Origin of the sequence: Mycobacterium sp. MAA66, assembly GCF_041261665.1 — a bacterium.
GTDB lineage: Bacteria > Actinomycetota > Actinomycetes > Mycobacteriales > Mycobacteriaceae > Mycobacterium.
In genome coordinates, this window is sequence record NZ_JBGCCC010000002.1 from 519,045 (window position 1) to 576,715 (window position 57,671).

General features: G+C 65.5%; 52 protein-coding genes, 2 tRNA genes and 1 pseudogene (2 of these 55 cut by a window edge). 18 read left to right on the plus strand and 37 right to left on the minus strand.

Annotated elements, in window-relative coordinates; genetic code table 11:
- Positions 1 to 160, minus strand: the start of a protein-coding gene (locus tag ABIA30_RS09005) for an Hsp20/alpha crystallin family protein (protein WP_370065463.1). Its footprint begins 329 nt before the window's first position; 160 of the gene's 489 nt are visible here — the first part of the coding sequence; it begins with the start codon at positions 158 to 160; its stop codon lies beyond the left edge, outside the window.
- Positions 161 to 295: 135 nt separating this feature from the next.
- Here ABIA30_RS09005 and ABIA30_RS09010 point away from each other — a divergent pair, with 135 nt between their 5' ends.
- Both ABIA30_RS09010 and ABIA30_RS09015 read left to right on the plus strand, forming a co-directional pair.
- Positions 296 to 679, plus strand: a complete 384-nt coding sequence (locus ABIA30_RS09010) for a MerR family transcriptional regulator (RefSeq protein WP_370065465.1) — start codon at positions 296 to 298, stop codon at positions 677 to 679.
- A 153-nt stretch (positions 680 to 832) separates the two neighbouring features.
- Positions 833 to 976 (plus strand): annotated as a pseudogene (locus ABIA30_RS09015) (tyrosine-type recombinase/integrase); the annotation flags it as partial.
- Positions 977 to 1,101: 125 nt separating this feature from the next.
- Here the strand turns inward: ABIA30_RS09015 and ABIA30_RS09020 are convergent.
- Positions 1,102 to 1,231 (minus strand) — tRNA-Tyr (locus ABIA30_RS09020).
- Between the two features lie 337 nt (positions 1,232 to 1,568).
- On the opposite strand from ABIA30_RS09020, the gene ABIA30_RS09025 reads away from it, so the two are divergent.
- Positions 1,569 to 1,952: a hypothetical protein gene (locus ABIA30_RS09025; protein ID WP_370064284.1), complete on the plus strand. Its 384-nt coding sequence runs from the start codon at positions 1,569 to 1,571 to the stop codon at positions 1,950 to 1,952.
- 2 nt (positions 1,953 to 1,954) lie between these two features.
- Entirely contained in the window at positions 1,955 to 2,974 is a 1,020-nt protein-coding gene (locus ABIA30_RS09030) for a serine/threonine-protein kinase (protein WP_370064286.1), read from the plus strand.
- A gap of 490 nt (positions 2,975 to 3,464) precedes the next feature.
- On the opposite strand, the gene ABIA30_RS09035 is transcribed toward ABIA30_RS09030, so the two are convergent.
- A complete protein-coding gene (locus ABIA30_RS09035; protein WP_370064288.1) occupies positions 3,465 to 4,838 on the minus strand; it encodes a Fic family protein in 1,374 nt (457 codons plus the stop codon).
- Positions 4,839 to 4,895: 57 nt separating this feature from the next.
- Between ABIA30_RS09035 and ABIA30_RS09040 the strand changes: the two genes are divergently transcribed.
- Both ABIA30_RS09040 and ABIA30_RS09045 read left to right on the plus strand, forming a co-directional pair.
- Positions 4,896 to 5,204 (plus strand): helix-turn-helix domain-containing protein, encoded by a 309-nt coding sequence (locus ABIA30_RS09040; RefSeq protein WP_370064290.1) that lies wholly within the window; start codon positions 4,896 to 4,898, stop codon positions 5,202 to 5,204.
- A gap of 33 nt (positions 5,205 to 5,237) precedes the next feature.
- The gene (locus ABIA30_RS09045) at positions 5,238 to 6,422 is read left to right on the plus strand and encodes a tyrosine-type recombinase/integrase (RefSeq protein ID WP_370064292.1); all 1,185 of its coding nucleotides are present in this window, start codon (positions 5,238 to 5,240) and stop codon (positions 6,420 to 6,422) included.
- Between the two features lie 824 nt (positions 6,423 to 7,246).
- Here the strand turns inward: ABIA30_RS09045 and ABIA30_RS09050 are convergent.
- The 3 genes from ABIA30_RS09050 to ABIA30_RS09060 form a co-directional block, all read right to left on the minus strand.
- Entirely contained in the window at positions 7,247 to 8,026 is a 780-nt protein-coding gene (locus ABIA30_RS09050; protein ID WP_370065467.1) for a hypothetical protein, read from the minus strand.
- Positions 8,013 to 8,969 carry a hypothetical protein gene (locus ABIA30_RS09055; RefSeq protein WP_370064294.1) on the minus strand — a complete coding sequence of 319 codons (957 nt, stop codon included), beginning with the start codon at positions 8,967 to 8,969 and terminating at the stop codon, positions 8,013 to 8,015. Before ABIA30_RS09055 ends, ABIA30_RS09050 begins: the two co-directional genes overlap by 14 nt.
- 165 nt (positions 8,970 to 9,134) lie before the next feature.
- Positions 9,135 to 9,217 (minus strand) — tRNA-Tyr (locus tag ABIA30_RS09060).
- A 114-nt stretch (positions 9,218 to 9,331) separates the two neighbouring features.
- Here ABIA30_RS09060 and ABIA30_RS09065 point away from each other — a divergent pair.
- Together ABIA30_RS09065 and ABIA30_RS09070 are read left to right on the plus strand one after the other, a co-directional pair.
- A complete protein-coding gene (locus ABIA30_RS09065; protein ID WP_370064296.1) occupies positions 9,332 to 9,823 on the plus strand; it encodes a YajQ family cyclic di-GMP-binding protein in 492 nt (163 codons plus the stop codon).
- A gap of 65 nt (positions 9,824 to 9,888) precedes the next feature.
- On the plus strand, positions 9,889 to 10,914 hold the full coding sequence (locus ABIA30_RS09070; protein ID WP_370064298.1) for an NAD(P)H-dependent glycerol-3-phosphate dehydrogenase: 1,026 nt from the start codon (positions 9,889 to 9,891) through the stop codon (positions 10,912 to 10,914).
- Positions 10,915 to 10,958: 44 nt separating this feature from the next.
- Here the strand turns inward: ABIA30_RS09070 and ABIA30_RS09075 are convergent, their stop codons facing one another.
- From ABIA30_RS09075 to ABIA30_RS09085, 3 genes are read right to left on the minus strand one after another with little or no spacing between them, the layout of a single operon-like run.
- Positions 10,959 to 11,510: a hypothetical protein gene (locus ABIA30_RS09075; RefSeq protein ID WP_370064300.1), complete on the minus strand. Its 552-nt coding sequence runs from the start codon at positions 11,508 to 11,510 to the stop codon at positions 10,959 to 10,961.
- A 55-nt stretch (positions 11,511 to 11,565) separates the two neighbouring features.
- Positions 11,566 to 13,047, minus strand: a complete 1,482-nt coding sequence (locus ABIA30_RS09080) for a sensor histidine kinase (RefSeq protein ID WP_370064302.1) — start codon at positions 13,045 to 13,047, stop codon at positions 11,566 to 11,568.
- Positions 13,048 to 13,084: 37 nt separating this feature from the next.
- Positions 13,085 to 13,858, minus strand: a complete 774-nt coding sequence (locus ABIA30_RS09085) for a response regulator transcription factor (protein WP_370064304.1) — start codon at positions 13,856 to 13,858, stop codon at positions 13,085 to 13,087.
- A 499-nt stretch (positions 13,859 to 14,357) separates the two neighbouring features.
- On the opposite strand from ABIA30_RS09085, the gene ABIA30_RS09090 reads away from it, so the two are divergent.
- Complete coding sequence (locus tag ABIA30_RS09090) at positions 14,358 to 16,541, plus strand: SulP family inorganic anion transporter (protein ID WP_370064306.1); 2,184 nt, start codon at positions 14,358 to 14,360, stop codon at positions 16,539 to 16,541.
- A 101-nt stretch (positions 16,542 to 16,642) separates the two neighbouring features.
- On the opposite strand, the gene ABIA30_RS09095 is transcribed toward ABIA30_RS09090, so the two are convergent.
- The 3 genes from ABIA30_RS09095 to grcC1 form a co-directional block, all read right to left on the minus strand.
- Positions 16,643 to 17,326, minus strand: coding sequence for a DUF1326 domain-containing protein (locus tag ABIA30_RS09095; RefSeq protein ID WP_370064308.1), 684 nt, complete (start codon positions 17,324 to 17,326; stop codon positions 16,643 to 16,645).
- A gap of 207 nt (positions 17,327 to 17,533) precedes the next feature.
- Positions 17,534 to 18,397 (minus strand): zinc metalloprotease HtpX, encoded by an 864-nt coding sequence (gene htpX / locus ABIA30_RS09100; protein ID WP_370064310.1) that lies wholly within the window; start codon positions 18,395 to 18,397, stop codon positions 17,534 to 17,536.
- Positions 18,398 to 18,519: 122 nt separating this feature from the next.
- Positions 18,520 to 19,527, minus strand: a complete 1,008-nt coding sequence (grcC1, locus tag ABIA30_RS09105; RefSeq protein WP_370064312.1) for a nonaprenyl/(2E,6E)-farnesyl/geranylgeranyl diphosphat synthase — start codon at positions 19,525 to 19,527, stop codon at positions 18,520 to 18,522.
- Between the two features lie 21 nt (positions 19,528 to 19,548).
- Between grcC1 and menJ the strand changes: the two genes are divergently transcribed.
- A complete protein-coding gene (gene menJ / locus ABIA30_RS09110) occupies positions 19,549 to 20,769 on the plus strand; it encodes a menaquinone reductase (RefSeq protein ID WP_370064314.1) in 1,221 nt (406 codons plus the stop codon).
- On the opposite strand, the gene ABIA30_RS09115 is transcribed toward menJ, so the two are convergent.
- The 6 genes from ABIA30_RS09115 to ABIA30_RS09140 form a co-directional block, all read right to left on the minus strand.
- Positions 20,762 to 21,820 carry an alpha/beta hydrolase fold domain-containing protein gene (locus ABIA30_RS09115; RefSeq protein ID WP_370064316.1) on the minus strand — a complete coding sequence of 353 codons (1,059 nt, stop codon included), beginning with the start codon at positions 21,818 to 21,820 and terminating at the stop codon, positions 20,762 to 20,764. The two genes, menJ and ABIA30_RS09115, sit on opposite strands and share 8 nt — an antisense overlap.
- A gap of 80 nt (positions 21,821 to 21,900) precedes the next feature.
- Positions 21,901 to 22,182, minus strand: a complete 282-nt coding sequence (locus ABIA30_RS09120; RefSeq protein WP_370065469.1) for a pyrimidine/purine nucleoside phosphorylase — start codon at positions 22,180 to 22,182, stop codon at positions 21,901 to 21,903.
- A 45-nt stretch (positions 22,183 to 22,227) separates the two neighbouring features.
- Entirely contained in the window at positions 22,228 to 23,169 is a 942-nt protein-coding gene (locus ABIA30_RS09125) for a GTP-binding protein (protein WP_370064318.1), read from the minus strand.
- Positions 23,166 to 23,852: a demethylmenaquinone methyltransferase gene (locus ABIA30_RS09130; protein WP_370064320.1), complete on the minus strand. Its 687-nt coding sequence runs from the start codon at positions 23,850 to 23,852 to the stop codon at positions 23,166 to 23,168. Before ABIA30_RS09130 ends, ABIA30_RS09125 begins: the two co-directional genes overlap by 4 nt.
- A 10-nt stretch (positions 23,853 to 23,862) precedes the next feature.
- Positions 23,863 to 24,309: an alpha/beta hydrolase gene (locus ABIA30_RS09135; RefSeq protein ID WP_370064322.1), complete on the minus strand. Its 447-nt coding sequence runs from the start codon at positions 24,307 to 24,309 to the stop codon at positions 23,863 to 23,865.
- A 27-nt stretch (positions 24,310 to 24,336) separates the two neighbouring features.
- Positions 24,337 to 25,116, minus strand: a complete 780-nt coding sequence (locus ABIA30_RS09140; RefSeq protein WP_370064324.1) for an SDR family NAD(P)-dependent oxidoreductase — start codon at positions 25,114 to 25,116, stop codon at positions 24,337 to 24,339.
- A gap of 108 nt (positions 25,117 to 25,224) precedes the next feature.
- Here ABIA30_RS09140 and ABIA30_RS09145 point away from each other — a divergent pair, with 108 nt between their 5' ends.
- Positions 25,225 to 27,909: an AAA family ATPase gene (locus ABIA30_RS09145; RefSeq protein WP_370064326.1), complete on the plus strand. Its 2,685-nt coding sequence runs from the start codon at positions 25,225 to 25,227 to the stop codon at positions 27,907 to 27,909.
- Here ABIA30_RS09145 and ABIA30_RS09150 read toward each other — a convergent pair.
- Both ABIA30_RS09150 and ABIA30_RS09155 read right to left on the minus strand, forming a co-directional pair.
- Complete coding sequence (locus tag ABIA30_RS09150; protein WP_370064328.1) at positions 27,906 to 28,634, minus strand: SDR family oxidoreductase; 729 nt, start codon at positions 28,632 to 28,634, stop codon at positions 27,906 to 27,908. The two genes, ABIA30_RS09145 and ABIA30_RS09150, sit on opposite strands and share 4 nt — an antisense overlap.
- A 91-nt stretch (positions 28,635 to 28,725) precedes the next feature.
- Positions 28,726 to 29,853, minus strand: a complete 1,128-nt coding sequence (locus ABIA30_RS09155; protein WP_370064330.1) for a glycosyltransferase family 4 protein — start codon at positions 29,851 to 29,853, stop codon at positions 28,726 to 28,728.
- Positions 29,854 to 29,965: 112 nt separating this feature from the next.
- On the opposite strand from ABIA30_RS09155, the gene ABIA30_RS09160 reads away from it, so the two are divergent.
- On the plus strand, positions 29,966 to 30,643 hold the full coding sequence (locus tag ABIA30_RS09160; protein ID WP_370064332.1) for a DsbA family protein: 678 nt from the start codon (positions 29,966 to 29,968) through the stop codon (positions 30,641 to 30,643).
- On the opposite strand, the gene ABIA30_RS09165 is transcribed toward ABIA30_RS09160, so the two are convergent.
- From ABIA30_RS09165 to ABIA30_RS09220, 12 genes are all read right to left on the minus strand, one after another.
- On the minus strand, positions 30,640 to 31,098 hold the full coding sequence (locus ABIA30_RS09165) for a DUF3592 domain-containing protein (RefSeq protein WP_370065471.1): 459 nt from the start codon (positions 31,096 to 31,098) through the stop codon (positions 30,640 to 30,642). The genes ABIA30_RS09160 and ABIA30_RS09165 overlap by 4 nt on opposite strands.
- A gap of 44 nt (positions 31,099 to 31,142) precedes the next feature.
- Entirely contained in the window at positions 31,143 to 32,771 is a 1,629-nt protein-coding gene (gene menD, locus ABIA30_RS09170) for a 2-succinyl-5-enolpyruvyl-6-hydroxy-3-cyclohexene-1-carboxylic-acid synthase (protein WP_370064334.1), read from the minus strand.
- 21 nt (positions 32,772 to 32,792) lie between these two features.
- A complete protein-coding gene (locus ABIA30_RS09175; protein ID WP_370064336.1) occupies positions 32,793 to 33,596 on the minus strand; it encodes an alpha/beta fold hydrolase in 804 nt (267 codons plus the stop codon).
- Between the two features lie 23 nt (positions 33,597 to 33,619).
- A complete protein-coding gene (locus ABIA30_RS09180) occupies positions 33,620 to 34,336 on the minus strand; it encodes a DJ-1/PfpI family protein (protein ID WP_370064338.1) in 717 nt (238 codons plus the stop codon).
- 7 nt (positions 34,337 to 34,343) lie between these two features.
- Positions 34,344 to 35,309, minus strand: coding sequence for a GlxA family transcriptional regulator (locus tag ABIA30_RS09185; protein WP_370064340.1), 966 nt, complete (start codon positions 35,307 to 35,309; stop codon positions 34,344 to 34,346).
- A gap of 67 nt (positions 35,310 to 35,376) precedes the next feature.
- Positions 35,377 to 35,706 (minus strand): heavy-metal-associated domain-containing protein, encoded by a 330-nt coding sequence (locus ABIA30_RS09190; protein WP_370064342.1) that lies wholly within the window; start codon positions 35,704 to 35,706, stop codon positions 35,377 to 35,379.
- An 81-nt stretch (positions 35,707 to 35,787) separates the two neighbouring features.
- Positions 35,788 to 39,909 (minus strand): AMP-binding protein, encoded by a 4,122-nt coding sequence (locus tag ABIA30_RS09195; RefSeq protein ID WP_370064344.1) that lies wholly within the window; start codon positions 39,907 to 39,909, stop codon positions 35,788 to 35,790.
- On the minus strand, positions 39,896 to 40,141 hold the full coding sequence (locus tag ABIA30_RS09200) for an acyl carrier protein (protein ID WP_370064346.1): 246 nt from the start codon (positions 40,139 to 40,141) through the stop codon (positions 39,896 to 39,898). Before ABIA30_RS09200 ends, ABIA30_RS09195 begins: the two co-directional genes overlap by 14 nt.
- Positions 40,134 to 41,687 (minus strand): fatty acid--CoA ligase FadD10, encoded by a 1,554-nt coding sequence (fadD10, locus tag ABIA30_RS09205; protein WP_370064348.1) that lies wholly within the window; start codon positions 41,685 to 41,687, stop codon positions 40,134 to 40,136. Before fadD10 ends, ABIA30_RS09200 begins: the two co-directional genes overlap by 8 nt.
- Before the next feature lie 28 nt (positions 41,688 to 41,715).
- Positions 41,716 to 42,267: an FcoT family thioesterase gene (locus ABIA30_RS09210; RefSeq protein ID WP_370064350.1), complete on the minus strand. Its 552-nt coding sequence runs from the start codon at positions 42,265 to 42,267 to the stop codon at positions 41,716 to 41,718.
- Positions 42,264 to 43,133, minus strand: a complete 870-nt coding sequence (locus tag ABIA30_RS09215) for a TauD/TfdA dioxygenase family protein (protein ID WP_370064352.1) — start codon at positions 43,131 to 43,133, stop codon at positions 42,264 to 42,266. The genes ABIA30_RS09210 and ABIA30_RS09215 overlap by 4 nt, the downstream gene beginning before the upstream one ends.
- A 144-nt stretch (positions 43,134 to 43,277) precedes the next feature.
- Positions 43,278 to 44,714, minus strand: a complete 1,437-nt coding sequence (locus ABIA30_RS09220; RefSeq protein WP_370065473.1) for a PPE domain-containing protein — start codon at positions 44,712 to 44,714, stop codon at positions 43,278 to 43,280.
- A gap of 234 nt (positions 44,715 to 44,948) precedes the next feature.
- Between ABIA30_RS09220 and ABIA30_RS09225 the strand changes: the two genes are divergently transcribed.
- Positions 44,949 to 45,758 carry a class I SAM-dependent methyltransferase gene (locus ABIA30_RS09225; protein WP_370064354.1) on the plus strand — a complete coding sequence of 270 codons (810 nt, stop codon included), beginning with the start codon at positions 44,949 to 44,951 and terminating at the stop codon, positions 45,756 to 45,758.
- 93 nt (positions 45,759 to 45,851) lie between these two features.
- Here the strand turns inward: ABIA30_RS09225 and ABIA30_RS09230 are convergent, their stop codons facing one another.
- Positions 45,852 to 47,192, minus strand: coding sequence for a hypothetical protein (locus tag ABIA30_RS09230; protein ID WP_370064356.1), 1,341 nt, complete (start codon positions 47,190 to 47,192; stop codon positions 45,852 to 45,854).
- A gap of 192 nt (positions 47,193 to 47,384) precedes the next feature.
- On the opposite strand from ABIA30_RS09230, the gene ABIA30_RS09235 reads away from it, so the two are divergent.
- From ABIA30_RS09235 to ABIA30_RS09245, 3 genes are read left to right on the plus strand one after another with little or no spacing between them, the layout of a single operon-like run.
- Entirely contained in the window at positions 47,385 to 48,272 is an 888-nt protein-coding gene (locus ABIA30_RS09235; RefSeq protein WP_370064358.1) for a TauD/TfdA dioxygenase family protein, read from the plus strand.
- Positions 48,269 to 48,814: an FcoT family thioesterase gene (locus ABIA30_RS09240; protein ID WP_370064360.1), complete on the plus strand. Its 546-nt coding sequence runs from the start codon at positions 48,269 to 48,271 to the stop codon at positions 48,812 to 48,814. Before ABIA30_RS09235 ends, ABIA30_RS09240 begins: the two co-directional genes overlap by 4 nt.
- On the plus strand, positions 48,811 to 50,328 hold the full coding sequence (locus tag ABIA30_RS09245) for an AMP-binding protein (protein ID WP_370064362.1): 1,518 nt from the start codon (positions 48,811 to 48,813) through the stop codon (positions 50,326 to 50,328). Before ABIA30_RS09240 ends, ABIA30_RS09245 begins: the two co-directional genes overlap by 4 nt.
- 103 nt (positions 50,329 to 50,431) lie before the next feature.
- Here ABIA30_RS09245 and ABIA30_RS09250 read toward each other — a convergent pair whose 3' ends face one another.
- The 3 genes from ABIA30_RS09250 to ABIA30_RS09260 are packed head-to-tail and all read right to left on the minus strand — an operon-like array spanning position 50,432 to position 54,562.
- Positions 50,432 to 51,379 (minus strand): o-succinylbenzoate synthase, encoded by a 948-nt coding sequence (locus tag ABIA30_RS09250; RefSeq protein WP_370065475.1) that lies wholly within the window; start codon positions 51,377 to 51,379, stop codon positions 50,432 to 50,434.
- On the minus strand, positions 51,363 to 52,922 hold the full coding sequence (locus tag ABIA30_RS09255) for a long-chain-fatty-acid--CoA ligase (RefSeq protein WP_370064364.1): 1,560 nt from the start codon (positions 52,920 to 52,922) through the stop codon (positions 51,363 to 51,365). The genes ABIA30_RS09250 and ABIA30_RS09255 overlap by 17 nt, the downstream gene beginning before the upstream one ends.
- Positions 52,923 to 52,951: 29 nt before the next feature.
- Entirely contained in the window at positions 52,952 to 54,562 is a 1,611-nt protein-coding gene (locus tag ABIA30_RS09260) for an amidohydrolase (protein ID WP_370064366.1), read from the minus strand.
- A 76-nt stretch (positions 54,563 to 54,638) separates the two neighbouring features.
- Between ABIA30_RS09260 and fadD8 the strand changes: the two genes are divergently transcribed.
- The gene (gene fadD8 / locus ABIA30_RS09265) at positions 54,639 to 56,240 is read left to right on the plus strand and encodes a fatty-acid--CoA ligase FadD8 (RefSeq protein ID WP_370064368.1); all 1,602 of its coding nucleotides are present in this window, start codon (positions 54,639 to 54,641) and stop codon (positions 56,238 to 56,240) included.
- Positions 56,241 to 56,320: 80 nt separating this feature from the next.
- On the opposite strand, the gene ABIA30_RS09270 is transcribed toward fadD8, so the two are convergent.
- Positions 56,321 to 56,992 (minus strand): FadR/GntR family transcriptional regulator, encoded by a 672-nt coding sequence (locus ABIA30_RS09270; protein WP_370064370.1) that lies wholly within the window; start codon positions 56,990 to 56,992, stop codon positions 56,321 to 56,323.
- 47 nt (positions 56,993 to 57,039) lie between these two features.
- Between ABIA30_RS09270 and ABIA30_RS09275 the strand changes: the two genes are divergently transcribed.
- Positions 57,040 to 57,671: the 5' portion of a CynX/NimT family MFS transporter gene (locus tag ABIA30_RS09275; protein ID WP_370064372.1), read on the plus strand. It continues 625 nt past the right edge of the window; 632 of the gene's 1,257 nt are visible here — the first part of the coding sequence; it begins with the start codon at positions 57,040 to 57,042; its stop codon lies off the right edge, out of view.

Sequence of the window (57,671 nt, forward strand, 5' to 3'; positions counted from 1 at the left end):
CCAGTGAATCCGCAGTAATGCCCGGCAGGTCGAACTCCACGTGGAACTCATCCCCGGCACGCCAGGCATCCATGAGCATGCCTGCCGGTCGTGCCGAGGTCCCCAGCACCTGCTGGGTGAAGCGGTCCAGCTCCCGGAATGGGTCCGTACGCATCAGCATCGTGGCCACCTCCATCTGTCCTTTCCTTGTGCCATCTGTGCGTTCCCAACTGGTTTATCTATGTCAGTTGGCGTAACTTTTATTTAGCACTCGACGCCGATGAGTGCAAGTAGGAAAACGAGAAAAGTTGTGACGATGACCAATCAGGGCCCGTCGGTGCCAGACTCGGTGCCCGGCAGCCGGATACCCGCACCCCACCACGGGGTGTACGGGATCACGATCGCTGCGGAATTATCCGGCGCCCCAACACAATCGCTGCGGCTGTGGGAACGCCACGGTCTGCTGTCCCCGGCGCGCACGGAGGGCGGCACCCGCCGCTACAGCGCCGATGATCTGGCCCGCATCGAACGCATCGTCACCCTCGTCGCGGCCGGGGTCAACATCGCCGGCATCGGCCGCATCCTCGACCTGGAAGACATCAACACCGCACTACGATCGGCCGCCGGCGATACCCCGCGGCACGCTCACACCCGAGCCCAATCGGACCCCGCCGCACACAAACACCACGAGCCCTCATAAATTCAGGAGGACGTGAGATGCGTGGTGCGCCAACATCGGCGCCGGCACACCGAGGACGGCCCGGTGACGGGCCCTGGTGGAGTTCTTGCTGTCCTGGCCGACGGGATCGCCGAGAGCCTCAGCGAAGGACCAACCGAGAACCACACGTCCCGCATGGTGCCCGTAACGAAGTTCGTCGTACGCCTGCACGATCTACGGCACGGCGGCGCCTCGTTGGCCATCAGCTCCGGGGCCAACGTCAAGGTGGTGCAGAAGCTTCTCGGGCACAAGTCGGCGGTCTTGACGCTCGACAAGTACGGGCACGTCTTCCCCGACGACTTGGAATCTGTCGCGAATGCCTTCGATTCTGCTGCGGACGACCTGCGGACGATTCGACCCCGAAAACGACGTCAGGCCCCCTTAAGAAGGGGGCCTGACCAGCGTGGCAGGTACAGGATTCGAACCTGTGTAGGCTTTCGCCGACGGATTTACAGTCCGCGAAACGGGGTTTCCGGGCGTGTCCCGCGATACCCCATGTCGCGCTGAGGTGCACCGATAGTTTCAACACGTGCCTACGCATCCGCTGCCGACCCGCATGTGTTGTGACAACTCGGTGACAAAACACTCGCCCGCCGGAGGGGTATCACGCGTGGTGGTATGCGGTTCTCAGAGCGACCTTTCGCTTTTGGAAAGTTCGGTGGCCGTTTCTTCTGCACCTGACACACCAATGAGCGTTCCGTACGGCGTGTCGTTCGCCTTTCCGCCCGTTCAACCCGGTATGACAACACGTCGTGAGGACCCCGCCTCCACCGTTCAGAAGAAGCCGGCAGCAGGGAGTGCAGTGAGAGTCATTGGCTTCAAGTCCGCGAAGAGTTCCTTTGGTTGGGCAGTAGTCGACGGGGACTCTCGCGTGGGTGCAGTGCTCATCGAGCGCAAAGTCGCGACCGCACCCCTCGACACCCGAGAGGCGCAACTAGCGTGGGTGAACCGGGAGGTCCACGATCTACTCGCCCAATTCGCCCCAGCCGGAGCAGCGATCCAGGCACCAGGCGGCGCCCGCGGCGGCCTCACGGACTCGTTGGCTCAACGCATCGAAGTAGACGGCGTGATCCGCTGCGTGCTTGGCACTGCCGCGGTTCCCACAACATCAATCAAACCTCAGTCGATGCCCAAGACGTTCGGAACAAAGAAGGAAGAGTTCGAAGTTGTTCTTGAAGCCCTCGAATGCATAGCTCAAACTCCCAAAACTCACCGTGATCCTGTCGTTCTCGCCGTCTCCCAACTTCCCGAATAACCTTGGCTCCCTTCACTCACAAGTGCCATCTCGGCGAAGGGTTCTTCAGCCGTGTGGAACTGGAATTCGATGAGGGCTTGAACCGGCCGTGCGCGACGAAATACATCACAAGCACCGCATTCGCGCTAAACGATCTGGGTGAGGCGCAGCTAATGGAGCTGGGCAAACACGACAACGTCGTACAGGTGTACTCAGCCGAGATTGAAGGTGCGACACCAGTTATCCGCATGGAGTACCTCGAACAAGGCAGCGTCGCGGCAAAATACGGCCGCGAAGCCGTGCCCGTCCGAGAAACGCTGCAGATTATGGAAGCAGCCTGCCGCGGCGTCGAGCACATACACCGCGTGGGCCTACTTCATCGCGACATCAAGCCCGCGAACCTACTGCTGCACCCGTTGCACACCGTGAAAGTCAGCGATTTTGGCCTTGCATGCCACTCGGTCGATGTGGGATCAGGCGCAACGGTTCCTTACCTCGCGCACCTTCCCCCAGAATCGTTCACCGACGGCACCAAGGCCATCACCGACGTAACCGGGGACGTATACGCACTGGCGCTCACCACGTATCGCCTACTCAACGGTGACAGGGTCATACGTCCAAAGCTCGATGCCCGTCTGTCAGTGCCAATCACTAAGGACTGGAAACCCTATGTACACAAGTCACTACGAAGCGCCGTGACCAAGGCGCTGAACCCCCATCCGGAAAAGCGAACCGGAAGCGCCCAAAATTTCAGATATGCACTGGAAAAGGCGCGGCCAGCCGTGAGTTGGATCGAAGCCCCTCCCGGCACCCTCGCCCCTAGAGAACTGCGCGTCTGGTTCGGCTCAGCCCTGGATGGCACAGATTGGCGGGCGCACGTAACGAGGTCATCAAGTACAACTGTGAAGTTCAGAGTGGAGCGCCGCCTGCGCGATAAGCGATGGCGAGCGCAGACCAGCGACAGCGTGATCACAGCCTCACTCAACGAAGCAATGGCCTCCGCGGCCGAAGTGCTCCAGCGAATTGCCGTGTCAGGCTCCTAATCCGTATCGGATCCCAGCAGAATCGTGCCCGCTGTCGCCGAACCGGAGCGTTGGCCCTCCGGCTTAGACAAGCTCCGGTTGTACTCCCAAAGGGGTGCGTGGGCATCCGTACGATCGGAAGACTCATTGGCAGCTAAGCCCTTGGGCCCGGCACCGTCGTAGCCTGCCGATTCTGCTGTTCGCGGCGCACCTCATCAGCCCAGCGCTGACGCTCGGCCGACTCCTCAGGAGTGTCGATGCGGCCACCATTGGGGAACAACAGCTTGGCGCCGTACTAACCGCCGATCTTGCGCTGCAGGCCCAACCCCTGCGCATCGGAAAACCGGGTCATAGTCACAAAATCCAGACCACATCCGACCAGGCTGCTGGCTAGCGGCCCGGACCGACGCGACCGTACACCGGTTTCACCCACAACAGGCCTGGCCGCGGCGTCGGGACGACGATCAAACCTAGCAGTGGAAGCACCGATAGCGACTGGCGCGGCGATTGGCTACCCGTTAGCGGTTTTCCGCAGCTCTTTTTCGACAGTGGCGAGCAACTCGCTTAACTTTGCTTCGACCCACGCTGCAAGCTTTAGTTTCAGCGTCTCACTCGCCGAGGGTGTGATCTCTCTCATCCAAACTTCCAGGCCATCGTTTTCGCGTGAGGCCATCAAGAGCTCGGACGCTGAGGCTTCTGAACTTTTGATGAAAGTACATATACGGATGCCTGATTGGATTCTCACGGGTCGGTCACTCTTCGCATTAAGGGACCAGAATGCCTCATCGCCAACGTCGATATAACCGGCGGGAGCACTGGGGGTAAACCCGATTCTGATTCTCAAGATATTAATCTTGAGCGCAGGCGGTAGCGCGAGTTCGTTGATCTGCTTGTTCGCTTCACTCACTGCCATGTTGGCGAGTCGAGTACCAGCGGCTACAAGCTCTGCCTCGTTGGCCCCAGAGTTAAATAGATCATTGAGGTTGGACAACGTCTCCGCGACAGGCGGTGCGGTATTGCCTAGCAACGTACGAATTAAATTCATGGAATCAATAGTCTGGGTCGCTATGAATCGCACGAATGCGACTGGAGATCCTTGGTCAGTTTGCTCAAGCGCGTCGTAATATTCGTTTCGCTGATCAGCAAATACGATTAGTGGGACGCCGGGATTCCGGTACAAATAGACCGAACTCAGCGCACGCGCGACTCGACCGTTCCCATCGGAGAATGGATGGATACAGACATAGGCATAATGTGCGTACGCGGCCTGGACCACGGGATGGGCGGCCAGGAACTCCTTCGATTTAAGTTCACTTAACAATCGCTGCATCTCTGGTTTGGTATCCATGACGGGTGCATAAGCATGTACACGACCATCGAGAAGTGTAGGACTGTTGGGCATCGTCTTATATGCCCCTTTAGGCAGGGGCTGCTCCTGCGGGCCAGCTGCGGTGTAGACCTTATATGTTTTTTGACTAGAGCAGATGATCTCATGTATCTCTTTGATCCACTTCTCTGTGATTTCCACCTTTTGTGTGGCGGCATCAAGTACATACTCATACCCGTTTAGCGCATCATCGAAGGCAGGGCGAACGTGTGGGCCGCGTGCCGCCATCATTGCTTCCCAGGCCGCTGCCTGGGTAGCGACTGTCCGCGTAAAGCCACGGTCGACTTCATAGATGCCCTCAATAGCATTTGTGTCGACAGCCGCGTACCGCTGGGCGGCTTCCATTGCCGCAGCCAACACTAGTTCAGCGGCGGACCTTTTTGCATCGGCGAGCAACTTTGCATAATTATCAAAGTCCTCCGTCGAGAGGTCATTGAGTCTCCATTGCGCAAAAGAGGGAAACGGCACGTAGATAGCTGACTCTGCTGGCTCGACCATGCCGAAAAACCTACCGCTGAGGTCACAGAATTGCTCAGTATCTGGTCACCACGGCGCATGCCGCTGATTGCTGGGTCGAAGCGCACCGGTTCAAAGCTCAAGGCCGCTGTCGTTTACACGACTCTGGCTCGAACAAAGGTCGAGTGCCTGCTCCGCGGAGCGGCGCAAGTGCTGCAGGGTCCCGTGGTACACCGCCTTCTCACAGTCCTTGAGGCAGCCACTGCCTTGAGCATCTCACGCTCATCCGTCTACCGGCTCTTCGATGCCGGCCAGCTCGCCTGGGTACAGATCGGTACATCGCGGCGAGTCGCGTCTAAGGAAATCGATCGGTTTATCAACGCACACACTGAAAACGCAGCATCGTGACAGCCAACCCATCCGTGCGTCAGGACTGTCCAGATGACTGACCGTCAGCAACTACCCCCACAGATCAAACGGGTCGGACTCAGCCGACGCGATGGCGGCAGGCCTGTCGTGCGCTACCAACTGACCGTCGATGTCGGCGCCGTCGACGGGAAGCGCAAGCAGCACCGGAAACGCTTCGCGACAGAAAAGGAGGCCCGCGCCGCCCTGGACGGCATTCGGGGCGAAGTTGCGCGCGGGACATACGTCCACCCCAGCAAGGTCACCGTCGGCGAAGCATGCGAGAACTGGCTGGCCGCGAAACATGGGCTCAAACCGTCAACGCTGCACGGCCATCGCGTCAACCTTGGCGCAGCGATCGCCGAACTGGGCGAGATCGAAGTGCAGAAGCTCACCAAACGCAACATCGACGACCTCGTTACCAAACTACGAGCCGGCGGATTGCCATCACCGACCGGCAAGGTGCGCAAACCGTGGTCGCCACGGTCGATCAACTACATGCTCGGCCTGCTGACCGCTGTCCTGAAAGATCAGATGCGGCAGGGGCACGCCGTACGCAATGTGGCCGAGCTCGTTGATCGCATCCCGGCAGACCCGAAGGCGCCGGATACGTTTACTCCTGCCGAGCTCCAGCAGGTGCTCAACCACATTGCCGGTGACCGATACGCGATCGCATGGCAGCTGGCGCTCACCGGGCTGCGCCGCGGCGAGGTCGCCGGGTTGCGCTGGAGCGACATCGATCTCGACAATCGGACGCTGCAGATCTCGTCGACACGACTACGTTTCGGCACACACCTCATCGAAGACACTCCCAAATCACGGGCTGGGCGCCGGACGCTGCCTATGCCCGATCATCTGGCGGCGACGCTACGGTCCGCGCGGGCAATTCAAGCGGCCGATCGCCTGGCACTCGGCGGGGAGTATCAGCCGAGCGGCTTTGTCGTCGTCAACGAATGGGGCCAGGCGTTGAGCCCGCACGCACTCACGTCGAGATGGGCCCGGATGCTCAAGGCCGCCGGAGTCCGCCACATCCGTTTCCACGACGCGCGTCACACCTGCGGCACGCTGATGCATCTGGAAGACGTGCCAATTGCGCTTATCTCGGCGTGGCTGGGCCACGCTTCGAAGGCGTTCACGATGACGACTTACGTACACGCTCAACCCAAAGCATTGGCCACGGCCGCCAAAAGCTTCTCCAATGTCGTCGGAAACAAGGACTAGATACCTATGACCTTCCGGCGGTCGGGCGTCCACGAGGTGCGCAGTATGCGCCGTTCATAACCTCTCCCGACTAAGCGGACGCATCTTTTGCGCCGTTGGCGCCGATCACGGTGTCAGTTCCGGGCTTTCTGACATATCGTCGGCTCGTGAATTGCCGCCCGTCTCTTCGCATGTACAAGCATCGAGGCCGTTCTCGATGAGCACCGCGCACGACGACAGTGCCCGTCGCTCAGCCGAGATAAACCTAATTGTCGAATCACACGGCGGCCCAGTCCTTTACGGAAGGTCCGCTGGGGGCTACGAGAACGGCTTCCTCATCCTCGAGGCCTGTCGCTGCTACCGGCTAGGCAGTGACCTCGCGTGCATTCTGTGTGCGCACGCCTGCTGCGAACGAGAGCTGGCCGGAATTCTGAAATGGCAACTGCCTGCCACACCAAATGCCGAGCGCTGGGGCTTAGGACGCCTCATTCGCGTTGGGAGAGAAAGAGACTGGTTCAGTGCCGATCTTGCGTCCGAACTCGATCAACTCAATGAGAACCGCCGTACTTTGTATCACTTGCAGGATTTCTTCGCGCCTACCGGGCTCTGGGAACGGGCAAGAAGTAACGCAGACAATCCAGTGACCAAAGACGATGTCGCTATGGCAGTTCCTGGCACTCTCCGAGAAGATGCCCTTCGCGGACTCGATTGCGCTTTTGAAGTCCGGACCATCGAGGTTGAGCGTCAGTGGACGGCGCCGCCCATTAGCGACTGACGTAGACCGTTCAGGCCAGACGCGACGGCGCAGCAACAATCAAATCTGTGCGACCCTGACCCTGCGGACTCTAGGCGGCACCGGACCAGTCGGGACTGTCGAACGCAAACGAATCGCATCGGCCGACCAAACGCAGAAGCAACCTTAGGTGTGGGTGCGTTTCAGCGGCATTGGCACGCACCACTGTCAGATCGTAGGCATTGCCGTTGATCACTGAGTGGACATAGTCGAGGAGCGGGTCGGGAACGAACCCGAGGTGGATCCCGCGATCGACAATCTTGATGGCCGACGAGTTGACGGGGTTCGTCGGATCAGGTTCCAAGCCGAGTCGGTGACCGGCTGGAAGTCCGGTAATCCAGTCGCTAGCTTGGGGTCCACGGTGTCTGACACCGTGAGCAAGGAAGTGAGCCGACGTTTCGCCTGTGACTCGATCGAATCGAGGTAGCGAGATAAGTTCGACCGGGTCACCTTCGCGATGGCCACCAGACGCAGTCAAGATCTCCCACGCGTCAGCATCCGCATCGAGATCTAAGGCCTCGAGGTACTGAGGTCGGTCCGGCCGCTTGGCGCTCATCACTCTATCGGCGAAGGACGGAAACAGCCTGTCAGAGCGGTATACGCGACTGACGTCTCGAAATCCAACGATCGGCACGAAAGCAGGATCAGCCGCCACCTGAGCCAGGTACGTGAACTGATAGGTCAGATGCTCAGCGCCTCCGGTCAACTGATCGAGGTAACCAATCGCCCGATACACCCCATCGTCGACACCGCGACGCGTGACAATCAGTCTCGACCGGTGCAGATCTGAGTCGGCATCTGTCGACTCGATTGAGAGTTCAACGGACTGCATCACGGATTCGCTTTCGATTAGTGGCTAGCGCTGTCCTCACGAAACTACGGGTCGGGTCTGACAAACTCGGTGTTGCTGCAACAACATCGAAGCATAGATCCAGGTCAACATCGGTTATTTGAGCTGCCCAGTGTCGCCGCGCCTCGCCTCTGCATACCGATAACGCCTCCACAGCGACCTCGACCAAATTGATCGCTTCACCGCCGTTGAACCGCTTAGTTCGGCCGTGTTCACACCACTGATCAATCGTTTCGTGTTCAACCCGCTGGGCACGAACCCTATCCTCATCACCGCTGGCGAGTGCCGACCCGTGATCAAAGCTTGGACCGAGGCAAACGTCACCCGTCCTGGGGTCCTGCAACACCCCCCAATTGTGCGCGTGTCGGTCTGTGTTGGCGATCCACGCATCCAACAGGAGATACCCGGCAAACACGTCGAATGCAGGCCAATCTGCGTAGCGAGTGCCGACCGGCCCTCGCAGCCCTTCTAAAGCTTCATAAATGGTGGCAATGGTGTGACCGCGGCAAGTCTGGGCGTCGAACTGATCGTCGCGCTCGGCGAGCAATGCGGCTCCCGGGGTCCAAGCCCAGTCGCGAGGCCTCATATCCCGGCTCATCGAACCGTAGACCCGCTCGCCGGTCCGCAATTGCACAACCGTCGCCAACTCGGTCTCAGCGGCAGGCACGGCGACCAGTTTGGCGACCTCGAACGAGATCTTCTCTGCCCAGTCCTCTCCGCGAATGAGCACATCGGGCTCATCGCCGCGACGTTGACGCTCCTTCGAAAGCGTGAGCGTCTTGATTCGGCGCGGCTTGAACAGCCAGTGCCCAGCGTGCCGCGAAGATTCCGGGGCCATAAACCATCGCTTCGCCTCGTCGCCTCCTGGTTCGCTCTCTCCGCGAGTCCAGTCAGCGAGGTTGACGACGTCATAGCTGTCCACCACATTGCGAACTCTAAGTGGGTGCGCCGCCAAACATGGGCAGGTGCCGCCGCACGCACCGCATACCCCACACCACGCCCCGCAGAGTTATCCGCGTGCTGTGACAATCCGTGACAAGTTTTATTCAAGAAGCACGTCAGGCCCCCTCGAAAGGGGGCCTGACCAGTGTGGCAGGTACAGGATTCGAACCTGTGTAGGCTTTCGCCGACGGATTTACAGTCCGCTCCCATTGGCCGCTCGGGCAACCTGCCGGGTTTGTCGCCACCGGGGTACCCGGGTTTGGCGCGAGTAGCAGAGTACAACGAAGATGTACCGAACACGAAAACGGCCCCCAGCCCGGGGCGCACTCACGGAGGGGCAATCCAATGGCGGATTCATCGTTCGACATCGTCAGCAAGGTCGACCGGCAGGAAGTCGACAACGCACTGAATCAGGCCGCCAAGGAGCTGTCCACCCGCTTCGACTTCCGCGGCACCGACACCACCATCGCCTGGAAGGGCGACGAGGCCATCGAACTCGTGTCCTCGACCGAGGAGCGCGTCAAGGCCGCCGTCGACGTCTTCAAGGAGAAGCTGGTCCGCCGCGACATCTCGATGAAGGCGTTCGACGCCGAAGACCCTCAGCCGAGCGGCAAGACCTACAAGGTGTCCGGCACCCTGCAGCAGGGCATCACCAGTGAGCAGGCCAAGAAGATCACCAAGCTGATCCGCGATGAGGGTCCCAAGGCCGTCAAGACGCAGATCCAGGGCGAGGAGATCCGGGTGTCCAGCAAGAGCCGCGACGATCTGCAGACCGTCCAGGCACTGCTGCGCGGCGCCGATCTCGACGTCGCGCTGCAGTTCGTCAACTACCGCTGAATCGGCTGACGCGGGGCGCAGCAAATCGCCGCGAGCGCGGTGCCTCGGCGCATAACCTGATCGCCATGGCACCTGCGCAGCGCGAACCGAACGTCGTCGTCCTCGGTGGAGGATCCTGGGGCACCACGGTGGCGTCCATCTGCGCGCGCCGCGGGCCGACGCTGCAGTGGGTGCGCTCCGAGGAGACGGCCAACGACATCAACGAAAAGCACCGCAACTGCCGGTATCTCGGCGAAGAGGTGGTGCTGACCGAGTCGTTGCGGGCCACCACCGATTTCTCCGAAGCCGCCGCCTGCGCCGACGTCATCGTGATGGGCGTGCCCTCGCACGGCTTCCGCGGCGTCCTGCAGGAGTTGGCCAAGGAACTGCGGCCGTGGGTGCCGGTGGTGTCTTTGGTCAAGGGATTGGAGCAAAGCACCAATCTGCGGATGAGCGAGATCGTCGACGAGGTGCTGCCGGGCCATCCGGCCGGCATCCTGGCCGGCCCGAACATCGCCCGCGAGGTGGCCGAGGGGTATGCCGCCGCGGCGGTGCTGGCCATGCCCGACCAGCACTTGGCTGCCAATCTGGCAACGTTGTTCCGCACCAAGCGTTTTCGCACTTACACCACTGACGATGTGGTGGGCGTCGAAATGGCCGGCGCGCTGAAGAATGTGTACGCCATCGCGGTCGGCATGGGGTATTCACTGGGTATCGGTGAGAACACCCGCGCCCTGGTGATGGCCCGCGCGGTGGCCGAGATGTCCCGCCTCGGCGAGGCCATGGGCGGCAAGCGCGACACCTTCGCCGGCCTGGCCGGCATGGGCGATCTGATCGTCACCTGTACCAGCCAGCGCAGCCGCAACCGGCACGTCGGCGAGCAACTCGGCCAGGGCAAGACCATCAGCGAGATCATCGAGTCGATGAATCAGGTGGCCGAGGGCGTCAAGGCCGCCAGCGTCATCATGGAATTCGCCGAGAAGCACGGCCTGAACATGCCGATCGCCCGCGAGGTCGACCGCGTCGTCAACCACGGCGCCACCGTGGAGAACGCCTACGCCGGCCTGGCCGCGGAGAAGCCCGGCCACGAGGTACACGGCTCGGGGTTCTAAAGGCCGTCGGCACAACCCAGTGGGGCTACACCAACCCAGTTGGGCTAGTTGGCGAACGGGTTGCGGCCCTGACCGGTATTGAGCAGCAGTGGATTGTTCGCATCCAGCGCGTAACTGCCCGCGGGGTTCAGGACAAACCCGGCTCCGTCAAAAGAGTTGCTGCACATCGTGATTCTGCCGTCGGTCCCGCAGGTCACGTTTTGGAAGCTGATGCGCGATCCGGGCAGCAACCGGTTGGGCAGCCCGTCGAAGTTGAACAGCGGCCGGCTGTCGCTCATGAACGTGGGCGGCCCCTGCTGCGAGCCGGTGACCGCGTTGGCCCCGTCCGGCGCGGCGGGCAACGGCCCGCTGCATCCGTATTTACCCGTCTTGCGGCTGATCGCGCACACGATGTCGCCCGGCACCGCGAAGGCGTAGTACTCGCCGTCCTGCATCGCGAAGGCCGACGGCTTCACCGGCGCCAGCGCATTGAGGTTCAGCGGCGGCGGGGGTGGGGGCGGCGGCGGGTCGCCACTGGGATCGGCACCGGCCACCGCCGGGACCGCACCCGCGAGGAGTCCGGCCGCAATCATTCCGGTCAACATTCTGCGCAGCACAGCGTCACCCTAGATCGTCTTTTCCGGCCACGCAGCCAGATCGCCGCGCGACACCTCAGGCCAACGGCAGGCGCACGGTGAAAACCGTTCCCGCCGTGTCAGATTCAACCGTCACCGTGCCGTCGTGGGCTTCCACGATGGACGCGACGATGGCCAATCCGAGTCCGGTACTGCCCAACTCGCGCGAGCGTGACTTGTCCGCCCGGACAAACCGCCCGAACAGGTTCGGCAGCAGCTCGGCCTCGATACCCGGCCCGTCGTCGACGACCTTCAACTCGGCGCAGTTGCCGATCACCGCCAAGGTGGTGGTCACCGTCACCCCGGCCGGGGTGTGTATCCGGGCGTTGGCCAACAGGTTGCCCACCACCTGATGCAGCCGGGCGGGATCGCCGCGGACCCAGACTGCGGCATCGGGAAGCTCGGTGCGCCATCGATGGTCCGGCGCGGCAACCGCGGTGTCGTTGACGACGTTGACCACCAGATCGCTCAGGTCGACGTCTGCACTCTCCAGGTCCTGCCGTTCACCAAGACGCGACAACAACAACAGGTCCTCGACCAGACCTGTCATCCGCTCGGCCTCCGCCTCGATCCGGGCCAACGCGTACTCAGTGGTCGGCGGCAACGTGGCACTGTCCTGCCGGGTCAACTCGGCATAGCCCCGGATCGCCGCCAACGGAGTGCGTAGCTCGTGGCTGGCGTCGGTGAGGAACTGGCGCATCCGACGATCGGAGTCGGCCAGCTCGGCCAGCGCGCTGTCCACGTTGTCCAACAGCCGATTCAGCGTCTCGCCCACGATCCCGATCTCGCTGGCCGGGTCGGTGTCCTCCTCGGGGACCCGTTCGGTGATCCGGTGGTCGCCGGTGTGGATCTGCCTCGCGGCCACCTTCGCGGCCATCGACGCCATCCGGCGCAGCGGCCGCAGCGCGTAAGTCACCACCAGCACCGTCCCAACTGCCGTAAGAACCAACGCAAAAATTGTGATGACCCCGACCGCCACCGTCTTGCGCGCGACCACCCCGTTCGCGCTGGCCAACGACACGCCTGAGACGAGCACATCGCCACCACCGACGTCCTCTCCGGCCAACCGATACCAGCCCAGTTCCGGCAGATCGACGGTCCGCGGCGCCACCGACTGCCACGACTGGGCATTGATCGCCGACACCACGGACTGCGAGGCCGCGGTCGGCTCGCCGTCCGGGAACACTGCGGACTGCACGACGGCACCGTTGTGCACCACCGCGATCAGGTTGCCCGGCGCCTGCCCGACGAACACCGTCAGCCCGCCGGCCACCGCATCGATCGGCTGCGCCGGATCGCCGCGCTTGACCCGCAACCTGTCGTAGGAATGACCCAGGGCATCCAGCGAGCGCGACAATTCACCGTCGCTCATCGCCGACACGTAGGAATGCAGGCTGTAGACCGACAGCACGCCGACGGTCAGCAGCACCACGGTCACGACCGCGGTGACCCCGAGCACCAACTGCCGACGCAGACTGCGCGGCGACCACCGCCGACGGACTCCCGGTCCGCCGCTCACGCTGTGCGGCTCAATCGAAACTCGTTCCGCTAGAAGTTCATTCGACTGGTCGGAGCATATAACCGACACCGCGCACGGTGTTGATCATCGGCTCGCGCCCGGCATCGACCTTCTTGCGCAGATACGAGATGTACAGATCCACGATGCTCGACTTGCCGCCGAACCCGTAATTCCAGACCCGGTCCAGGATCTCGGCCCGGCTGATGGCCCGGCGCGGATTACGCATCAGGTACCGGAGCAGTTCGAACTCGGTCACGGTCAGTGCGATCGGTTCGTCGCCCCGAGTGACCTCCCGGCTGGCGACGTTCATCACCATGTCGCCGACCCGCAGCACTTCGTCGTCCTGCGGCGCCATGTGGCTGGATCGCCGCAGCAGGCCACGCAGCCGCGCGACGAGTTCCTCCAGGCTGAACGGCTTGGTCATGTAGTCATCGGCGCCGGCGGTCAGCCCGGAGACCCGGTCCAGCACAGAATCCCGCGCGGTCAGGAACATCGTCGGGGTATAGCCCTGGCCCTCCCTGACCCGTTGCAACAACTGCAGGCCATCGGTGTCCGGCAGCATGATGTCGAGCACCACGATGTCCGGCTCGATCTCGTTGAACCGGTCGACCGCGTCCCGGCCGTTGTGGGCGACCTCGACGATCCAACCCTCGTAGTGCAAAGCCATCTTGACCAGATTGGTCAGCGCCGGTTCATCGTCGACAAGCAGCACCCGGATCGGTGACCCGTCGGCGCGTTCCATGCGCGGCAACTGGCCGAGCACGGCTTCACGGGGGTGGCGTTCACGCGGTGGTAGCGACATCGTCGTCATGCCTCCATTGTCTAGAGCGCACAGATCACTGTCACCAGGTTCATGTCGACTTCAAATATACGCCTGAATTTCCATGACGCCGGTCACACTGGGATCCATATGTGACGCACGTCGAGAGCCGTTGCTGTGCACCGTTTTTCAATTGTTCGTTGACACCATCGTCACCAGAATCCAATCGATTTCAAAAACGCACAGGTCACTGCGGCCGACGGCATTCACGCGGCACTTCCAAAAATTTGCGTTCGATATGCGTACCGCCGCACACCTTGACGTCCGATTCAGCCGATAAATACTCTCGCCCATAGCAATTGAGCCGCGCTGTTGTCGACGCCCGCCGACAGCTAGGTGACATCTGTTGCCATGCAACATCATTCGAGACTTTCTATATCGCACCGACGGTATCGAACGACAACGAAGTCGCCGGTCTTCACGTCACGCACCACGGCGGGCCCACCACTCTTTTGGTTCGCGCCGCCCCGATCCGAGAACGGAACAGCTCATGCCGCAAACCACGTCGACCGGCGACAGGTTGCGCACATTGATGCGCTACGACCTGCCGGCCTCCCTGGTTGTTTTCCTCGTCGCACTGCCACTCTCACTGGGCATCGCGGTCGCCTCCAACGCGCCGGTGCTGGCCGGCATCATCGCCGCCATCGTCGGCGGCATCGTGGCCGGCGTGCTCGGCGGCTCGCCACTGCAGGTGAGCGGCCCGGCAGCCGGGCTGACCGTGATCGTGGCCGGGCTGGTCGCCGAATTCGGCTGGGCGGCCACCTGCGCCATCACCGTCGGGGCCGGCATCCTCCAGATCCTGTTCGGCCTGAGCCGGGTGGCCCGGGCCGCGCTGGCCATCTCCCCCGTCGTGGTGCACGCGATGCTGGCCGGTATCGGCATCACCATTGCGCTGCAGCAGTTGCACGTACTGCTGGGCGGAACCTCCAACAGCAGCGCGTGGGAGAACATCGAAGAACTGCCCGCGCAGCTGACAAACGTCCACGGCCCCGGTTTCCTGCTGGGCATGCTGGTCATCATCACCTTGGTCGGTTGGCGCTGGGTCCCGGCGCCGATCAACCGGATTCCCGGCCCGCTGGTCGCGATCGCCGGTGTGACGGCGTTATCCGTCGTCCTGTCGTTTGACGTCAAGCGCATCAAACTCGACGGCTCGTTGCTGGACTCGCTGTCGCTGCCGACCCTGCCCACCGACGACTGGGACGGCGTACTCGCCGGCGTGCTGACCGTGGCGCTGATCGCCAGCGTCGAGAGCCTGCTGTCGGCAGTCTCGGTCGATCGCATGCACAACGGACCGCGCACCAACTTCGACCGCGAGCTGATCGGCCAGGGCGCAGGCAACGTCGTCTCCGGCATGATCGGCGGCCTGCCGATCACCGGCGTCATCGTGCGCAGCGCGACGAACGTGAAGGCCGGCGCAAAGACCCGGGCCTCGGCGATCCTGCACGGCGTCTGGATCCTGGTGTTCGCAGTGCCGTTCGCCGGACTGGTCCAGTTGATCCCGACCGCGGCCCTGGCGGGTCTGTTGATCGTCATCGGTTGCCAGCTGGTCAAGCGCGCGCACATCGAAACCGCCCACCGCACCGGTGATATCGCCGTCTACGTGGTCACCATCGCGGGCGTGGTGTTCCTGAACCTGCTGGAGGGTGTGCTGATCGGGCTGGGGCTGGCAATAGCCCTGACGGTATGGCGCGTCGTGAAGGCCAAGATCGTCACCGAGCACGTCGCGGGCAACAGCTGGCGCATCGTGATCGAAGGTTCCGTCAGCTTCCTGTCGCTGCCGCGGCTGACCTCGGCGCTCGCGTCGGTTCCGACCGGTTCGGATGTGACCATCGAACTGTCGGTCGACTTCATCGACCACGCCGCGCACGAGACCATCGACGACTGGAAGCGCCAGCATGAGGCCGGTGGTGGCTCGGTGGAGATCCACGAGCACGGCACCGCCGATCTGCACAGCGCGTCGGCCGGCCCGCCTGCGCGCACGTTCAACCCGTTCGACAAACGGTCCGGCGTGTTCCCGTGGAAGTCTCAGGCCCAATCGACCTCGGTGATGGAGGGCCTGCAGACCTACCATCGCCGCACCGCCGCGGTGCTGCGGCCGCACATGGAGGATCTGGCCCACCGGCAACGGCCGGAGACGTTGTTCCTCACCTGCGCCGACTCCCGCGTCGTACCCAACATCATCACCAGCAGCGGTCCCGGTGACCTGTTCACGGTCCGCAACGTCGGCAACCTGATCCCTGGCGAGCGGGCCGATGCGTCGGTTGAAGCGGCTATCGCATTTGCCGTTGACGTGCTTCATGTTTCGTCGATCGTGGTGTGCGGCCACTCCAGCTGCGGCGCCATGACCGCGGTACTGGGCGGCAATGAGACGACCGACGAACACCTGCACCGGTGGTTGGAGCACGGCGGCACCTCGCTGACTGCCTTCGATCAGGGGCAGCATCCGGTGGCCGAGGCCGCCGCACGGGAGGGCTTCGGTGTCGTCGACCAGTTGTCGATGGTGAATGTCGCGGTCCAGGTGCAGACGCTGGCCGACCATCCAGTGGTGCGGGACAAGCACCGGGCCGGCGAGATCACGGTGATCGGGCTGTTCTACGACATCGGCACCGCCGCGGCACTGCGGGTGACGGAGACGGGCATCGATCGATTGCTCGAAGTCACCGAGACCAGTTAGCCCCCTCGGGCGGACATCGCCGGATGTCCGCCAGCAGCGGCCCGGGAGTGCAGCAGAGCACCCCCGGGCCGTTTGCCGACTGACGGGCACGAACCGCAGCCTCAGCGCGAGCCGTCGCAGCAGCAGCCGCGGTCATCGACCGGGTCGGGCCGCCAATCGAATGGAAAATGCTTACTGGACGCCCCGGTGTACTCATGTGAGAAGTCGAAGCCCCGCGCGTAGTCCTTCTTGACCACACCCCATGTCGCGACCTGCCCGGGTCCCACCTCGGCTCCCGGTGCGTTGGCCGTGGTGACCCGACGGTTCGGATCGGCGGTCGGACCGGTGAGGGCCTCTACCCGGACGTCGACCATCCCGGGAATCTGCGCGCGCCAATAGGCCAGATCATCGGCGGCTTCGAAGGTGATCGGCGCGTACTCGATGCCCCGCAGTTCGCTGATCAAGCTGCCGAACTCGCCAGGCCAGCCGCCCTCGTCACCCCGAAAGATCCGCTCCAGTGCCAGACGCTGCTCACCGTCGGCCCGCTCGTCGATGTAGAACATCAACTTCATCGTGGCCGCGGGATCGCCCACCCACATGTTGCCCGCGAACTCACCGAGGGCGATAACCGCAAGATCACTCAAATCCGTTGCGCCGTAATGTCCGTCACGGACCTTCCAGGCCAGCGTGAACAGGCAGTCGCCGTGCGTGGGCTCTTGGGCAAAGCTGCAGGGACAGGGCAGCTTGCAACTGCACACATCGAACCACTCGCCCCGCAGATGCCAATCCGTGGTCATCATCGTCATCGCCAACTCCTTTCGATTTAATACCCCCAGGGGGTATCCAACGACGATGAAGTTACGGCAGACGGTCAGGCACGTCAAGTACCCCCTAGGGGTATATGCCGAGGGGGTGCCCGGCCAGCTGTCTGCACGCCGAAATCGACGAAATGAGCCCTGCCACTCATGGATTCCGGCCCAGACGTACGTTTCGGCGGGGCTGGCGCACGCGGGTTAGCGGCCGGCCATCCGCTCCAGCCGGGCGATCCGATCCTCGATCGGGGGGTGCGTCGAGAACAGCTTGCCGATCTTCTCGCCCGCCCGGAACGGGTTGGCGATCATCAGGTGGGCCTGGTCGGCCAGCTGCGGCTCGGGCGGCAGCGGTGCCTGCTGAACGCCGGCGCTGATCTTGCGCAACGCACTGGCCAACGCCAGCGGATCGCCCGTCAGCTCGGCGCCGGACTGATCGGCCTGGTACTCCCGCGACCGCGACACGGCGAGCCGGATGACCGTCGCAGCCAACGGGCCCAACAGCGAGATCAAAAGCAGCGCAAACGGATTGGGGCGGTCGTCACGGTCACCGCCGAACATCCCGATGAAGTACGCGACGTTGACCAACGCGGTGATCACCGACGCCATGGCACCCGCGACGCAGGAGATGAGGATGTCGCGGTTGTACACGTGCGAGAGCTCATGGCCCAGCACCGCGCGCAGTTCCCGCTCGTTGAGGATGTCCAGGATGCCGGTGGTGCAGCACACCGCGGCGTTGCGCGGGTTGCGGCCGGTGGCGAACGCATTGGGAGCGGCGGTGTCGCTGATGTACAGCCGGGGCATGGGCTGGCGCGCAGTGGTGGCCAGCTCCCGCACGATCCGGTAGATCATCGGCGCCTGCATCTCGCTGACCGGCTGGGCATGCATGGCCCGCAACGCCATCTTGTCGCTGTTGAAGTAGACGTAGGCGTTCATGCCCAGGGCGAACAACACCGCCAGGAACATGATGTTCTTGCCGAACAGCGACCCGACGAACACGATCAGCGCAGAGAAGCCGACCAGCAGTGCGAACGTCTTGGCGGTGTTGGCGTGCGGATGCCAGGTCATCTTCCTCCTACTATCCCCGTCGCTTCGCTCGCCCCGACCCATCTGCCCCGTCGCTTCGCTCGCCCGAGCAGAACTCACTCACCGCTGATCCAACGGACGGGGACTCCCCCGGGTTCCGGGGGTCAGCCGTGCCGGTTCGCGGTGTAGTCGACCAGATTGACCAGCGCCTGCCGTCCCGGCAGATCCGGCAGGATCGCCAGCTCGGCGCGCGCCTCCTCGGCGTACCGCTGCACGGTGCGTTTGGACTCCACCAGACCTGAGGACGCCCGCAGCAGGGCGATCGCCTCGGCGACGTCGGCGTCGTTCTCGACCGGCCCGGCCAGCAGCTCGCGCAGCCGGTCGGCCTCCGGTCCGCTGTCGCGCAGCGCGTACAGCACCGGCAGGGTGTGCACACCCTCGCGCAGGTCGGTGCCGGGCAGCTTGCCCGACTCGTCGGGGTCACTGTCGATGTCGATGATGTCGTCGGAGATCTGGAATGCGGTGCCGACGATGCCGCCGAGCCGGCTCAGCCGCTCGATCTGTTCGTCGTCGGCGCCTGAGAACGTGGCACCGAAGCGGCCAGACGCGGCGATCAGGCAAGCCGTCTTCTCGTACACCACCTTCAGGTAGTGCTCGACCGGGTCGATGCCGTCGGCCGCACCACGGGTCTCCCGCATCTGCCCGGTGACCAGCTGGGCGAAAGTGTCGGCGATCACCCGCACCGCGTCGGGCCCCAGCCGGGATACCAGCCGCGAGGCGGTCGCGAACAGGTAGTCGCCCGCCAGGATCGCGATGTTGTTGCCCCAGCGTGCGTTGGCACTGTCCGCACCGCGACGCACCTGCGCCTCGTCCATCACGTCGTCGTGGTACAGCGTCGCCAGGTGGACCAGCTCGATCACCGCACCGGCGATGGCGACGTCGGGATGGTCGGGTTGCGGCCCCAGCGACGCCGACAGCACGGTGAACAGCGGCCGGAACCGCTTGCCGCCCGCCTGGAACAGATGCTGAACAGCCTCGGCCATCAGCTCGTCGGCCTTGCCCAACTCGGTGGCCATCAAGTCCTCGATGCGCGCCACCGAGTCCCGCACGTTGGCGGCGAAGGCGGCGTCACCGAAGTCCACGCCCGCGACCACTGTCGCTGGTGTCTTCATTGCTCCAACATACTGTGAGGCGTGTTCACGCGAGCAGATGTGGTCGTCGTCGGGGCCGGACCGGCCGGCTCCGCGGCCGCGGCCTGGGCGGCCCGCAGCGGTCGCGAAGTGGTCGTGGTCGACGCGGCGCAGTTTCCGCGGGACAAAGCCTGCGGCGACGGGCTGACCCCACGCGCCATCGCCGAACTGCAGCGCCTGGGCCTGGGCCCCTGGCTTGCGGGCCGGATCAGTCACCACGGACTGCGGATGTCGGGCTTCGGCGCCGACGTCGAGGTGCCCTGGCCGGGGCCGTCGTTCCCGTCGATCAGCAGCGCGGTGCCACGCACCGAGCTCGACGACCGGATCCGGATGGTCGCGGCCGACGCCGGAGCCAAGATGTTGCTGGGCGCCAAAGCAGTTGATGTGCAACATGATTCCCGTGGTCGCGTGCAGACCCTGGTGCTCGACGACGGCCGCGAGATCGGGGTGGGCACCCTGATCGTCGCCGACGGTGCCCGCTCCACGCTGGGCCGCATGCTGGGGCGGGTCTGGCATCAGGAGACGGTGTACGGCGTCGCGATACGCGCCTACATCCAGACCCCTCGCCATGCCGAGCCGTGGATCACGTCGCATCTGGAACTGCGTTCGCCTCAGGGTGAGGTGCTGCCGGGGTACGGCTGGATCTTCCCGCTGGGCAACGGCGAGGTGAACATCGGAGTGGGCGCGCTGGCGACCGAGAAGCGACCGGCCGACACCGCATTGCGGCCGCTGTTGTCGCATTACACCGACCTGCGCCGGGAGGAGTGGGGTTTCGCCGGGCAGCCGCGGTTGGCGAAATCGGCGCTGTTGCCGATGGGTGGCGCGGTCTCCGGGGTGGCCGGGCCGAACTGGATGTTGGTGGGCGACGCGGCGGCGTGTGTGAATCCGCTCAACGGCGAGGGCATCGACTACGGGCTGGAGACCGGGCGGCTGGCTGCCGAGCTGCTGGGCGCGAGCGACCTGAGCGCCGCCTGGCCCGCGGTGCTGCAGCAGCACTACGCGGCCGGCTTCTCGGTGGCGCGGCGGCTGGCGATCCTGCTGACCTTGCCGCGGTTCCTGCCGATGACCGGGCCCGTGGCGCTGCGTTCGGACTTCCTGATGAAGGTGGCCGTACGCGCCATGGGCAACCTGGTGACCGACGAGGACACCGACTGGACCGCGAGGCTGTGGCGCCGCGCCGGTGCGGGCTCGCGGCGGTTGGATCAGCGCAAACCGTTCAGCTGACAGAACGGGCGAACCCGACGATGTCCCGGATGGTGGCGGCGAACACGTCGGGCATGGCACCGGCCAGCAGCACGTCCCCGGCATGGCAGGTACCGGCAACGATCCGGCCGACCACGCTGACGCCCGCCCCGGCCAGCTTGCGGTAGTAGATCAGGCCCTCATCGCGCAACGGGTCGAGTTCATTGACCGAAATGACATGCGGCGGAAGGCCTTCCAATTCCGCATCAGTAGCCACCGCAGCCCAGCAGGTCCCGTCGTACGCGTGCAGACCGTCCGGGTCGTACAAAGAGCCCAGTAGTGCCAGTTGCTGGCGGCTGATGAAGTATTCGTCGTTCTCCCGCAGCGACGGCAGCTCGTCGGTGTCCTCCAGCCACCGATTCGAGATGTACGGACACTGGGCGTAGCAGCCGGCGATCTGGTCGATCCAGCCTTCCCGCTTGGCTTTCAGCGCGACAGTCAGCGTCAGGTTTCCGCCTCCGGACTCCCCCACCACGATCAGATGGCTGATGCCGAGTTCGGCGCGGTGCGCCGCGGTCCACTGGACGCCCGACGCGCAGTCGTTCAGGCCGGCCGGAAACGGGTAGGGTCCCAGCGCGCCACCGGAGTTTCGGAACTCCACCCCGACGACGACCAGCCCTGCCGCGGCAAGGTTTTCGCGCAGCCGCACGTACTGGATATCGGCCGCGCTGCAGATGGCCATGCCGCCGCCGTGCAGGTGCACCACGGCGGGCAGCGGTCCGTCGTGGGTGGTGGGACGGCTGATGTGAAGGGTGATCTCGTTGCCGTCGACCCCGATGATCGTGGTTGTCGACGAGGTCACTCCGGCCGGGACGGGTGCCTGCTGCCCGAACATCTTGAGGATGGCACCGGTCCCCAGTTCGGCGAACGTGGCGAACTCCAGGCGCTGAGCCAGCGGAGCGTCGATGGTCAGCGGCGGCGCGGGTAGTCGGCCGTCCAGACCGACGGCCGCGAGTGCCTTGGCCATTCGGGGGTCGGCACGCCGGTCGGTGCCGAGGGTGCAGTCAGGGTCGGCCAGGCGTCCGTAAGGCATGACCTATTTGACCCCGAACGGGAAGTTGATCGCGAAGTTTCAGCCGAAATCGATGAACAACTTCGCGTTGGACGCAAGGATTACCGGTACTCGCAGAGGTAGGCGGTCTCTACCTCGACGCGCACGCCGAACTTGCTGTCGGCGGGCACGGTGAATTGCGTTCCGGCCGCAAAGGTTTCCCACTCGTCGCTCTCGGGCAGTTTGACGGTCAGGGCACCGGAGACCACCGTCATGATCTCGAGGCTCGAGGTGCCGAACTCGTACTCACCAACCGCCATCACTCCGGCCGTCGCAGGGCCCTGCGGCGTCGTGAAGGCGATCGATGCGACAGCACCATCGAAATACTCATTGACCTTGAACAACACGACTCCTCGAACTCGGGTGAGCGATCAGGATATCTGCGCCACCTACACCACGTATTTGAGCACCCCGAGCATGGCGTTCTCGTCGGCCAGCTCACGCGTGCACTGCTCCAGTGCACTCAGCAGCTCAGCGGTCGGCATATCCGTGCCGATGCACACCAGCTGGGTGCCCACACCCCGGCGCTTCTCGAATCGCAACGAACTGCCGACCAACTGCACCAGATAGCGGTGCCCCGATCCGAAATCGACGAAACCCTTTGCCCGGTAAAGACCTTCGGGCCGATCGCGCAGGAAGTCAAGAAACACCCGAGGGTTCAGCGGGGTGTCGAAGGTGAATTCCAGCGCCTGAAATGCCGCGTGCTCATGATCGTGGTCGTCGTGCAGCAATTCCTCGAGCGACATCTGGGCCGCCGGGGCGCGCGGGGTGGGTGGGTCGATCAGCAGCTCGGGATCGACCCGGGCAAAGTTTGTGGGCAGCAACGGAGTTCGCGGAGCCAGCCGGCTGATCAGGCTACGTAGTCCATCGATGTCGACCGCCTCGTCGACCTTGTTCACCACCACCAGGTCAGCGACCCGGACCGCGTGCTCCAACTCGGCAGGCGGGTTGGCGGCGTCGACCACCAACACCAGACCCACGTAGTGAAATCGCTTGTCGTCAGCGGTGACCAGCGTTCGGGCCAGCGCACTGGGCTCGGCGATACCGCTCGCCTCCACCACGATCAGGTCCAACGCCGGCTTGACGCCGGCCAGCTTGCCCAGCATGTCGGCTGCTTCGGCGTCATCGACCGCACAACAGATACACCCGTTGGACAGCGAGGCCATCGCGTCGACCTGCCCGGCCACCAGCATGGCGTCTATGTTCACCGCGCCAAAATCATTGACCAGAGCGCCGATTCGCGCGCCACGTGTGTTGCGCAGCAGGTGGTTGAGCAGGGTGGTCTTGCCCGCTCCGAGGAAGCCGGCGACGGCCAGTACCGGAACGCTCAAGGTTTGACGGCGGCGTGCAGCGCGACGATCCCACCGGTCAGGTTGCGCCAGCGCACCTGACCCCAGCCGGCATCACCGATGCGGCGGGCCAGATCGTCCTGGTCCGGCCAGGCCCGGATGGACTCGGCCAGATAGACGTAGGCCTCGGGGTTGGACGACACCGCGGTGGCGATCGTCGGCAGCGCCCGCATCAGGTATTCCTTGTAGACCGTGGCGAACAGGCCGTTGGTCGGGGTGGAGAACTCACACACCACCAGGCGGCCGCCAGGCCGGGTCACCCGCGCCATCTCGCGCAGGCCGGCGGTGAAGTCGACGACGTTACGCAACCCGAAGCTGATGGTCACCGCGTCGAACACCCCGTCGTCGAACGGCAGTCGGGTGGCGTCGCCGGCCACCTTCGGCACGTCCCGGGACGCCCCGGCAGCCAGCATGCCGACCGAGAAATCGCAGGCCACGCACCAGGCACCCGAGGCCGCCAGCTCAACCGTCGATACCGCCGTGCCGGCGGCCAGATCCAGCACCTTGTCTCCCGGGCCGATGTCCAGGGCCGCGCGGGTCTGCCGACGCCAGAACCGGTCCTGGCCCAGCGACAGCACGGTGTTGGTGATGTCGTAGCGGCGGGCCACGCCGTCGAACATCGACGCAACCTCGTGCGGATCCTTCTCCAATGACGCGCGACTCACCTGGTCGACGCTACCGGCCGCGGGAAATCACGGCGCGAGCAGACGCATATGTATCCCGACACGCCGGATTTTGGGCACATATGTGTCTGTTCGCGGAAGGGCGGGGTGTCGACCTTGGCCGGCGAGTTCTTGACGAAGTTCGCAGCGGCATCTTCGAACAGCGGCCGTCCCGGTCGGGCGAGGCCGACCGCAACTGCGCCAGCGGCAATGCCGTCACTCCCTCGATGGGGGCCGGGTCGATCGCGACGGCGGCGGCGACGTGACCGCCGGCAAGCAGTTCCTGGGCGATCAGACCACCGAAGGAGTGGCCGACCACAACAGGCTTGGGGTCGCCGGGCCAGCCCGGGGCCGAGACGGCGTAGCCACGTTCGGCGAACAGGTCCATCCAGGGCTGCCAGGCGCCGGCGTGGATCCACCGGCCGTGGATGAAGACGACGGCGTTGGGTTTGGTGGTCATGCCGAATGCTCCTGCTGGTTGTGGGGTTCAGAGGGTGGTGACGTAGCCGCCGTCGATGCGGAGGTCAGAGCCGGTGATGTTGTGGTCCCCGGTGAGGAACATCACCAGGTCGGCGACTTCCTCGGCTGTGGTGAAGCGGCCGCTCGCCGAGCCGGCGACCACGGATCCGAGGACGTCATCGGTGCTGGCGCCGCTGGCGGCGGCGAACTGAGCGGCGATGCCCGCCTCCGAGAGCCACAACGGAGTGGCGACCGGGCCGGGGCTGATGGTGTTGACCCGGATTCCATTGGGCCCGAACTCCTTTGACACGCTCTTGGCGAAGTTGGCCAAGGCCGCCTTGGTGGCGCTGTAGTCGACGATGTTCCATTCCGGCAGCACCGCGTTGACCGAGCCGATCATCACGATCGACCCGCCGCCGCGAGACAGCAGGTGCGGGACGGCTTCTCGGGTCATGCGCACGGCCGACAACAGGTTCAACGCCAGTGCCTCTGTCCAATCCTCGTCGGTGACCGACAGCAGCCCGCCGAAGCGAGGTGTGGCGGTGCCGGCGTTGTTGACCAGGATGTCGATGCCACCGCGTTCGACGGCCGCGGCAACCAGCGCCTTCGAGCCTTGCGCGGTGGACAGGTCGGCGGCGATGAACGTCGCAGAGCCGGCGGCCTCCAGAGCCTGCAGCTGCGGGCTGTTGTGCCGGGCGCCGGCGATGACGTGGGCGCCCGCGGCAGCCAGGGCCTGGCTGGTGGCGAGGCCGATGCCCTTGCTGGCTCCGGTGACGATGGCGATCTTGTTGGTGAGGTTTGTGTTCATGGCTCATACATTCCGCCCGCGGTATGGGCCCGAACATCGGTCAAATGACTCCATCACGGCGGTTAGGTATGCGCGGCTTTGCCGCCCTGGATGCAGTAGAACGATCATGTGCGTGCAGGAATCGGCCTGATCGGCCGCGACGACGAGCTGGCTGAGCTGGAGCGATTCCTGGCCGGGTCTGGACGGGGCGCTGTCGCAGTGTGTGGCGACGCCGGGGTCGGCAAGACTGCGTTGGCCGACGAGTTGCTGAACCATGCCGAACAGCACGGATGGCGGGTGCTGCGGGTGACGGCGGTCGAGGCCGAACAGTCGTTTGCGTTGAGCGGGCTGAACCAGATGGTGTTCGGGCTCCGCGACGAGTTGGCGGCGCTCGCGAGCCCCGACCGCGACGTGCTGGCACCGGTGCTGGGTGCCGACTCGACACAGTCGCCGTCGCCGATGGCGCTGACGATGGCCCTGCTGGCGCTGCTCACCGTGGCCGGACGGGAACGACCGGTGCTGCTTGTGGTCGAGGATGCGCACTGGCTCGACGAGCTCAGTGCCACCGTTCTCGGTGCCGCCGGCCGTCGCGTCTCGGATCCCCGGTTGCGGATCGTGGCCACATTGCGGTCGCAGCCCGGAGCCGAGGCGATCGTGGCGGGTTGGGCCGAGATCCGGCTGCATCCGCTGTCAGGTGCCGACGCCGAGCGCATCGTCGACCGAATGTCGTTGTCAATCAACACCGCAACGCGGCGGGCGATTCTCGAGCTGGCCGAGGGCAACCCGCTGGCCTTGGAGGAATTGCCCCGGTACGCCGGGCGCATCGACCCGTCCGCGGCGTCGATGCCGCTGACAGACCGTCTCGTCGCGGTGTTCGGTAGCCGGCTGCGCCAGTTGGACGCCCGGGTGCGCTCCGAGTTGCTGCGCGCCGCGCTCGACGGTGCCCGCACCAACACGTCTGCTGATTCGGGGTCCCGTTACGTCATGGTCGACGTCGACGCCGCGCTCGGCCAAGACCTGCTGGTGGTCGGCCCGTCCGGAGATGTGGTGTTCCGTCATCCCCTGGTGCGGGCCGCCGTCATTCATCAGGCCGGGGCGGCCGAGCGACGTGCGGCGCATGCCCACCTCGCCGGGCTGTACGACGACGTCTTGGTGCGGCGGGCCAATCATCTCAGTGCGGCGGCCACCGGACCCGACCAGTCGGTGGCCGACCTGCTGGCGCAGGCGGCGCGGCAGTCCATTCGCCGCGGCGGCGCGGCGGTCGCGGTGGACTGGCTGCGCCGGGCAGCCGAATTGTCGACCGATCCGTCGCGCCGCGAGGCGCTGCGGGCCGACGCCGCATTCGTCGCGTCCCAGGCGGGCCTTTTCGAGGATGCGCAGCGGCTGACCGAGGTCGACGCGGAATCGGCGGCCACGGTTCTCACCAACGCTTACCTGGCGCTCTATCGCGACGGTGAGGTGGCCGACAGTCACCGCCGCGTCCTGGCTGTCCTGGCTGGGGCGGAGGCCCTCGACGACGAGATGGTCGCGCGACTGGTCAAGGCACTGTTGGCCATCACGTTGTACTCCGGCGAGGAGCACCTGTGGAGGCAGACCGACGAGGCCGTCGATCGCCTGGCCGATCGGTTGGACACCGACGCCCTGCTCTATCGCGACGCGTGGGGTGACGTGGTGCGCCGCGGGCAGACCGTGCGCACCCGGCTGGCGCAGCGTCGTGATGAGCTGACGACGGCCGAACCGTGGGATGTGATGCGCCTCGGGGTCACCGCGTATTACGTCGACGGGCTGGCTGATCTTCGGGCCACCCTGACGCGGCTCTATCAGCGCGAGCGCGATCGCGGCGCCGTCACCAACGCGATGACGATGCTGCACCTGCTGCTGCTCGATCAGATCCGGTCCGGCGCGTGGGGCGAAGCAGCGGAATCTGTTCGAATTGGGCTGTCGCTCACTGCCTCTCATCACAACGATCTGTTTCGGTACCAGTTCGTCGCCTACGACGGACTGCGCGCGGCGTGCGCCGGGGACGTCGACACCGCACGGCGCTGCGCCTCGGAGGTGACGGCGTGGGCAGGACCGCGGCGGCTGGGACTCGTGTTGGAATTCGCCGACCGCATCGCGGTGCTCAGCGCTTTCGCCGAAGGCGATTACGAGGGGGCTTACGCCACGGCACTGCGCACCGGCACCTTCAGGCCGTACTCGCACCAGTCGACCGACAGCCTGCTCGATCTTGTGGAGGCCGCGGTCCACACCGGCCACCGGGACGCCGCGGCGGGCCACCTCGCCGAGGCGGCGCGGCTGCGCCTGGCCGACATCTCACCGCGGCTGGATGCGCTGGTCGCCGCATGCCAAGCGATCCTTGCACCTGACGCGGATGCCGGCGCACTGTTCGAGTCCGCCCTCTCGCGCGAGTGTCTGACGGGCTTTCCGTTCGAGCACAACAGGATTCGACTCGCGTACGGTATGTGGCTACGCCGGCAACGACAGACCACCGAGGCACGCGAGGCCTTGACCCTGGCCGCCGACGGTTTCGGGGCGCTGGGCGCGCAGCCGTGGGAAGCGCGGGCGCGCAACGAACTTCGGGCCGCCGGCGCAGCCGTCAAACGCGCTGCCGAACCCGACGTCGCGCTCAGCGCACAGGAACGCACCATCGCCGAACTTGCCGCAGCCGGACGCACCAACAAGCAGATAGCCGAGCAGCTCTATCTCTCGCCGCGAACCGTCGGCGCCCATCTGTACCGCATCTTCCCCAAACTCGGGGTGTCCACCCGGGCAGGGCTCGGCCAAGCACTCAAGGGACTGGACGGCGAAACCTAGAGCCAGTCCCCGTAACGGGTTGTGGCAATGCGGGCATCGGCACCCGCGGTGATCGCGCTGCCGGGAACCGCGGCGAACAAGCCGGCGGAATCGTCTGTGACAACAGATCGGTTGTCGTTCTTGGCAGCCAGGGTGAGCCGGCCGAGCTCGTCGAGCGGGTAGACCTCGGGACCGGCGATGTCGACGGTCGCGTTCAGCGGAGGCTCAGTGGCGATCTCGACCAGTGAGCTCACCACGTCCGCTGCGGCGATCGGTTGAATTGGTGTGCGGGGCAACCGGATAACGTAGCCGTCGGCGGTCATCGACAGAATGGTGTCGATGAATTCCATGAATTGCGTGGCCCGGACGATCGAGTACGGGACCGGTCCCGACTTGAGGATGTTCTCCTGCAACACCTTTGCCCGGTAGTACGCCACCGCGGGCACCTGGTCGATGCCGACGATCGAGAGCAGCACGAAATGCCCGACCCCGGCCTCGGCACTGGCCTGCAGCAGGTTGTCCATCGACGTCTGGAAGAAGGCGAACGCGGCGTCATCGAAGCTCGGGGCGTCGGTCACGTTGATGACGACGTTCGCGCCCTCGACTGCCTTGTCCACGTTCTCGCCAGAGATGATGTCGACGCCCGTCGACCGCGAGTGCGGTACCGCGTCATGGCCGGCGTCGCCCAGCGCCTGCACCACCTTTGACCCGATGAACCCGGTTCCCCCGATGACTGCGAACTTCATGTGACGGGCCTTCCGTGCGCGGGCGTTCTGCTGATCCGACCCCACGCTATTACGCGGACTGTTCGGCGCGTCAGCTCTGCGGAGGACCGAACTACGCTGCCAGTGCGCGCCGCTCTCCCAGTACCGCTTCGTAGTGACCCAGCAGCTGATTGCAGACCGCGGGCCAGGTCCGGCCCAGCACGCTGCGCCGCGCAGCCAACGAGTACCGGCCGCGCTCGGCGAGCAGGTGATCCACCGCGCCGCGCAGTCGCGACTCGAATTCGGCCACCGGCAACAGGATTCCGGTATGCATCGGGGTCACCAGATCGCGCGGTCCACCGGCGTCGGGGGCGATCACCGGCACTCCCGAGGCCATGGCCTCCTGCACGGCCTGACAGAACGTCTCGTGTTCACCGGTGTGGACGAATACGTCCATGCTGGCGTACGCGGCGGCAAGCTCTGGGCCGTACAGTGCCCCGGTGAAAACCGCCGACGGCAGCAACTTTTCCAGCTTGTCACGGTCGACGCCGTCACCCACGACCACCAATTGCAGGTCTTCGCGGGTGGCCAGCGCGGCCAGCCGCTCGACGTGCTTTTCCGGCGCGAGCCGGCCGACGAAGCCGACCACCGGACGACCCTGCGGCGACCACGCCGCCCGCAGCGACTCGCTGCGGGCCGAGGGGACGAAGCCGGTGATGTCCACCCCGCGGCCCCAGTGATACACCCGCGGAATCCGATGGGCGACAAGGTCTTCCATAGCCGCAGAGGACGGCGCCAGAGTGCGGTCGGCGCGCGAGTGCAGATGCCGGGTCCAAGCCCACGCGGTCTGCGTCATCATGCCCATGCCGTAGCTCTGAGCGAACCCGGCCACGTCGGTCTGGAACACCGCCACCGTCGGCACCCCCAGGAAGCGCGCCGCGTGCAATCCGCCGTAGCCCAGCAACGCCGGAGAGGCCAGGTGCACCACGTCGGGATCGAACCCGCGCAGCACCCGGACCATCCTCGGCCGCGGCACGCCCAGCGGCAGCGAGGTGATCTTCGGGAACATGCGTGAGGGCACGCGGTGTACCCGGACGCCGCCGTGCAGCCGGTCGGCCGGGGCCTCACCCCGCGGGGTGTCCGGTGCGATCACCAGTGCCTCATGCCCAGTGCGGTCCAGGTGTTCGAGCACCCGCAGCACCGAGTTGGTGACGCCATTGACGTTCGGGAGGAAGGACTCTGCCACGATCGCGACGCGCACGAGAAAAGCGTGGCAGCAGGTTCTGACCGCAAGGTTGCCAGCAGGGATACGTCATGCGAAAACTCGCCCGGCGGTATCCTCAACCTGCAACAAAGGGGGGAATGAAATGCGCATGGCGCAGCTATGTGCGCTGCTTGTGGTGTGCCTGATGGGGGTCGGCACCGGCTGCAGCCGCACGGTCGACGGCGCGGCCGGACCCGACCCACACATGCCGGGCACCGCGATCAGCGCGGACGGCTTCGGCATCATCGCGGGCAATCCGGGCGCCGGGATTCAGATCGAGTTGTACACCGAGCCGCAGTGCAGTCACTGCGCACATCTGCAGGGTCAGTACGGCCCACAGCTGAAAACCTTGATCAACCTCGGTGAACTCGCGGTGACCTACCGGCCGGTGACCTTCCTGGACCAGGGACCGAACGGCTACTCGGCGCGGGTGAGCAACGCCCTGTTCCTGGCTGCCGCACACGGCACCTCGGGGCCCGCGTTCCAGACGTTTGTGCAAGACGTCTGGGGCCATCAGCAACCGTTCAGCACCGGACCGACCGACACCGAACTAGCAGTGATGGCCGATGAGAGCCACGTCGACCCCGACGCGGTTTCCCGGATCCGGTCGGGTCAGCCGGGAGTCAACACCGACGACATGTCCAGCGCGAACGAGGGGCGACTGGAGCAGATCCTGCGCGACACCCCGTCCACCCCCGCGGTGTACGACCTGACCCGTAACAAGCTGCTCGATACCAGCCAGAACGACTGGCTGACCAAACTGATGTCGTCGAAAGTCGCTACCTAGTCGGACGTTCGGCGTTGTACCCACGTCAGCACGACCAGCGCGGCGCCGGCGACCAACCAACCCACCACCGCGATCGAGCCCGCGGGGATGATCGCCAGCGCCGCGTTGCGGTTGCGCACGCGCACCAGATCCGGGTCGTTGCGGTCGTATTCGACGTAGATGCGCATCCCGGTTTCCAGCTCCGATGGATACAGCACACCCAATTCGGGACGGTAGGTCACCCGGTCCGGGGTGACGAACTCCACGGTGGACCGCCGCGGTCCGGCCGAAAGCACTTCGGCGGCAGCAGTTCCCATGTTGTGTTCGATCTGCTGATCGTTGCGCCAGGCACCGAGCACCAGCAGCACCGACTGCAGCGTCACCAAGCAGGCCAGGATCACCACGCCGATTCGGGTGCGACGGATGATCCGCTGCGAGCGGGTTTCCTCGACCTCGCCGACCAGGTGCGGAATCATGATTTGCCACAGGGTATTCACCCGACCGACCAGACCGGCCACGATCACGGAGCCGCCTGGACGGTGGCCCGGATGGCCGCGTGCAGCGACCGCAGCGTCGAACGGTCGGCCTTGACCTCCAGCACCCGCATACCCTCGAAAGGCTCCCGGAGCGCAGTGGCCAGGTCGTCGGCCTCCACCTGACGGCATTCGACGTGGTAGGCGCGGCACAGCCCCGCGATGTCGACATCGTGCGGGGTGCCGAAGATCCGCGATGACACATCGGAGAACCGCGGGTCGCCCTGCTCGAGCAGTTCGAAGATGCCGCCGCCGTTGTCGTTGGAGACCACGATGGTCAATGCCTTCGGAGTCGGCTCGGTGGGGCCGACGAGCAACCCTGAGCTGTCGTGCACGAAGGTCAGGTCGCCGATCAGCGCCACGGTGCGGCCGTCATGCGCCAGAGCGGCACCGATCGCGGTGGACACCGTGCCGTCGATACCGGCCACGCCCCGGTTGGAGCGCACCACGATGCCGTGCGAATTCAGTCCGACCAGCGCGGCGTCGCGGACCGGGTTGGAGGCGCCGAGCACCAGCTGATCGCCGGGCCGCAAACCGTCGGCAACCGCTGCCGCCACGTGCAGGCCGGTGGTCAGGTGATGCTGCGCCAGCTGAGTCCGGACCGCACCTTCGGCGCGGGCATTGGCCTCGGCGCAGCGGCTCAGCCAAGCCGGGTCGGGGGTGCCGCTGGTGACGGCACGGGTGCCGGTGGCCTGCGAGTTGCCCGACACGTCGGGCCAGCGGGGGCCGGTGGTCAGGGCATACACCGGCACCTGCGGGTCGGCCAGCAGCGTGGACACTGGCCGGTGCAGGGTGGGCCGGCCCAACATGATCACCTGTTTGGGCTTGACCAGCGGCAACGCCAGCGGATGCAGCGGGTTGTCGGCCGGCGGGGCGGTAGGTTCGGCGACCGTCGGCAGGTGCGCCAGGTTCGGATGGCGGCCGGCGCCGTGGCCCGCGATGACGACGGTGTCGGCGGTCAGGTCGATGTCCAGGGGTTGGTCGAAGGTCACCTGCGGGGTGTAGGTCCACGGCTTGCCGTCGGGACGGCCTTCGGGCGCGTACGGTCCGTCGTCCTGGTCGGGCACCAGCGGCTCGCGCAGCGGGATGTCGAACTGCACCGGACCGGCATTGGCGGTACGAGAACCCTTGGCGGCCACCAGGACTCGGCACGTCGCGGAGCGCCACTGGGCGTTGAGGGCGGCCGGGTCGGCGCCCGCCTCGGCCAGGCCCAGGCTGGTGGTCGCGCGCACCTGGGTGCCGAAGTAGCCCAGTTGTTCCATGGTCTGGTTGGCGCCGGTGCCGAGCAGTTCGTAGGGCCGGTTGGCGCTCAAGACGATCAGCGGAACGCGGGCGTAGTTGGCCTCGATGACGGCCGGCCCCAGGTTGGCCACCGCGGTGCCGGAGGTCATGGCGATGCACACCGGTGATCCGGAGAGCGCCAGGCCGACGGCCAGGTAGCCGGCGGTGCGTTCGTCGATGCGCACGTGCAGTCGTAACCGGCCGGACCGGTCGGCGTCGGCCAGCGCAAACGCCAGCGGCGCGTTACGGGAGCCGGGGCACAGCACCACGTCGCGGACGCCGCCGCGAATGAGTTCGTCGACGACGACCCGCGCCTGAGTCGTCGACGGGTTCATCACTACAGCGTGTCACAGCGCCTAACCTGTCGGCCCCGCCGACGTCGGGTTGGCGGCGAAGAATTCCAGCGCGGCGGCGTTCACCGCTTCGGGCCGTTCGATGAAGCCCAGGTGTCCGGCGTCCTCGATTTCCAGGTAGCGCCCCAGAGGGAAGGCGTCGGCAACTTCGCGGGACAGATGCGGCGGCAGCACCATGTCGTCGGCGAAACCGATCGCCAGCACCGGCGTCGGCACCTGGCCGTAGGCCGGCAGCCGGTTGGTGTCCGGCGCCACGGCCAACTGGGCCCGCAGCCCCGGCGTGGACTTAGTGGGCCACATGGTGAACATCTCGATCCAGTCCTGCACGGCCCGGTCGTCGTTCAGGGTCTTTGGTGAAAAGTTCTCCAGCAGACGATGTTTCGCGTCGACCATCGGCGGCGCCTCGAGGCCGGAGGCCAGCCATTCGCGTTCGGCTTCGCGGAAGAAGCTGCGGGCCCGGTCCTCGCGGCCACGGGTGGCCATCAGCACCGCCGACGACACGAGTTCGGGGTTGGCCACCATCAGTTCCTGGGCGATGAACGAGCCCATCGACACTCCGACCACGCGCACCGGGCCATCAGCCGCCTTCCGGATCAGCGCAGCCGTGTCAGCCACCACCTGCTCGGTGGAGAAGCCGATGGCGTTCTCGGTGGCGCCGATGCCGCGGTTGTCGAAGGTGATGCAGCGGTAACCGGCACGCTGGAACGCCGGCACCTGGTGCAGATGCCAGGTCCGGCCGGCGCCGCCTCGGCCGGCGATGAACAGCACGGGCTCGCCGATTCCACGCTCGTCGTAAGCCAGATTCACCCGGCCGAGATTACTGGACCAAGTCAGCGGCGGGCGCGCACCCGCTTGAGCGCCTGGGTCCACAGCAGTGCCGTGGTGGCCTTGAGCTGCGTGGGTTTGAGCAGCTCACGGGACATCAGCGCGGTAGCGCTGGCCTTGGTGGCGGCCGACGCCTTCGACATGTGGCCCGAGTCGAACGGTGGCTGCGGGTCGTACTCCATGGACAGCTGGATCGCCTTGGCCCGGTCCTGCCCGCCGATCCGCCCGGCCAGCCAGAGCCCCAGGTCGATACCGGCCGACACCCCGGCGCAGGTGACGATGCGGTCCCCGGACTGCACGATCCGCTCGTCGGTGACGGGGACGGCGCCGAACGTCCGCAGCAGTTGCACGGCCGCCCAGTGCGACGTCGCACGCTTGCCCTCCAGCAGCCCGGCCGCGGCCAGGATCACCGAGCCCGAACACACCGAGGCCGTCCACGTCGTGCCCTGATGGGCGCGGCGGAGCCAGTCGAGAAGCTTGTCATCCCGGGCGTGCTCCAAGGTGGTGAACCCGCCGGGCACCAGAACGATGTCGGGGGTCGGGGTTTCCTCGAAGGTGTGCGTGACGCCGACGAGCAATACCCCCGAATCAGCGACCACCGGCCCGACTTCATGCCAGACGAACCGCACCTGCGCGTCCGGCAACCAGCGCAGCGACTCGTAGGGGCCGATGAAATCGAGGGCGGTGAAGCCGGGGTACACAACGATCGCGATCTGCATCAATGCTCCTCTAGACGAAGGATTTACGGTATTGATCGGGCGAGACACCGATCCGTCGAGCGAAATTGCGGCGCAGTGACTCGGCACTGCCGAAGCCACACCGAGCGGCGATGGCCCCCATCGGGTCGTCCGTTTCGGTGAGCTGACGGCGGGCCGCGTCGGTTCGGATCCGTTCCACATACGCGCCGGGCGATTCGCCCACCTGCTGGGTGAACACCCGGGTGAAATGCCGGGTGCTCATCGCCGCTCGGCGCGCGAGTTCGGGAATGCTGTGGGCCGCACCGGGTTCGGATTCGATGGCCTCCTGGACATCGCGAATCGGCGTCCGTGTGGCACGCGGCATCCACACCGGCGGGGCGAACTGGGTCTGACCGCCGGGCCGGCGCAGGTGCAGCACCAGCCAGCGGGCCACGGTCTGGGCCAGATCGGTGCCGTGGTCGTCCTCCACGAGGCGCAACGCCAGGTCTATGCCGGCGGTGACACCGGCCGCCGTCCACACCCGGTCGGAACTACGGATGAAGATCGGCTCGGGATCGACGGTGACGGTGGGGAATTCGCGGGCTATCTGGTCCGCCGAGGCCCAGTGAGTGGTGGCCCGGCAGCCGTCGAGCAGCCCGGCCTCGGCGATCAGGAAGGCGCCGGAGCACACGCTGACCACCCGGCGCGCGGTCCGGGCCACCGCCTGGATCCAGCCGATCAGTTCCGGGTCGCTGCGGGCCGTGCCGGTACCAAAGCCGCCCGGGATGATGACCGTGTCGATCTCGGAACCCGGTGGCGGCGCCGCGGATGCGACGAATTCCAGGCCCGTCAGAGTGCTGACCGGCCCGGCATCCAACGAGACCAGGCTGACCTGATAGCCGCCGGCCTGTTGCTGGGCGGCCAGCTGCAGCGTCGCGCCGGTGAACACGTCGTAGGGCCCGACGATGTCCATGGCCTGGACTCCGGCGAAACCGAGGATCACCACAGATCGCGTCACACACCCATCGTGTGCTGCGACCGCGATGGCGTCTAGGCCAAGGTACCCACAGATTAGGACAAACTGGTCACCGCGAAACGGACCGGCCGAAGACCCCACCCACGAGTCGCTGCAATGGTCCCTCGGCGGCAGCCGCGGCCTCGGGGGCGGTGGCACGCGGTTCGGCGCCGTAGCCGGCCTCTCCGACGACGGCGCACAGATCGCTCACGCTGATGTCCCCGGCGGCCTCGACCGTGGCCGTCTTGGTAGCGATGCTGACGGTCGCCTGAACCCCGTCGATCTTGTTCAGCGCCTTCTCGACGCGCCGCGAGCACATGCCACAGGACATGCCCGTGATGTCCAGATAGATCGGCCCGGTCCCCGGCGCCTTCTGCTCGGGTGTCACCGCTTCGGTCACTGCAGTTCCTCACAATCTGGGGTGAAACTCTCCCGGTTGATTCAGTCGTCCGGCAGCGTCGATAAGTTCCGGGCCACTCCTTCAGCGAGCCAGCAGACCCCGGAGTGGCCCTGGCTCGGAGGCCGCCTCAGCAACGAACTCGACTTCGATGTCGACCGTCGGATACTGCGCCAGATAGTCGGCGTAGCTGCGGCCGGCCAATCTGGCGCCCAAGCCGACCCATGCGTCGATCACCGCCCACTGCAACGGATTTCGCCGAGCCCATGCACTTCGATCCAGCCTTTGCTTCCATTCGGCGATGTCGACCGTGACCCCGGCGAACTCACCGAGGAACTCGGTGTACGGCACCCGCTGTCCGCGCAGCACCGTGACTCCGCGTCCCAACTCGACCGCCGCGGACAGCTCGGGCAACAGACCGAGAATGCTGTTCGCGGCCGCCAAGCCGGTGGTGACCTCTTCGATCAGGGGTACGGCGGGCGCCACCTGCAATGCGGTGCAGGCGTCGAGAAGTGAGACGAGGATATCGGTGGATCGCTCGAGCTGATGGGCGTCGCCGAGAACTCTGGGCAAACGCACGATGGTGAAATCGAGATCGTCGGGAGCATGCGTCACCACCAACTCCGCCAACGACTTAGATGCCGCGTACGGGTACGGCGCGGCGCGGGGGTCGGTCACCCGCGGCGCGGCCACGTCGCCGTTCACCACGAAAGTGGACAAATGCGCCAACCGGGTACCGCCACGCGCGCAGGCTTCGACGATCGAGGACACCGCCTCGACGTTGGCCGGTCGCAGATCGCGGTACGGGACCAGTACGTTCGTGTTTCCGATGCAGTTGACCAGCGTGTGCGCGTCCACCTCGTCCAGCACGGCGCCCAGCTCGACCGAACCGAACCGGTCCGGTAGCGGAATCACCCTGACCCCGTTCATCTTCCGCAAGGACGACCATGGATCTCGTTCGGGCAGATCCGATCTCGTGGCAAGCACCACATCGGGGCACCCGGACTGCGTCCGCTTGAGGTCGAGGATCGCCTGGCCGAAGCCGGTGCCCAGAATCCCGGATGCCCCGAGAATCACGATGGACCGGCCGGCATCTGCGACGGGGCGCCGCCGGGGCGCCGGGCCGCAAGACTTCAGCGCGGCGAGATCCCGCGCTATCTCGGCCGTCGTGTCGGCATCCATCCAGGTGTCTGCGGTGGGCCGGAAATCGACCACATTGGCGGCGGTGTCGGCGCCGATCAGATCGAGTATCGAGAGCTGCCAATCCAGAAACTTGCGGGTATCGGGCAGGATCCGGATCAACTCCAACGATCCGACACCCTCATCCAGCAAGGACGCGTCCGGCCCGATGGTCCGGCCCAGCAGGTGGCTCCAGATTGCGGCCAGACGGTCGGCGCGCCCGCCCGACGTCTTGGCTGCGGTGCCGGGGTGTTCCACGGTCGCGGCCAGCTCGGCTCGGTCGACTTTTCCGTTGGGCTTCCGCGGTATGCGCCGCGCGCCGATCACCGAGAACGCGGGCACCCCGAGGTGCCTGAGGGTGATTCGGATCCGTGTTGCCACCGCCGAATCGTCGATGCCGCTGCGGGTCTGCGCGGTTTCGAACCAGATCCCGAGGCCGGTGCCCAGCACCTCGACGGCGACGTCGGCCAGCTCGGGATCCGCGGATATCCGGCGCATCACCTCGGCGGTGTCGACGCGTCTGCCGGAGATCTTGACCACGGCGTCGCGGCGTCCGGCGAACACCGCGAAGCCTGCATCATCGCAGAGCACGCGGTCAGCGGTGGCGAACACCCGGTGCCGTGTGCCGTCGGCAGCCCGTACCGTCCCGAAGTTCGCGCTGTCCATACCCAGATAGCCGGCCGACACCGGTTCACCGACGACGACCACCTCACCGAACGCGACAAACACCGAGTCCGGCACCAGGGGCCGGCCGAGCCGCGCCCTGGCACCGGCCGGTGCGACGAATCCGCCGCGCACGATCGGCAACTCGGTCACCACCACGGTGGTCTCGGTCGGCCCGTAGGTGGAGACCAACGATATTGGCTGCGTGCCGACAGAATTGATCCACTTGTCGACGGCGGTAGACCGAAGCGGCTCGCCGCCGACGATGATCTGCCGTAGCGTCGACCGGCCGAGCGCCGCCATCGCGTCACTGTCCTCGCAGATGAGGTGCCAAATGGCGGTAGGCAGGTCGACGACGGTAGCCGACGCGGCCGCGACATCGTGCGCAAGCTGCTGCACATCACCTGCGCGGATCGACGCCGAGCGCACCACCCTGGCGCCGCTGGACAGGGCGACGAATACCTCTTCCACGCTGATGTCCGACGTCAGTGGGGCGCACTGCAGAACGGTGTCCCCCGACCCCCAGCCGTAAGCCTCACCGACCGCGGCGCAGAAAACCGCGAGCGATTCATGCGAGATCGGGACGAGTTTGGGTCGTCCGGTCGATCCCGAGGTGGGCATCACGTACGCCAGCCGTGCGCCAAGTGAATGGTCTTGTGTGACTTGGTCAATCCGGTTCTCGACGAGTGTCAGGTCCGCTTCGGGCAATGCTGTGGCGATGTCGATCACGTGGGCCGCCACACCGCAGTGCGTACCGATCTCCTCGGCTCGCAGGCCCACTTCATCCGGCGCCGCACAGACGCTGTAGCCGCAGCCGACCAGATGGCACGCGATCAGCAGGTCGATGGCGCGGTCGGAACCGTCATCGGTGAAGACCAGCACATCACCCGATTCGATTCCGTCACAGACGATCCGAGTGAGCCAGCGGTCAACGAACGGGCGCTGCGCACGGCAGTCGACCATTCCGTCCACGAACCACGCCCGGACGGGCGCAAGGCCACTGCGGGGGGCGCCGCCGGTCGCGTCAAGACGGCCGTCGGCACCCACCGCGAGCCAGTCCTCCACGGTCGCGGCGATCGGGCCGTCCCAACCGGACACCATCGCCTGCAGGGCAGTCACGATACGCGCGGCGAAACCCGAATGTTCGCCGTGCTCCAGCAGGTCCGCCCGATCCCAGATCGCGAAATCGAGCGTGCGCTCCGTCTCGTCGTGGACGCACGCCACGGTCACACCCTCGACCGGACCGATGTCGGTCATCACCGGTGGTTCGCATAGATGACGAAGAAGTTCCGGCGCACAGCGGCCACGCATGAAGTTGATCGTCAACGCCTCGACACGAGAACTTCGATTGATCGCCAAATACATTCGACGGTAACGCTCTTCCCGGAACCACCGGCGCCGCACCGCCATCACGTAGCCGCGATCAAGTGCCGCCACCACCTCCTCGACCGCGGCGAACGGCGGGAATCTGACCAGCTGGGCAACCGAATTCACCAGACAGGTGGCGACATCGAGTTCCGGATCACCGAACCGGTTGTCCACCGGATACACCACCAAGCTTTCGGTGTTCTGCCGAAGACTGGCATGCACCGCCACGGCCGCGGCGGCGACCAAGACATTCAGCGGAATCGCTCGGGTCTCGGCGAGCCCGACAATCGCGTCATAGGCTGCCGGGGGCATACGAACTGACTCGCGCAATCTTCCCCGCCCCGCGGTCCCTGGCACGGCGTCATGGCCGCCCTGTCCGCCGCGGCCGGCCCCCTCGGCAAGCTCTCGGCGCACCGCGGCAGTGAATCGTTCCGCGGCCTCGGCAACTTTGGCATTCTCCAGACGGTGCACCGCGACGAGCGCAGCCATAGCCGTTGTCGCACAGGTCCTCTGCTCACCGCCGCCCAAGTACCGGGCCAGATCGGCCTCGATGATGGCGGTGGCGCCACCGTCGAGCACGATGTGGTGGGTGTGTACCTGCAGCCCCACCACCCGATCACTCGCGTCGACCTGCACGGTGTAGCGCACCAGCGCAGTGCCCACGATCCCGTGCGACCAGGTGTCCTCGAGTCCGGCCGCCGCCAAACTGTCCGGCGAACGGAAGCACACGACGTCGTCGAACCGCAGCCGGGCAACCAAATCGGGGTATGCACCCTCGGTTTCCGGGGGCGTGAGTACACACAACTGGATGGGATTGCCCAGGATGGTCGCATCCAGTGCAGAGAGGAACGCAGGCAATTCCACCGGGTGGAAACGGTAGTTCTTACCGATCAGGTACAGCCTGGGGTCCGGATCCTGCAATGCCCCGCGGTAGATGTTCTGCTGCGAGACGCTCAGCGGAATCCGTTGGATATCAACGTCATCAATCGGTGCCACACCGGCTCTCCAACTCGCGGACCCACCCCGCGATCGTCAGATCCTGGGCCAATCGGGACGGCAGGTCCGATTCCCGGTCCACCCCCAACTGTTTCATCAGCAGCACAAACCGGACCGAGTCCAAGCCGAGCTCGCGTAGATCGGTGGCGTCACCGTCATACAGGTCCGACTCGTCGACGTACAGCACGTCGGAAACCGCTGCCAGGACGTGCTGACGGATCACCTCAGCCATAAACCGTCGCGGCCAGGGCAGCCCGAATAACCTTGCCGGACTGCGTTCTGGGGATTTCGGTGACCATCGCGATGGTCGACGGCCTGGCGATCGATTCCGATTCACTGCGGTAACGGGCGGCAATCGCCTGCTTGAGTTTTCGGGCTCCGGTGTCATCGAGATCTTCCGTCGGAACCACCGCCAGACCGATGATCGCACCGAACTCCGGGTCGGGTATCTCATAGCATGCGGCCGCCCTGACGCCCCAAACGCTCTCCGCGATCCGGTCGATCTCATCGGGTGCCACGTTGACGCCGCCCGAGATGATCATCTCCGAGGATCGGCCTTTGATGTAGAACCAGCCTTGCTCGTCGCGTTCGAAGATGTCGCCGGTGTTCACCCATCCGTCGACCAGCACTTCGGCGGTGCGGTCGGGATTGTTCCAGTAGCCCAACATATTTGCCGGTGACTTGATCCACAGGGTGCCGGATTCGGCGCCGTCATCGTCGGCGGTCGGCGGCGCACTGCCGTCGCCGGCGGCCAGGTGAACCTCGACCCCGGGGTACGGACGGCCCACCGCGCCGGCCTCGATCCTGGCGATCGAACCGTCGGCGGTCGGCAGACACAGTGCGGTACAACCCGTTTCACTCAGGCCGAAAACCTGCGCGGTGTGGATGCCCGACGCCTCGACAAACTGCACGTCGGCTGCGATGGCGCGCGATCCGCCGTAGCCGAGCATCCGCAGCGCCGGCAGCGTCGCGCCGGCCTTCACCTCGGACACCAACCGCGTCAGCAGAGTAGGTACCAGGCACGTCGAGGCGATCTGATTGGAGTTGAGGATCTCGGCCAGCGATGTCGAGTTCTCACCGCCGGTGACACATTCGCTGCCCTGCATCAGACAGTTCAGAATCCACCACAACCCGCCGATGTGAGTGGCCGGCAGTGGTGAATACGTGGATTCGCCTGCCACCCAACTGATCCAGTTCAGGCCTTCGCACGCCAGGATGTCCGCCACTGCGAAGAAGGTCCGGTTGGGCAACAACACGGCCTTCGGCTCACCGGTGGTACCGCTGGTGAAGACCATCGCCAGCGGATCGTCGGCACCAAGGCCACGTTCGATGGCTGCCGGAACATCGGCATCGACCGATTCCGTTGTCCCCGCGCCGATATCGACGGCAAGTGCCGGAACCTGCCGCATCGAGTCCGGCAGTTTCACGGATGCGGTTCCGGGCGGCAGGAGCACCGCACTGGGTTCGGTGACCTCACCGAATCGCTCGACCGTGGCCGGCGGCACGTTGCGGTCGACCATCACCGCGATGGCCCCGAGGTGTGCACAAGCCAGAACCGAAAGGTACGTCTCCGGGCCGTTGTCGGATATCACCAGCACCCGCGACCCGCTACCGACCCCACGGCAGCGGAGTTCGGCAGCGAGCCGGCCCACCTCGGCGAGCAGGCGGTCGTATCGAAGCACGCTGGTTCCATCGCAGCGGCGCAACGCAATTGAATGCGGCCGATGCTGTGCCTGCTCGACGATCCGCGCCAGCACGGTGGGCGGTTGATCGGACATTACTGAGAACTTCTCCCTGTTGCGCGGATCACGGAATGTTGAGGACGGCGAGTTCGAACTCCCCCGTCGCCGAACCACCGTCGTCGTCATAGAACTCGATGGCGCACGGAACCTTCAGGTACCGCCACTTCCGGTGGATGATCTCAATGTCGTGACAAACCAACCGGGCGGCGAACTTGCGCGCATCGATCTGCCGCCGATAGCGCGATGACGTCTCCCGGATCAGCATGCTGGACAATTGGTTTGCCAAGTAGTCATCGATCGACCAACCTCGGAATCCGTCGATCTCCCCGTTGAGCACTGCCGGGGCGAACGCGCTGTAGGCGAGCTGATTGAAACACAGCACCAACTCGACTGCGTTGAAGTGCCCGGTGCTGCGAATGTAGACAGACTCCGGGATGGTGAAATTTCCGGTTGCGTACATCGAGTCGCCCGTGGCGCGGTACTCCGCATCCGTGAGGTACCGGCAGCCCTTGTACGAGTACGGTTCCAATACCTGGACCAACAGGTCTTCGGAAATCGGCTCAGTGCCAACCGATTCCGCATCGAAGACGAACGGCGTCAGGTCTGCGGTACTCATGCCGCATAGCCCGGTGTCGCGAGGCCGTCGAGCATGGTCAGCCGGTAGGTCGTCAGCGTTCCGGAGGCCGTGCCATGTTTGGCTCGATGCATCAAAGCCCTGTTGTCCCACAATACGATATCGCCTACCTCGTAGTGCTGAGTGTGGATGAAGGGCGAGGCGAAGTCCGGGTCCAGCTGGCCGGTGGCCGTCATGAGCTCCTGCAGCACCGATGGGTCCAGTACGTTTCCGTCGCCGTCCTCGATCTTGGTGGTGCCTGACGCGCAGATGTAGAGGATTTCCTGGTGGGTCCGCGGGTGCCGGATCACCGTCGGCCACGTCATCGGTGGTGTGGTGCGGTTGATCTCGTCCCATATCTCACCGATGGGCTTGTAGACATCTGCTGGACGAATCTTGATGTGGCGGCGCGGATCATGCGTGCTGAAGGTCCCCCGTACCGGGGCCTGCTGAGCTACCGGCAACGACTCCCACACTCGGTTCAGATCGATGAAGTAGGTGCCGCGGTCGGTCCCGGGCACCGCGAGCGGCAGCACCATCGAGAACGCGAATGGCTTTGGCATGAACATGTAGTCGATATGCCAGAACGCACCCGTGCGAGGGACACCCTGTCCCTCCTCTGTCGAGGAGACGAAGATCTCTGGATGATCCGTGTGGTGGTAGACAGGCTCGTAGTACGTGACGATCTCACCGAGAATCTTCCCGAGTTCGATGAACTCCTGGGGCGACGGGTGGACGTCCTTGAGGACGACGAGTTTGTTCTCGTAGACGATCTGACGAATCTCCTCGGTGGAAATGCCGTCCAGGTTCTTCGGGTCGATCCCGGTGACCTGCGCCCCGAGTCCCTTGCCCTTCACGTTGAGAGTCATCGACTCGCCTCTCTCGTTCGCACACGTCGCAGCCCACGGTCCGATCGGTCACCAGATCCGTTGCTGCACTTCAGCAAAACTTCCGCTTCTCACAACAGTGGTCGCACCGCGAGACCAAATAGTTCCCGAACTCCTCATGGTTGGCTATCGCGGCGGGTCCGACGCGTCGTCGGGATCGCAGGTCCAGCCATGCGGGAGCATGGGGGCGGCCCTGCGTGCGTCGCCGCTGGACCACTCGAGCATGCCCGCGGGAGCCGCCGTCCGTGACGACCCGGCACCGGAGAATCCCATCGGTCCTGCGCCCCGATCACCAGCCGTGACGAGCACCGGCCGCGGATCGTCCGGCGCTGCCGTCGAGCCGTCCATCTCAAGGAATTCGTGCCGGTATCCGCGACTACGTCCCATGGCCTTTCGGGTAGGCCGGGCACTACGGCTGACTGCGGCCAGGACGCGGGCTGCGATGGCGGTTGCGACCGGCTCGGTAGCGGCGTCCGGCCTCTCCATGTCGGTTTCGGGGCCCGCCCCCACGGCCGGCGGGTCAAGCCCGAGTACCGCGTAGCTGACAGCCGGCGCGGCGGCCGGGCCCGCGCCGGCGGCAGTTGCCGGTGCCGACGACACCGAACTGCTGGTCGGTGCGGCGCCGGCAGGAGCACCGGGCGGAGCCAACAGCACGCCACTGTCCTCATGGGGCACGGCCTGCCGGACGAAGCCCGGGTGAGCGCCCTCGGCCACCAGAGGCGTGACGTCCGAGGGGGTTTGACTCAGCAGTACCAACGCTCCCAATGCGCTCAGGGCGGGCGCGAAGAGCGGCGCCAGCAGCAGGGCATAGGAGGCGTAGTACGGGTACCACAGCACGTCGTAGAGCCACAGCGCCACAAAAGCCAGGACCGCCGACGAGGCCCGATTGAAGCCCAGCTGCTGGAAGAAGTACTGGAAGTCCGCGAGCAGCTGCCCAACCTGCTTGGTAGTGCCCAATTGTTCGATGAAGGTGAGGATCTCGTTGAGCAGTTGACCGGGAGAAGTCGGCGGGCTGCGCAGTAGACCTTGAGCATCGACATCGACCTTGAGGATCGGCGGAGCGGGCGTCGGCGACGGTACCGCCGCCAGCGCCGTCTCTGAGATCGCCTGGTAGACGGTCATCGTTTCCGCAGCCTGCAGCCACATCCGCACGTAGTCGGCTTCGTTGATCGCAATCGGGATCGTGTTGATGCCAAAGAAGTTCGTCGCCACCAAGACGCCATTGGCAACGTGGTTGGCAGCCAACTCGCCCAGCGTGGGCATGGATGCCAGGGCGGCGCCGTAGGCGGCCGCAGCCGCCTCGTGCTGGGCGGCGGCGGCCGCGGCATCCACCGAGAACTGCTCCAGCCAGACCAGGTACGGCAGGTGCGCAGCCACGTACTGCTCGGCGCTGGTCCCTTCCCAGCTGCCGGCGTTCACCTCAGCCAACACGGTGGACAGCTCCGCAGCAGCCTGGCTGTATTGCCCACTGAGTTGTTGCCATTGCGCTGCGGCGGCAAGCAGCGACCCCGGTCCCGCGCCGGCGCTCAGCAACGCCGAGTGCACTTCCGGCGGTAGCGCCATCCAAATCGGGGCAGTCACTGCTAGGTCTCCTCGCTGGCCGTCGAGGGCGCAACGGCCCGGGATGCCGACTCGGCACCCGCATATCTGACTTAGTCGTCCGGCACGGCAAAAAGTTCCCCGCCACGATGAGCTGATCGAAATTGCTTATGAGGCAGCCGGATACCGTTGCCCTGCAGGCCCACCCGGCACCGAGCCGGCCGACATCGCGCTGACCGCCGGACGTACGGTGGTGCCATGTCAGTCATTGACGCCCGCCACCTCGACGGCGTATCAGAAACCGCTCTGCTCACCCTGTACCAACGGGCATCGGAAGCCGCCCGGCCCGACGGCATCATCGAGGACCCGATGGCCATCGACCTGTTGGCTGCACTCGACTACGACTATCAGCACTTCGGCCGCACCCATCAAGCCACCGCGCTGCGTGCTCTGGTGTTCGACGCAGTGTCCCGGGACTACCTTGCAGCCCGTCCCCGGGCCACCGTGGTGGCACTGGCCGAGGGATTGCAGACGAGCTTCTGGCGCCTCGACAACAGTGAGTTGACCTGGATGTCAGTGGATCTCGAACCGGTCGTGCAGTTGCGCCGCCAGCTCCTCCCGGCTTGTGACCGCCTGGCGCACTGTGCGCAGTCCGCACTGGAGTACTCCTGGATGGACCTGGTCGACCACAGCAACGGGGTCCTGATCACCGCCGAAGGGCTGTTCCAGTATCTGGATCAGGACACCGTCTTTCACCTGATCTCCGCGTGCGCCAGCCAATTTCCTCAGGGCCGCTTGGTGTTCGACAGCATCCCCCGATTCATCAGCTCCTACTCCCGGCGCCGCGGATTCAAGCTGAGCAAGGACTACACGTCGCCGGCGATGCCGTTCTGGTTCACCGCTGACCGCTACGATGAGTTGCGCTCGCTACCCGGAATACGCGCGGTACGCGAGCTGCCATATCCGTCGGGCCGCGGAAAGCTGGTCCCGTGGATCAACCGACAGTCCTACCGCGTGCCCGGCCTTGCCCGTTTCCGGGCGCCGGTGACGCTTATCGAATTCTGTTGACCAACAATCCTTGTCGTTGATGTAACACGCGGAGCCAGTCGATTCTCCGCGCCGGTGCGGGTCCGGCAGCCGACGCTCGGGGCAAAACCGGCCCTACTCCACGTGTACCTCCAGGCCGAAATCGGCCGCTGCAGCAGCGACGACATCGGTCAGCGCCGCGCGCGTGTTGACTCGGTGGCTTTCCCACGACGCGACGCTGAACCAGATCCTGCCGCGCATCGACGCGGCGGACACCAGCAGGTGTCCACCCAGCCGTTGCAGAGTGGCTGCGGTGACACCGGCCTCACCACCTCGAACGGCAAAGAAATCGGCATCGGTGCCGTCGGGCCGGTTCGCGGAGCCGGCAATGTCACCAATATTGCTGCAGCCGATGGGCTTTCCGACCTTCAACACCAGATGCTCCAACCGGCGGACCAGTGACTTCGGGGTAAGCGGAGTCAACGCCAGCGGAGCGAGCAGGGTCCGGCGGGTCCCACTCAGTTCCACCAGTGCCTGTTTGGTCGCCGCCCGAAGGTCGGTCAGGTCGTCGCACACCCGAAGGGGATCGGCATGCACGGTGATGGCGGCGAGCGGGTTGGCGCGTGTGTCGCCGGCGGTCCGCTCACTGACCGGCACCGACAACAAAGACCGGCCGTCGCTTTCGACCCGGTCCAGCCGGTATCCCACGCGGGCGGCGAATCCGGCGAACAGTACATTGCGGGTCGCCCCCAGCGCCTGTGCCCGCTGGTCCCATGCCGACACGTCGACGCTGCCGTAAACCCTTGGCACCACCACTGGTTCATCTACCGACGCCGTCCGTACCTGTCGAGCAATGGCGGCCGACGTTGACAAGTCGTCTTGCTGCTCACGCGCCGCACGCACGGCTGCTCGTACCGCGACGGGGATGTCGCGCGCCGAGCGAGCCGTCAGCGCGAGGTCCTGGCGCAGCGACTGTCGACGGGAACATGCTGCGGCACTGGGGAATCCGAACTCGCGCCGGACACCCTCAGCCGCGTCGACGATGGACGCGATGCCGGCTCCGGCGTCAGCAGTGGTATGGGAAACGGCCAGCGACACGGCCGCGCCACCACCGATCAGCGGTTGCACCCCGAGATGCCAGGGCGGGCCGAATTCGGGATCGACCGGTACGAAAGACCTCTCGTCGACCCAATCCCAAACCTGGTCGCGGCTGCGCTCGCCGACCGCGATGTCCAGGTCCGCCGGTCCACCGTAGGCGATCCAGCGGTGCCGACCGAACGGCAGCAGTGATCGCTCGATCACCCGACCGATCAACGTGTGCTGCAGGTTTCGATGGAACCGACGCAGCCCGTCCAGATCCACGCCGCGTTCGTAGATCCACACGTACTGGATGACCGGGCCACGGCCCAGCGCCCGCAGCGCCAGAAACGACGCCTGGTCGATGTAGGCCAGCGTGTTGTCGACCGATGTCCCCACTGTAGGAACCCTCCGCACAGAATTTTCGTCAGCCGGGAACTATTCACCGACTCGCGCCGACCATTAGAGCGACCAGTCGCCCGATGTGCAACGGGTGCCGACGTCGAGACCGTGCCACCCCTGTCCGTGCCGCCCATCGCCGTAACCGTTCGTGCCGCAGATCAATCGGCGTCTGCAGCAAGGGAGCAATTGATGCGTATTACCGCCCGCACCGGCACTCTGGCCGGCATCGAAGTTCACGACTTCGATGCGGCGCTGGCCGACCCCGACGACATTTCCCTGATCCGTCGACACATCTACGCCGACAAAGTGGTAATCCTCAAAGGGCAGCAGTTGAAGCCGGCGGCCTTCGTCGAACTCGGCCGGCATTTCGGTACTCCTGTGCCCTACTACGAGCCGATGTATCACCACCCGGAAAACGATCTGATCTTCGTTTCATCGAACCTGAAGCGCTCCGCCGAACAGATCGGAGTTCCGAAGACCGGTGGCTTCTGGCACGCCGACTATCAGTTCATGCCCGACCCGTTCGCCGTCACGATCTTTTACCCGCAGCTGCTCCCGACCAGCACCAGGGGCACTCGATTCATCAACATGGCCACCGCCTACCAGCGCCTGAGCCCACGCCTCAAAGAGAGAATCGCCGGAACATATTGCCGGCACAGCGCGCGTCGGTACGTCAAGATCCGCCCATCGGATGTCTATCGGCCGATCGGTGACGTACTCACCGACATCGAGCGCACAACACCGCCGCAACGCTGGCCCACCGTACTGACCCATCCGGTCACCGGTGAGCAGATCCTTTATCTATCAGAGGCTTTCACCTACGCCATCGAGGACACCGACGGCAATGCGCTGCCGGCCTCGTTGATCGAAGATCTGCTCGGAGAGTCGGGACAACTCGACGACTCGTACGAGCACCCCAACATATTCGTCCAGACCTACGAGGTCGGCGACCTCCTGCTGTGGGACAACCGCACGCTGATCCACCGGGCCCTGCACAACCCAGGCAATGAGCCGACCGAGTCCTACCGGATCACCGTCACAGATGAACATCCCCTGAGCAGTGAGGTTGCCGCATGAACAATTCAACCCGGTCCACGGTCGTCGCAGACCTCAGCGACGACGTGGCCCTCCTCGATCGCACCATGACCCCCTACGCTGGCAAAGGCACCGTCTACCTGAAGCGCGCAACAGCCGAGCGTCGAGGCCAAACCGTGGTCGGCACCGGCGATTTCGGATTCCAGCAGTCGTGCTACATCGAGGAAACCGGACATTTCAACGCGGTCGAATTCATCATCTCCTACAACCAGCTCATCTATTACGTGCTGGCCGCCTCGGTACGCGACGGCCTGATCCCGGAGCTGTCGAACTGGGACTTGGCCGACTACTGGGACAGGCAGCTGCCCTCCGTCCTGATCAGCAAGATGGCCACCCGCTTCCGGCAGCCGATCAACTCGCGGTCGTACCGCGCAACGCTGACGGTCACCGACATCGAATTTCGCGAGCGGTCCCGGCCGCTGCTGGCCTTACAGACCAACATCGAGTTCTCCGACGACGCAATCGGCAGCGTTCACGGCGACATCGAGATCGCCCTGGTCGACCTCCCGTCGAAACCGCAGTGAGACCAGAACAATTCGATCTGGTCACCAGACTCGAGCACAACGCTTCGGTCCACGGCGACCGGGTGGCGCTGGTCTTCGGGTCGGCGCAGATCACCTTCGCCGAACTCGCGCGGCGCTCGGAGTCGGTGGCGCGCGCATTGGCCGCCGCGGGCCTCGGTCCCGGTGACCGGGTCGTCCACGTGGCCACTGATTCGCCGGCGCTGTACGAATTGCTGTACGGGTGCGCACGGATCGGCGCGGTCCTGGTTCCGGTGAATTGGCGCCTCGCCGCCGACGAAGTCGGCTTCATCGTCGAGCACTCGCGGGCACGCATCGTAGTCACCGATCGTGCCGAATTGCGGGGCGAAAATATCGTCAATTCAGAGGATTTCGCCAGCTGGCGGGATCACCCCACCGACACCCAGACACCAAAGATCACGGTCGATCGGCATACCCCTGTCGTCCAGATGTACACCAGCGGCACCACTGGACGGCCCAAAGGCGTTGTGCTTGCCCATCGCAGCTTCAACGCGGTGCGGGAGCTGCTGGACGATGCCGGACTCGACTGGATCGACTGGCGCGCCGACGACATCAGCCTGATCGCGCTGCCCGCCTTTCACATCGGTGGAATGTGGTGGGCCACACAGGCACTCAACAGTGGGATACCGAGCGTGGTGATTCCACGCTTCACTGCGGCCGAGGCGGCGGCAGCAGTGCGGGACAACGGCGTGACGTTCACCTGCTTCGTCCCGGCGATGATTCTCATGCTGTTGTCCGATCCGGCTGCTGCCGCTTCCGATCTTGCGACGTTGCGCAAGATCGTCTACGGCGGATCCCCGATCGGACCAGACCTGCTCAGCCGGGCGATCGAGATCATCGGGTGCGAGTTCGCTCAGATCTACGGCTTGACCGAAACCGGCAACACCGCCGTTTGTCTTCCCCCCGAACAGCATCGGCCCGGACGGGCCCGGCTCCATGCCGCCGGCGCACCGTATCCCGGAGTGGACGCGGCCATTCGGGATGTCGATGGCAACGAGCTGCCCACCGGGGTGTCAGGCGAGGTCTATCTGCGTAGCCCGGCCCAGATGCTCGAATACTTCGCAGACCCCACCGCCACCGCCGACACCATCGTCGACGGGTGGGTCCGTACCGGCGACGCCGGGTACCTCGACGAGGACGGTTTCCTGGTGATCCGGGACCGCGTCAATGATCTCATCATCATCTCCGGTGAGAACGTGTACCCGGCAGAGGTCGAGAAGGCGATCAACTCTCATCCGCTGGTGCACGACAGCGCAGTGGTGGGCGTACCAGATGATCGGCGCGGCGAACAGGTACATGCGTACGTGGTCGCCACGCCCGGATCCGACCTGCTCGCCGACGACCTGACCGAATTCCTGTCCGTCAAACTCGCACGATTCAAGGTGCCGGCGCGATACGAATTCATCGAGTCGATCCCGCGCAATGCCAGTGGCAAGATTCTCCGGCGCGAGCTACGCGAGCAGTTCTGGGTGGGACTCGATCGGCAGATCAACTGAGGGTTGTGAGCGTGCCCCGCTTACCGGCCGGCGGTCGTGACAACCACGGCTTCTCCACTGCGAGTACGGATTACGTCCGCCGGCTCGACTCCGCTACCCGGGCCTACCTCAGTAGCGGATAGCATTGCCGAACCCGGTCGATCCACCAATCCCGCCGTCCCGCCGGCGCAGCAAGCCCGGTCAACCGCGAAAGATCGGGCGCCACCGCACCCACCGGTAGAAACCCGTCGATCGGTCCGGCCGTTTCCACCACGTCCTCGACGAACAAGCCACCGGTGCCCAACCCGCAGGCATGGTCGAGCACCGGCAGGCAGCCCGCGGCCAACAGCCCGCGCGACATACCGACCGCCGAATCCAATGCGCTGGACACCACGATCGGTATGTCGATCTGCGCTGCCATCGCCAGCAACTGCGAAACCCCGCCCAGCGGAGCAACTTTCACCACCGCAACATCGGCGGCGCCTGCACGGACCACGCGCAGCGGATCGTCCGCTTTGCGAATCGACTCGTCCGCGGCGATCGGCACGGTCACGCGAGACCGCACCTCTGCGAGTTCTTCGACTGTGGCACATGGCTGTTCGATGTACTCCAGCGGTCCCAACGCCGCGGCCGCCGCGACCGCCTCGCTCACCGTCCAACCGCCGTTGGCATCGACCCGCACCGTCGGCACCAACTCACGCACCGCCTCGACGCGGGCCACGTCGTCGGCCAGGGTCTGCCCGCGCTCGGCGACTTTGACCTTGGCCGTCCGCGCCCCCGGAAAACGGGCCAGCACCTCGGGCACCTGGCCCGCGGAGACTGCGGGCACGGTGGCGTTGATCGGCACCCGGTCTCGCACCGGCGCCGGGGCCAGCGAGTACGCGGCCTCGATGCCGGACGCCAACCAATACGCGGCCTCTGCCGGGCCGTACTCGGTGAAAGCCCCGAATTCGCCCCAGCCACACGGTCCTTCGATCAATGCGACTTCGCGGACGTCGATGCCGCGGAACCGCACCCGCATGGGCAGCGAGACGACGTGCAACCGGTCCAGCAGGTCAGACAGTGCTGCGATCTCGACCCTCCCAATAGGGCTGGCGCAGATCCTTCTTCATGATCTTGCCCGTGGGGTTACGCGGCAGTGCCTCGACGAAATCGACGGTCTTGGGACACTTGTAGGCGGCCAGGTGATCGCGCGCCCACGCGATCAGGTCGGACTCGCTGGCATCACCCTCTAGGGATACAACGGCTTTCACCGCTTCTCCCCACTTCTCGTCAGGGATGCCGAACACCGCGACCTCGGCGACTGCGGGATGTTCGGCCAGGATGCGCTCCACTTCGATGGAGTAGATGTTCTCTCCGCCCGAGATGATCATGTCCTTGAGCCGGTCTTCGATGAAAACATAGCCGTCAGAATCGACCCGGCCGATATCGCCGGTGCGGAACCAGCCGTCGGACGTGATGGCCTCGGCGGTGGCCTCCGGCTTGTTGAGATAGCCATTCATCAACTGCGGTGAGCGGAACCACAATTCGCCTTGCCCCCCGGCCGGGACGTCGTCGAGTGTGTTGGGGTCGACAACCCGCACTTCGGCTCCGGGGACCAGAGTGCCCGCGCTGATCATCCGGGCCTCGTCGCCGGAGCGGTGGTCCTCGGGCATCAGGCGGGTGATGGCCCCACACACCTCGGTCAGCCCGTACACCTGGATGAACTCGGTCTCGGGCCACGCCTCAAGAGCCTCCCGCAGCAGCGGCAGCGGCATCGGCGACGCCCCGTAGGCGTAGGTCTTCAGACCGCCGAACAGGTTCACCGCGTCCTGGCCGGACTCCAGCACCTTGGCCAGCACCGCGGGCACCAGGAAGGTGCGGTTGGCGCCGGCCAGGATTCCACCGGCCAACGCCATGGCGTCGACGTCGCGGGTCATGTAGCTGGGCACCCCGTGATGCAGCCCGTACTGCATATAGGAGGTGCCGCCGACATGGAACAGCGGCATGGCCACCAGGTTCTTGTCACCCGGCTCGGCCGTCCATCCTTCGAACGCGTTGACGGTGTGGGCGATGATATTGGCCTGGGTCAGCGCCACACCCTTGGGCCGACCGGTGGTGCCCGAGGAATACATGACGATCGCGATGTCGTCGGGCCGCACATCCGGTGCACGGTCGCGCGGGCCGGCCGCGGCCAGTACCGCCTCGTATTCGTCGTCGCCGCCGGCTTTGACCTCGATGATGGCGGTGACGCCGGGCAGCTTGTCGCGGATCGCTTCGACACCAGTTTTCAGCTCGTCGCCGACGAACAGGATCTTCGCACCGGAATCGTTGAGCACGTAGTCCATCTCGTCGGCAGCCAGCCGGAAGTTGATGATGGCCGTGGCCGCCCCCAACGACGCCGCAGCGATCACCACCTCGGCGCATGCCGGGTGGTTCTTGTCCAGGAACGCCACGACGTCCCCGCGTGTGACGCCGCGCTCGGCCATCGCCCCGGCCGCCCGGCGGATCCGGTCGTACCACTGCGACCAGGTCCAGGTGCGGCTCAGATAGGTGATGGCCTCTTCATCGGGCTTGACGGCCGCCCAGTGCGCGACGCGCTCATCGAGAAATCGGGGTTCCGGCAATTCAGGCATGCGCTGAGCGTGCCACGTCTACCCCGTGATCAGTCGGATTTGGCAAAAACCTGTTGTCCCGCTAGGTATGTCGCCCGTACTTCCAGGTCGGCAATGGACTCCGGCGCTACCACACGCGGGTCGGCGGACACCACCACCAGGTCGGCGTATTTGCCGGTCTGCAGCGACCCGACCACATCGTCGGAGAACAGCTGCCAGGCGGCATCGATGGTTTGCGCCCGGATCGCCTGTTCGACCGTCAGCCGTTCCGAAGGCGCCAGCACCCGGCCGCTGGGCGCCACCCGAGTGACCGCGACGCTGATGTTGCGTAGCGGTTCCTCTGGGGTGACCGGCGGATCGTTGTGCAACGAGATCCGCATGCCGGTGGCAGCGGCCGATCCGGCCGGCATCCACCGTTCACCGCGCTCCGGGCCGAACAGGCCGTCGACGATGATGTCGCCCCAGTAGTGGATCTGGTCGACGAAGAGGCTGCAGGTCACGCCGAGGCTGTGGGCACGCTGCAACTGAGCTGGGGTGATGGCGCCGACGTGTTCCAGCCGCAACCGATGATCTGGGCGCGGATTGGCTTGCAGCGCTTGCTCATACACGTCCAGGATGGTGTCGACACCAGCGTCGCCGTGCACGTGGCAGGCGATCGGCCAGCCCTTCGGGTAATACGCGGCAACGATCTCGACCAGCTGCTCGCGGGTGTAGTTGGCACACCCGCACGAACCGGGCACCACCCCGATGGTGCGGGTGGCCGCGGTGTCCAGGTACGGGAAGGTCAGGTCGATGTTGCCGATCCACGGTGACCCGTCGACCCAGATCTTGATGCCGACCTGACGGACCATGTCGTCGCCGTTGTCCGGGGTGGCGTCGGTGTGCAAGGCGGCGGTCGACATCTCGTAGGTGCGCAGGCGGACGGTGAGTTGATCGCGCATCTGCTCCAGCACCGGCCGGAACATCGGGTCGAAGGCCATCTCGGAGCACATGGTCAGCCCGGCCCGGTTCAGCCGGGCGCACTCGGCCAGCAGCATCGCCGGGTAGTCGGTGACCGAGATGGCATCACCCAGCAGTGGGAAGACGGCCGCGGTCTCCTCGGCTGTTCCGTCGAGTTCGCCGTCGGCGTCGCGCCCGTACTTGGCGCCATGCGGATCCGGGGTGTCGCGGGTCAGGCCGACGTTGCCCGCTGCCGCGGAGTTGAAGTACGCCTTGTGTCCGGAGTTGTGCACGATCACCAGCGGGGTGTCCGGCGCCATCTCGTCCAGCCAGGCCAGCGTCGGCGATGGCAGTCCCGGCTGCAGCAGCGGATCCCAGCCGTTCAGATATGCCCCTGCCGCGCCGCGCGCGGCAACCTCGTCGCGGATCGCCGCCACGATCGCGTCGGCGTCGGTGATGGTGACCGGCCGGATGTCGACCAGTCGACCGCCGAGCACCACCGCTTCCATCAGCGGATGGCCGTGCGCCTCCACCAGGCCGGGCATCAGGCAACCGTCGCCGAGATCGACTGTCCGGGTGCCGGGGCCAATCCACGATTCGACGTCGGAGTACTCCCCTACCGCGACGATGCGCCCGCCGGCCACCGCGAGTGCCGCAGCGGTCGGCCGGTCCTGGTCGACGGTGAGCACGGTTCCGAAGAAGATCAGATCGGCTGAGGGCATGGCGTGATCGTTTCACGCTCGACGCGCAGATACCGCGACATAGACGATAACTAGAACACGTTCTAGTGTGTTGGGCATGAGTGATGAGTTGCTGCGCCATCCCCTGCATTCCGGGCACTTCACCGTGAGCGCGCTCAAGCGCAACAAGGACAAGCCGGTGCTTTTCCTCGGCGACACCACACTGACCGGCGGCCAGCTCGCCGACCGCATCAGCCAGTACATTCAGGCTTTCGAGGCACTCGGCGCCGGCGCCGGCAGCGCCACCGGCCTGCTCTCGCTGAACCGGCCCGAAGTGTTGATGATCATCGGCGCCGGCCAGACCCAGGGCTTCCGCCGCACCGCACTACACCCTCTCGGTTCGCTGGACGATCACGCCTATGTGCTGGCCGACGCGGGCGTCACCTCGCTGATCATCGATCCGACCCCGGCATTCGTCGAGCGCGCGCTGGGCCTGCTCGACAAGGTGCCCTCACTCACGCAGGTGCTGACCATCGGCCCGGTCCCCGAGGCCCTGGCCGACGTCGCCAAGGATCTTGCCGCCGAGGCGGCGAAGTTCGAGCCCCAGCCGTTGAAAGCCGCGGACCTGGCGCCCGATCATGTCGGCGGCCTGACCTACACCGGCGGCACCACCGGCAAGCCCAAGGGCGTCATCGGCACCACGCAATCGATCACCACCATGACCACCATTCAGCTGGCCGAGTGGGAGTGGCCGGAGAACCCACGCTTCTTGATGTGCACACCGCTGTCGCACGCCGGCGCGGCGTTCTTCACCCCGACCATCGTCAAGGGCGGAGAACTGGTCGTCCTGACCAAGTTCGACCCGGCCGAGGTGCTGCGGGTGATCGAGGAACAGAAGATCACCGCCACCATGCTGGTGCCGTCGATGATCTACGCGCTGATGGACCACCCGGACAGTCATACCCGCGACCTGTCCTCGCTGGAGACCGTCTACTACGGCGCCTCGGCGATGAACCCGGTGCGCCTGGCCGAGGCCATCCGCCGCTTCGGCCCGATCTTCGCGCAGTACTACGGCCAGTCCGAGGCCCCCATGGTGATCACCTATCTGGGCAAGGGCGAGCACGATGAGAAGCGGCTGACCTCATGCGGCCGGCCCACGCTGTTCGCCCGCACGGCGCTACTGGACTCCGACGGCAACCCGGTGCCCCAGGGTGAGGTCGGCGAGATCTGCGTGTCCGGCCCGCTGCTGTCCGGTGGCTACTGGAACCTGCCCGAGGCGACCGCGGACACCTTCAAAGGTGGCTGGATGCACACCGGCGACCTGGCCCGCGAGGACGAGGACGGCTTCTGGTACATCGTCGACCGGACCAAGGACATGATCGTCACCGGCGGGTTCAACGTGTTCCCGCGTGAGGTGGAAGACGTTGTGGCCGAACATCCTTCGATCGCACAGGTGTGCGTGGTCGGCACGCCCGACGAGAAGTGGGGCGAGGCGGTGACCGCGGTGGTGGTGCTGCGCCCGGACGCCGATTCGTCCGACGAGGCGGTGGCCCAGATGACCGCGGAGATTCAGGCCGCCGTCAAGGACCGTAAGGGTTCGGTGCAGTCGCCCAAGCAGGTCGTCGTGGTCGACTCGGTGCCGGTCACCGCGCTGGGCAAGCCGGACAAGAAGGCGGTGCGGGCGCAGTTCTGGACAGGGGCCGATCGAGCCGTCGGCTGACGGCTGACCTCGCGAGCAGACGTGAATGCCCCCAATTTCCATGGATTTTGGGGGCATTCGCGTCTGCTCGGCAGAACTAACTAATAAGGCAGGCCGGCCAAAAGCCGGTCGAACAACACCGCGGCCGCCTGGGCCGCCTGCTCGGTGTCGCCGGCGACGATGTAGTCGAGCCACCGATGGTGGTCCTCGAGCACGGTCTCGACCGGTGACTCATTCACCACCGCCACACTCGCGGTGATCACCTCGATCAACCCGAGGTACAGCTCGATCAGCATGGTGTTGCCGGAGGCACGCATCACGGCGCAATGGAATTCGGTGTCTGCGCGGGCGAATTCGTGATGATCCCCCGCCCGTTGCAGTTCGTCCCGGCCATCCAACAGCTCACGCAGCGCGACGATGTCATCGGCGGTCCGGTTGGCGGCGGCCAGTCTCGAACCCTCCACCTCCAGCCCGCGCCGGACCTGCAACACGTCACGTAGCTCAGCGCTGCACAGTCGGCGCAGCGCGCCGGAGACCTCGCTGGTGGCCCGCACATAAGTGCCGTCGCCCTGCCGGACCTCGAACAATCCGGCGTGCGCCAGCGCACGGATGGCTTCGCGCACCGTATTGCGGCCCACGCCCAGCGCATCGACCAGGTCGCTCTCGTTCGGGATGCGCTGCCCCACCGGCCACTCGCCGGCCGTCACCGAACCCCTGAGCTGTTCGATGACCTGCTCGACCAGGCTGCCGCGACGGGCTGTGTTCAGCGGCACACAAATATCCTTTCATCCAATCATGGGATGTATGCGACAGTATCAGGATGCGCGGCGACACCACGGATCAACATCCCATCGAGGACGGACTGGCCCTCGAACTCGACGGTGCCATCGAGGTGACCACCGCGTCGACGCCGACCAGGGTGGCCGGCGGCGTGTTGCTCGCGGCCGCCGTGGTCCTGATCGCACTGAACCTGCGCCCCTCCGTCACCAGCGTCGCCCCGCTGCTCGGCGAGATGCGCGGCGCACTGGGCACCTCGTCGATCTGGGCGGGGATGCTCACCACCTTGCCGGTGCTGTGCTTCTCCGCGGCCGGGTTCGCCGCACCGTGGCTGGCCAAGCGATTCGGGCTGGGCCGCACCGTGGCGCTGGCCCTGGTCGCCATTGCCGTCGGACTGGTGCTGCGTCCCTACGGCGGCGGCTACGTGATGCTCGGTGCGACGCTGATCGTCTCGTCCGGAATCGCGCTCGCCAACGTGTTGATTCCCGTGGTGATCAAGAGTTCATTCCCGGCCCGGGTGGGTCTGATGACGGGCATCTACACCAGCGCGCTGCAGGCCGGCGGTGCGCTGGGAGCCGCCGTCACTCCCGCGGTCGAGCAGCGCCTCGGCGGCTGGTGCCCCGCGTTGGCGTCATGGGCGGTACTGGCCGCTGCCGCCCTGCTGCTGTGGATTCC

Excerpts from the sequence above, each read along its gene's own strand:
- ABIA30_RS09235 (WP_370064358.1), top strand. The coding sequence starts at position 47,385 with ATGCGTATTACCGCCCGCACCGGCACTCTGGCCGGCATCGAAGTTCAC.
- ABIA30_RS09210 (WP_370064350.1), bottom strand. The coding sequence starts at position 42,267 with ATGAGTACCGCAGACCTGACGCCGTTCGTCTTCGATGCGGAATCGGTT.
- menD (WP_370064334.1), bottom strand. The coding sequence starts at position 32,771 with ATGAACCCGTCGACGACTCAGGCGCGGGTCGTCGTCGACGAACTCATT.
- ABIA30_RS09135 (WP_370064322.1), bottom strand. The coding sequence starts at position 24,309 with ATGACCACCAAACCCAACGCCGTCGTCTTCATCCACGGCCGGTGGATC.
- ABIA30_RS09070 (WP_370064298.1), top strand. The coding sequence starts at position 9,889 with ATGGCACCTGCGCAGCGCGAACCGAACGTCGTCGTCCTCGGTGGAGGA.
- ABIA30_RS09225 (WP_370064354.1), top strand. The coding sequence starts at position 44,949 with ATGTCAGTCATTGACGCCCGCCACCTCGACGGCGTATCAGAAACCGCT.
- ABIA30_RS09160 (WP_370064332.1), top strand. The coding sequence starts at position 29,966 with ATGGCGCAGCTATGTGCGCTGCTTGTGGTGTGCCTGATGGGGGTCGGC.
- ABIA30_RS09215 (WP_370064352.1), bottom strand. The coding sequence starts at position 43,133 with ATGACTCTCAACGTGAAGGGCAAGGGACTCGGGGCGCAGGTCACCGGG.
- ABIA30_RS09095 (WP_370064308.1), bottom strand. The coding sequence starts at position 17,326 with ATGACGATGATGACCACGGATTGGCATCTGCGGGGCGAGTGGTTCGAT.
- ABIA30_RS09050 (WP_370065467.1), bottom strand. The coding sequence starts at position 8,026 with ATGCAGTCCGTTGAACTCTCAATCGAGTCGACAGATGCCGACTCAGAT.
- ABIA30_RS09240 (WP_370064360.1), top strand. The coding sequence starts at position 48,269 with ATGAACAATTCAACCCGGTCCACGGTCGTCGCAGACCTCAGCGACGAC.
- ABIA30_RS09140 (WP_370064324.1), bottom strand. The coding sequence starts at position 25,116 with ATGAACACAAACCTCACCAACAAGATCGCCATCGTCACCGGAGCCAGC.
- ABIA30_RS09165 (WP_370065471.1), bottom strand. The coding sequence starts at position 31,098 with ATGATTCCGCACCTGGTCGGCGAGGTCGAGGAAACCCGCTCGCAGCGG.
- ABIA30_RS09085 (WP_370064304.1), bottom strand. The coding sequence starts at position 13,858 with ATGACGACGATGTCGCTACCACCGCGTGAACGCCACCCCCGTGAAGCC.
- ABIA30_RS09065 (WP_370064296.1), top strand. The coding sequence starts at position 9,332 with ATGGCGGATTCATCGTTCGACATCGTCAGCAAGGTCGACCGGCAGGAA.
- ABIA30_RS09035 (WP_370064288.1), bottom strand. The coding sequence starts at position 4,838 with ATGGTCGAGCCAGCAGAGTCAGCTATCTACGTGCCGTTTCCCTCTTTT.
- ABIA30_RS09200 (WP_370064346.1), bottom strand. The coding sequence starts at position 40,141 with ATGGCTGAGGTGATCCGTCAGCACGTCCTGGCAGCGGTTTCCGACGTG.
- fadD10 (WP_370064348.1), bottom strand. The coding sequence starts at position 41,687 with ATGTCCGATCAACCGCCCACCGTGCTGGCGCGGATCGTCGAGCAGGCA.
- ABIA30_RS09220 (WP_370065473.1), bottom strand. The coding sequence starts at position 44,714 with ATGGCGCTACCGCCGGAAGTGCACTCGGCGTTGCTGAGCGCCGGCGCG.
- ABIA30_RS09255 (WP_370064364.1), bottom strand. The coding sequence starts at position 52,922 with ATGCCTGAATTGCCGGAACCCCGATTTCTCGATGAGCGCGTCGCGCAC.
- htpX (WP_370064310.1), bottom strand. The coding sequence starts at position 18,397 with ATGACCTGGCATCCGCACGCCAACACCGCCAAGACGTTCGCACTGCTG.
- ABIA30_RS09260 (WP_370064366.1), bottom strand. The coding sequence starts at position 54,562 with ATGCCCTCAGCCGATCTGATCTTCTTCGGAACCGTGCTCACCGTCGAC.
- ABIA30_RS09040 (WP_370064290.1), top strand. The coding sequence starts at position 4,896 with ATGCCGCTGATTGCTGGGTCGAAGCGCACCGGTTCAAAGCTCAAGGCC.
- ABIA30_RS09115 (WP_370064316.1), bottom strand. The coding sequence starts at position 21,820 with ATGCCTTACGGACGCCTGGCCGACCCTGACTGCACCCTCGGCACCGAC.
- ABIA30_RS09150 (WP_370064328.1), bottom strand. The coding sequence starts at position 28,634 with ATGAAGTTCGCAGTCATCGGGGGAACCGGGTTCATCGGGTCAAAGGTG.
- grcC1 (WP_370064312.1), bottom strand. The coding sequence starts at position 19,527 with ATGAAGACACCAGCGACAGTGGTCGCGGGCGTGGACTTCGGTGACGCC.
- ABIA30_RS09045 (WP_370064292.1), top strand. The coding sequence starts at position 5,238 with ATGACTGACCGTCAGCAACTACCCCCACAGATCAAACGGGTCGGACTC.
- fadD8 (WP_370064368.1), top strand. The coding sequence starts at position 54,639 with ATGAGTGATGAGTTGCTGCGCCATCCCCTGCATTCCGGGCACTTCACC.
- ABIA30_RS09010 (WP_370065465.1), top strand. The coding sequence starts at position 296 with ATGACCAATCAGGGCCCGTCGGTGCCAGACTCGGTGCCCGGCAGCCGG.
- ABIA30_RS09090 (WP_370064306.1), top strand. The coding sequence starts at position 14,358 with ATGCCGCAAACCACGTCGACCGGCGACAGGTTGCGCACATTGATGCGC.